51 protein-coding genes and 2 pseudogenes (2 of these 53 only partly in view) are annotated in these 57,309 nt (G+C 70.8%); 31 read left to right on the top strand and 22 right to left on the bottom strand.

The genetic code is table 11. The features are described 5' to 3' along the window. A protein-coding gene (helR, locus tag GA0074696_RS13850) for an RNA polymerase recycling motor ATPase HelR (protein ID WP_197700870.1) crosses the window boundary here: on the bottom strand, nucleotides 1-2,012 show its 5' portion. It extends 133 nt beyond the left edge of the window; 2,012 of the gene's 2,145 nt are visible here — the first part of the coding sequence; it begins with the start codon at nucleotides 2,010-2,012; the stop codon falls past the left edge of the window. Nucleotides 2,013-2,570: 558 nt separating this feature from the next. Between helR and GA0074696_RS13845 the strand changes: the two genes are divergently transcribed. From GA0074696_RS13845 to galE, 3 genes are all read left to right on the top strand, one after another. Next, nucleotides 2,571-4,418, top strand: coding sequence for a glycoside hydrolase family 15 protein (locus GA0074696_RS13845; protein WP_088961485.1), 1,848 nt, complete (start codon nucleotides 2,571-2,573; stop codon nucleotides 4,416-4,418). A 659-nt stretch (nucleotides 4,419-5,077) separates the two neighbouring features. Further along, entirely contained in the window at nucleotides 5,078-6,901 is a 1,824-nt protein-coding gene (locus tag GA0074696_RS13840; protein ID WP_088961484.1) for a glycosyltransferase family 2 protein, read from the top strand. A 36-nt stretch (nucleotides 6,902-6,937) separates the two neighbouring features. Then, nucleotides 6,938-8,050, top strand: coding sequence for a UDP-glucose 4-epimerase GalE (galE, locus tag GA0074696_RS13835; RefSeq protein WP_088961483.1), 1,113 nt, complete (start codon nucleotides 6,938-6,940; stop codon nucleotides 8,048-8,050). 41 nt (nucleotides 8,051-8,091) lie between these two features. Here the strand turns inward: galE and GA0074696_RS13830 are convergent, their stop codons facing one another. The 4 genes from GA0074696_RS13830 to GA0074696_RS13815 form a co-directional block, all read right to left on the bottom strand. Further along, nucleotides 8,092-8,679, bottom strand: a complete 588-nt coding sequence (locus tag GA0074696_RS13830) for a DinB family protein (protein WP_088961482.1) — start codon at nucleotides 8,677-8,679, stop codon at nucleotides 8,092-8,094. Between the two features lie 95 nt (nucleotides 8,680-8,774). After that, nucleotides 8,775-10,400, bottom strand: coding sequence for a right-handed parallel beta-helix repeat-containing protein (locus tag GA0074696_RS13825; RefSeq protein ID WP_157745897.1), 1,626 nt, complete (start codon nucleotides 10,398-10,400; stop codon nucleotides 8,775-8,777). A 316-nt stretch (nucleotides 10,401-10,716) separates the two neighbouring features. Further along, nucleotides 10,717-12,993: a catalase/peroxidase HPI gene (gene katG, locus GA0074696_RS13820; protein WP_088961480.1), complete on the bottom strand. Its 2,277-nt coding sequence runs from the start codon at nucleotides 12,991-12,993 to the stop codon at nucleotides 10,717-10,719. Nucleotides 12,994-13,016: 23 nt separating this feature from the next. Further along, nucleotides 13,017-13,445, bottom strand: a complete 429-nt coding sequence (locus tag GA0074696_RS13815) for a Fur family transcriptional regulator (protein WP_088961479.1) — start codon at nucleotides 13,443-13,445, stop codon at nucleotides 13,017-13,019. 413 nt (nucleotides 13,446-13,858) lie between these two features. Here GA0074696_RS13815 and GA0074696_RS13810 point away from each other — a divergent pair, with 413 nt between their 5' ends. Continuing rightward, complete coding sequence (locus tag GA0074696_RS13810) at nucleotides 13,859-14,290, top strand: hypothetical protein (protein WP_088961478.1); 432 nt, start codon at nucleotides 13,859-13,861, stop codon at nucleotides 14,288-14,290. 106 nt (nucleotides 14,291-14,396) lie between these two features. Here the strand turns inward: GA0074696_RS13810 and GA0074696_RS13805 are convergent, their stop codons facing one another. Beyond that, nucleotides 14,397-15,923, bottom strand: a complete 1,527-nt coding sequence (locus tag GA0074696_RS13805; RefSeq protein ID WP_088961477.1) for a glycerol-3-phosphate dehydrogenase/oxidase — start codon at nucleotides 15,921-15,923, stop codon at nucleotides 14,397-14,399. A gap of 46 nt (nucleotides 15,924-15,969) precedes the next feature. Between GA0074696_RS13805 and GA0074696_RS13800 the strand changes: the two genes are divergently transcribed. Both GA0074696_RS13800 and GA0074696_RS13795 read left to right on the top strand, forming a co-directional pair. Further along, nucleotides 15,970-17,535, top strand: a complete 1,566-nt coding sequence (locus tag GA0074696_RS13800; RefSeq protein ID WP_088961476.1) for an FAD-binding oxidoreductase — start codon at nucleotides 15,970-15,972, stop codon at nucleotides 17,533-17,535. Between the two features lies 1 nt (nucleotide 17,536). After that, on the top strand, nucleotides 17,537-18,400 hold the full coding sequence (locus tag GA0074696_RS13795; protein ID WP_088961475.1) for a diacylglycerol/lipid kinase family protein: 864 nt from the start codon (nucleotides 17,537-17,539) through the stop codon (nucleotides 18,398-18,400). On the opposite strand, the gene GA0074696_RS13790 is transcribed toward GA0074696_RS13795, so the two are convergent. Further along, nucleotides 18,397-18,978, bottom strand: coding sequence for a TetR/AcrR family transcriptional regulator (locus GA0074696_RS13790; protein WP_088961474.1), 582 nt, complete (start codon nucleotides 18,976-18,978; stop codon nucleotides 18,397-18,399). The two genes, GA0074696_RS13795 and GA0074696_RS13790, sit on opposite strands and share 4 nt — an antisense overlap. Before the next feature lie 175 nt (nucleotides 18,979-19,153). On the opposite strand from GA0074696_RS13790, the gene GA0074696_RS13785 reads away from it, so the two are divergent. Together GA0074696_RS13785 and GA0074696_RS13780 are read left to right on the top strand one after the other, a co-directional pair. Beyond that, nucleotides 19,154-19,558, top strand: a complete 405-nt coding sequence (locus tag GA0074696_RS13785; protein ID WP_088961473.1) for a VOC family protein — start codon at nucleotides 19,154-19,156, stop codon at nucleotides 19,556-19,558. Between the two features lie 158 nt (nucleotides 19,559-19,716). Continuing rightward, entirely contained in the window at nucleotides 19,717-20,112 is a 396-nt protein-coding gene (locus tag GA0074696_RS13780) for a VOC family protein (RefSeq protein WP_088961472.1), read from the top strand. A 131-nt stretch (nucleotides 20,113-20,243) separates the two neighbouring features. On the opposite strand, the gene GA0074696_RS13775 is transcribed toward GA0074696_RS13780, so the two are convergent. Both GA0074696_RS13775 and GA0074696_RS31365 read right to left on the bottom strand, forming a co-directional pair. Beyond that, a complete protein-coding gene (locus GA0074696_RS13775) occupies nucleotides 20,244-20,825 on the bottom strand; it encodes a phosphotransferase (RefSeq protein ID WP_197700841.1) in 582 nt (193 codons plus the stop codon). A gap of 2 nt (nucleotides 20,826-20,827) precedes the next feature. Next, nucleotides 20,828-20,995, bottom strand: a complete 168-nt coding sequence (locus tag GA0074696_RS31365; protein ID WP_197700840.1) for a hypothetical protein — start codon at nucleotides 20,993-20,995, stop codon at nucleotides 20,828-20,830. 150 nt (nucleotides 20,996-21,145) lie between these two features. Between GA0074696_RS31365 and GA0074696_RS13770 the strand changes: the two genes are divergently transcribed. Beyond that, nucleotides 21,146-21,661 (top strand): GNAT family N-acetyltransferase, encoded by a 516-nt coding sequence (locus tag GA0074696_RS13770; protein WP_157745896.1) that lies wholly within the window; start codon nucleotides 21,146-21,148, stop codon nucleotides 21,659-21,661. 94 nt (nucleotides 21,662-21,755) lie between these two features. On the opposite strand, the gene GA0074696_RS13765 is transcribed toward GA0074696_RS13770, so the two are convergent. The 4 genes from GA0074696_RS13765 to GA0074696_RS13750 form a co-directional block, all read right to left on the bottom strand. Then, complete coding sequence (locus GA0074696_RS13765) at nucleotides 21,756-21,944, bottom strand: tyrosine-type recombinase/integrase (RefSeq protein ID WP_269458724.1); 189 nt, start codon at nucleotides 21,942-21,944, stop codon at nucleotides 21,756-21,758. 364 nt (nucleotides 21,945-22,308) lie between these two features. Beyond that, complete coding sequence (locus GA0074696_RS13760) at nucleotides 22,309-22,824, bottom strand: hypothetical protein (protein WP_197700838.1); 516 nt, start codon at nucleotides 22,822-22,824, stop codon at nucleotides 22,309-22,311. Nucleotides 22,825-22,846: 22 nt separating this feature from the next. Continuing rightward, on the bottom strand, nucleotides 22,847-23,626 hold the full coding sequence (locus GA0074696_RS13755; protein ID WP_269458723.1) for an endonuclease/exonuclease/phosphatase family protein: 780 nt from the start codon (nucleotides 23,624-23,626) through the stop codon (nucleotides 22,847-22,849). 46 nt (nucleotides 23,627-23,672) lie between these two features. Further along, nucleotides 23,673-25,259, bottom strand: a complete 1,587-nt coding sequence (locus GA0074696_RS13750) for a nucleotidyl transferase AbiEii/AbiGii toxin family protein (protein ID WP_231925367.1) — start codon at nucleotides 25,257-25,259, stop codon at nucleotides 23,673-23,675. Nucleotides 25,260-25,368: 109 nt separating this feature from the next. Between GA0074696_RS13750 and GA0074696_RS13745 the strand changes: the two genes are divergently transcribed. Continuing rightward, nucleotides 25,369-26,454 (top strand): hypothetical protein, encoded by a 1,086-nt coding sequence (locus GA0074696_RS13745; RefSeq protein ID WP_157745895.1) that lies wholly within the window; start codon nucleotides 25,369-25,371, stop codon nucleotides 26,452-26,454. 224 nt (nucleotides 26,455-26,678) lie between these two features. Here GA0074696_RS13745 and GA0074696_RS13740 read toward each other — a convergent pair whose 3' ends face one another. Together GA0074696_RS13740 and GA0074696_RS13735 are read right to left on the bottom strand one after the other, a co-directional pair. Beyond that, nucleotides 26,679-28,289 carry an FAD-binding oxidoreductase gene (locus GA0074696_RS13740; protein ID WP_088961467.1) on the bottom strand — a complete coding sequence of 537 codons (1,611 nt, stop codon included), beginning with the start codon at nucleotides 28,287-28,289 and terminating at the stop codon, nucleotides 26,679-26,681. 191 nt (nucleotides 28,290-28,480) lie between these two features. After that, entirely contained in the window at nucleotides 28,481-29,380 is a 900-nt protein-coding gene (locus GA0074696_RS13735; RefSeq protein ID WP_231925366.1) for an alpha/beta hydrolase, read from the bottom strand. Between the two features lie 85 nt (nucleotides 29,381-29,465). On the opposite strand from GA0074696_RS13735, the gene GA0074696_RS13730 reads away from it, so the two are divergent. The 3 genes from GA0074696_RS13730 to GA0074696_RS13720 all read left to right on the top strand — a co-directional run bounded on the left by GA0074696_RS13730 (nucleotide 29,466) and on the right by GA0074696_RS13720 (nucleotide 32,261). After that, the gene (locus tag GA0074696_RS13730) at nucleotides 29,466-30,221 is read left to right on the top strand and encodes a PIG-L deacetylase family protein (RefSeq protein ID WP_088964546.1); all 756 of its coding nucleotides are present in this window, start codon (nucleotides 29,466-29,468) and stop codon (nucleotides 30,219-30,221) included. A gap of 478 nt (nucleotides 30,222-30,699) precedes the next feature. Beyond that, nucleotides 30,700-31,107, top strand: a complete 408-nt coding sequence (locus tag GA0074696_RS13725) for a YciI family protein (RefSeq protein ID WP_088961466.1) — start codon at nucleotides 30,700-30,702, stop codon at nucleotides 31,105-31,107. Nucleotides 31,108-31,115: 8 nt separating this feature from the next. Next, nucleotides 31,116-32,261 (top strand): RNA polymerase sigma factor, encoded by a 1,146-nt coding sequence (locus tag GA0074696_RS13720; RefSeq protein WP_088961465.1) that lies wholly within the window; start codon nucleotides 31,116-31,118, stop codon nucleotides 32,259-32,261. Nucleotides 32,262-32,356: 95 nt separating this feature from the next. On the opposite strand, the gene GA0074696_RS13715 is transcribed toward GA0074696_RS13720, so the two are convergent. After that, nucleotides 32,357-33,112, bottom strand: coding sequence for a YwiC-like family protein (locus GA0074696_RS13715; RefSeq protein WP_088961464.1), 756 nt, complete (start codon nucleotides 33,110-33,112; stop codon nucleotides 32,357-32,359). Between the two features lie 4 nt (nucleotides 33,113-33,116). After that, on the bottom strand, nucleotides 33,117-33,521 hold the full coding sequence (locus GA0074696_RS13710; RefSeq protein ID WP_231925519.1) for a cupredoxin domain-containing protein: 405 nt from the start codon (nucleotides 33,519-33,521) through the stop codon (nucleotides 33,117-33,119). A 51-nt stretch (nucleotides 33,522-33,572) separates the two neighbouring features. On the opposite strand from GA0074696_RS13710, the pseudogene GA0074696_RS13705 reads away from it, so the two are divergent. After that, nucleotides 33,573-34,271: pseudogene (locus GA0074696_RS13705) on the top strand (MFS transporter); the annotation flags it as partial. A gap of 45 nt (nucleotides 34,272-34,316) precedes the next feature. On the opposite strand, the gene GA0074696_RS13700 reads toward GA0074696_RS13705, so the two are convergent. Beyond that, nucleotides 34,317-35,096, bottom strand: a complete 780-nt coding sequence (locus GA0074696_RS13700) for an SDR family NAD(P)-dependent oxidoreductase (RefSeq protein WP_088961463.1) — start codon at nucleotides 35,094-35,096, stop codon at nucleotides 34,317-34,319. Then, nucleotides 35,093-36,442, bottom strand: coding sequence for a transaminase (locus GA0074696_RS13695; RefSeq protein ID WP_088961462.1), 1,350 nt, complete (start codon nucleotides 36,440-36,442; stop codon nucleotides 35,093-35,095). Before GA0074696_RS13695 ends, GA0074696_RS13700 begins: the two co-directional genes overlap by 4 nt. 203 nt (nucleotides 36,443-36,645) lie before the next feature. Between GA0074696_RS13695 and GA0074696_RS13690 the strand changes: the two genes are divergently transcribed. From GA0074696_RS13690 to GA0074696_RS13670, 5 genes are all read left to right on the top strand, one after another. Beyond that, a complete protein-coding gene (locus tag GA0074696_RS13690; RefSeq protein ID WP_157745894.1) occupies nucleotides 36,646-37,386 on the top strand; it encodes a TetR/AcrR family transcriptional regulator in 741 nt (246 codons plus the stop codon). A 201-nt stretch (nucleotides 37,387-37,587) separates the two neighbouring features. Next, on the top strand, nucleotides 37,588-38,619 hold the full coding sequence (locus GA0074696_RS13685; RefSeq protein WP_088961460.1) for an ABC transporter ATP-binding protein: 1,032 nt from the start codon (nucleotides 37,588-37,590) through the stop codon (nucleotides 38,617-38,619). Between the two features lie 30 nt (nucleotides 38,620-38,649). Next, a complete protein-coding gene (locus GA0074696_RS13680) occupies nucleotides 38,650-39,849 on the top strand; it encodes an ABC transporter substrate-binding protein (protein ID WP_088961459.1) in 1,200 nt (399 codons plus the stop codon). 5 nt (nucleotides 39,850-39,854) lie between these two features. Next, nucleotides 39,855-40,772, top strand: coding sequence for an ABC transporter permease (locus tag GA0074696_RS13675; protein ID WP_231925365.1), 918 nt, complete (start codon nucleotides 39,855-39,857; stop codon nucleotides 40,770-40,772). Then, entirely contained in the window at nucleotides 40,769-41,581 is an 813-nt protein-coding gene (locus GA0074696_RS13670; RefSeq protein ID WP_088961458.1) for an ABC transporter permease, read from the top strand. Before GA0074696_RS13675 ends, GA0074696_RS13670 begins: the two co-directional genes overlap by 4 nt. Nucleotides 41,582-41,622: 41 nt before the next feature. Here GA0074696_RS13670 and GA0074696_RS13665 read toward each other — a convergent pair whose 3' ends face one another. From GA0074696_RS13665 to GA0074696_RS13655, 3 genes are all read right to left on the bottom strand, one after another. Then, a complete protein-coding gene (locus GA0074696_RS13665; protein ID WP_088961457.1) occupies nucleotides 41,623-43,338 on the bottom strand; it encodes a hypothetical protein in 1,716 nt (571 codons plus the stop codon). A 294-nt stretch (nucleotides 43,339-43,632) separates the two neighbouring features. Beyond that, the gene (locus GA0074696_RS13660; RefSeq protein WP_088961456.1) at nucleotides 43,633-45,288 is read right to left on the bottom strand and encodes a sensor histidine kinase; all 1,656 of its coding nucleotides are present in this window, start codon (nucleotides 45,286-45,288) and stop codon (nucleotides 43,633-43,635) included. Further along, nucleotides 45,285-46,025: a response regulator transcription factor gene (locus tag GA0074696_RS13655; protein ID WP_088961455.1), complete on the bottom strand. Its 741-nt coding sequence runs from the start codon at nucleotides 46,023-46,025 to the stop codon at nucleotides 45,285-45,287. The genes GA0074696_RS13660 and GA0074696_RS13655 overlap by 4 nt, the downstream gene beginning before the upstream one ends. Before the next feature lie 179 nt (nucleotides 46,026-46,204). On the opposite strand from GA0074696_RS13655, the gene GA0074696_RS30775 reads away from it, so the two are divergent. From GA0074696_RS30775 to GA0074696_RS13605, 12 genes and pseudogenes are all read left to right on the top strand, one after another. Further along, complete coding sequence (locus GA0074696_RS30775; RefSeq protein ID WP_157745893.1) at nucleotides 46,205-46,372, top strand: hypothetical protein; 168 nt, start codon at nucleotides 46,205-46,207, stop codon at nucleotides 46,370-46,372. 35 nt (nucleotides 46,373-46,407) lie between these two features. Further along, complete coding sequence (alr, locus tag GA0074696_RS13650) at nucleotides 46,408-47,574, top strand: alanine racemase (protein WP_231925364.1); 1,167 nt, start codon at nucleotides 46,408-46,410, stop codon at nucleotides 47,572-47,574. Then, complete coding sequence (locus tag GA0074696_RS13645) at nucleotides 47,571-48,599, top strand: D-alanine--D-alanine ligase family protein (RefSeq protein ID WP_088961454.1); 1,029 nt, start codon at nucleotides 47,571-47,573, stop codon at nucleotides 48,597-48,599. Before alr ends, GA0074696_RS13645 begins: the two co-directional genes overlap by 4 nt. Then, nucleotides 48,599-49,774: a UDP-N-acetylglucosamine--N-acetylmuramyl-(pentapeptide) pyrophosphoryl-undecaprenol N-acetylglucosamine transferase gene (locus tag GA0074696_RS13640; protein WP_088961453.1), complete on the top strand. Its 1,176-nt coding sequence runs from the start codon at nucleotides 48,599-48,601 to the stop codon at nucleotides 49,772-49,774. The genes GA0074696_RS13645 and GA0074696_RS13640 overlap by 1 nt, the downstream gene beginning before the upstream one ends. Continuing rightward, a complete protein-coding gene (locus GA0074696_RS13635; protein ID WP_088961452.1) occupies nucleotides 49,771-50,415 on the top strand; it encodes a M15 family metallopeptidase in 645 nt (214 codons plus the stop codon). Before GA0074696_RS13640 ends, GA0074696_RS13635 begins: the two co-directional genes overlap by 4 nt. Nucleotides 50,416-50,874: 459 nt before the next feature. Continuing rightward, entirely contained in the window at nucleotides 50,875-51,480 is a 606-nt protein-coding gene (locus tag GA0074696_RS13630) for an FIMAH domain-containing protein (RefSeq protein WP_088961451.1), read from the top strand. A 71-nt stretch (nucleotides 51,481-51,551) separates the two neighbouring features. Further along, nucleotides 51,552-53,132, top strand: a complete 1,581-nt coding sequence (locus GA0074696_RS13625; RefSeq protein ID WP_088961450.1) for a serine/threonine-protein kinase — start codon at nucleotides 51,552-51,554, stop codon at nucleotides 53,130-53,132. A gap of 118 nt (nucleotides 53,133-53,250) precedes the next feature. Beyond that, nucleotides 53,251-53,394: pseudogene (locus GA0074696_RS30770) on the top strand (LLM class F420-dependent oxidoreductase); the annotation flags it as partial. 273 nt (nucleotides 53,395-53,667) lie between these two features. Beyond that, nucleotides 53,668-55,134, top strand: a complete 1,467-nt coding sequence (locus tag GA0074696_RS13620; RefSeq protein WP_088961449.1) for a carboxyl transferase domain-containing protein — start codon at nucleotides 53,668-53,670, stop codon at nucleotides 55,132-55,134. A 193-nt stretch (nucleotides 55,135-55,327) separates the two neighbouring features. After that, entirely contained in the window at nucleotides 55,328-55,699 is a 372-nt protein-coding gene (locus GA0074696_RS13615) for an ArsR/SmtB family transcription factor (RefSeq protein ID WP_088961448.1), read from the top strand. Between the two features lie 250 nt (nucleotides 55,700-55,949). Further along, nucleotides 55,950-56,192, top strand: a complete 243-nt coding sequence (locus tag GA0074696_RS13610) for a hypothetical protein (protein WP_088961447.1) — start codon at nucleotides 55,950-55,952, stop codon at nucleotides 56,190-56,192. Between the two features lie 257 nt (nucleotides 56,193-56,449). Next, a protein-coding gene (locus GA0074696_RS13605; RefSeq protein ID WP_088961446.1) for an SDR family oxidoreductase crosses the window boundary here: on the top strand, nucleotides 56,450-57,309 show its 5' portion. It continues 598 nt past the right edge of the window; the window shows 860 of its 1,458 coding nt (coding positions 1-860); its start codon is at nucleotides 56,450-56,452; its stop codon lies beyond the right edge, outside the window.

Genomic DNA, 57,309 nt, shown 5'->3' with positions numbered 1-57,309 from the left:
GACAGTTCCGGGGTCAGCGACCGGACGCGGGACGTCGGCTGGAATGTGGGGTCGCCGATGACGCAGGCGATCCCGTCGGCGTGCGCCGCGAGCCAGGTGTCGAGGATCGAGTGCAGATCAGAAGCAGATCCGTGTACGACGGGGACGCCGCTGCTGCGGATGGAGGTCGGCACGTTGGCGTCCGGGAGCACGGACCGGATGACCGGCTCGGCTTCCGCCATGACCTCTTCCGGCGTCCGGTAGTTGATGCTCAGGGAGGCCAGGTTGATCCGGTCGAGCCCGATCCGCTCGAGCCGTTCCTGCCACGACTCCGTGAACCCGTGCCGAGCCTGGGCGCGGTCCCCGACGATGGTGAAGCTCCGGGACGGGCAGCGCAGCAGCAACATCTGCCACTCCGCGTCGGTCAGTTCCTGAGCCTCGTCCACGACGATGTGCGCGAACGGGCCGGCGAGCAGGTCCGGGTCGGTGCTGGGCAGTGCGGTCTCGTCGACCAGGGCATCCTGGAGATCCAGTTGGCGCAGGCTCGACAGCACACCTTCACCGTCGTCATAGGCATGGGCCTCGATCAGCTCGTCGACGACCGTAGCCATGCGGGCGCGTTCGGCGGCGACAATGGCCTCGTGCCGACGCTTACGCCCGGACGCCTCCGGATCGCCGAGCCGCTGCCGCGCCGCGTCCAGGAGCGGCAGGTCGGACACCGTCCAGGCCTGAGCGTCTGCGCGCTGCAGCTTCCGAATGTCATCCGGGCTGAGCCAGGGAGCGCACTTGCGCAGGTAGGCGGGCACCGACCACAGGTCTCCGACGAGGTCGGTCGCTTCGAGCAGCGGCCAGGCGCGGTTGAAGGTCATGAGCAGTTCCCTGTTCCGCGACAGCGACCTGCGGACCAGGTCATCCGGCTCATCGCCGTCGTACTTCGCCATCAGGATCGTCAGCAGTTCCGCCCAGATCTCGTCCCGCGCCTCGTTGTGCGGGGTACCGGGGTCTGGTGCGTCGAACGCCTCGGCCCAGTCGCCGGCGCTCAGCCAGATGTCGGACTCGTCGGTCGTGACTGTCATTCCCTTGGCCGGTGGCTCCTCGTAGAACCTGACGGCCGCCTCGATCGCCTTCACCAGGTCCGCGGACGACTTCAGCAGGGCCACCTCCGGGTCGGTCTCGATGGTTGCCGCGGCACCCTCGGGCACGAGGTCCCGCAGCGTGCAGGTCTGCACGTCCTCTTCGCCGAGGCTGGGGAGCACGTCGGCGACGTAGGCGAGGTAGGGCTGGTGCGGACCGACGAACAGCACGCCGCCCCGGCGGTGACCGAGGCGAGGGTCGGCGTAGCGGAGGTAGGCGGTGCGGTGCAGAGCGACGACGGTCTTCCCCGTACCCGGGCCGCCGTCGACGACGAGCGCGCCGCTCGATCCCGCGCGGATGATGGCGTCCTGGTCGGCCTGGATCGTGCCGAGCACGTCCCGCATCCGGGCCGACCGGCTGCTGCCCAGGCTGGCGATGAAGGCGGACTGGTCGTCGAGCGCGGCGTGCCCTTCCAACCCGTCCGCGGTGAACACCTCGTCCCAGTAGTCGCTGATCCGGCCACGGGTCCAGCGATACCTGCGGCGGCTCGCCAGACCCATCGGGTTGGCGTGGGTCGCCCCGAAGAACGGCTCGGCCGCCGGGGAACGCCAGTCGAGCAGCAGCCGGCGACCTTCGCTGTCCGTGAGGCCACGTCGTCCGACGTACACCGGCTCGGGGTCGTCCTCGCTGACCATGCGTCCGATGCACAGGTCCACACCGAAACGCCGCAGGGCACGCAGGCGAGCGGCCAGCCGGCGGACCTCCTGGTCCCGGTCCACCGCCTGCCGGCCTTTGCCACCGGGCGCCTTGCGCGCGGCATCGAGGCGGTCGGACAGGTCGGCGATCGACTGCTCCAGGCTTTCCGCGAGGGCCGCGAAGTGCTGCTCGTCGCGAGCGATCAGCGTCGGGTCGGCCTTGGGGGAAAGGTGCTCGGGAAGGTCGAAGGCGCTGGTGGTCAAGGGCTTCACGTCATCAGCTCCGATCTGAGGTCGCTTGCAGGGAGACGAGTGGCGGCTGCCCTGTGCGCGGATCGCCTCGGTGGCCACCCGGGCGACGTTTTTCGATGCGCGCTTGGGCGTACTGGCCCAAGCCCGCGTGTGCCGGTGGTGTGCCGGCGTCCAGGAACCCCACCACCAGGCGTTCCGCGCTACGCGGTGCAGTGCCGCCGCCGCTTCCCGCGCCGCTGCGTTCGTCGCCGGTGAGGGTGTTTCGCGACTCCCGTTTCCGTAGGTTTCTGGCCTCGGCCGGCAATTCTGCGGTACGACCGGGGTCTTGCCGCAAGGCCCCCGGTGCGGTATATGTTGAGAGTGGAAGGGAGTGCTTACTCCCCCTTTCCGTTGATCGTCCGCTGAACGGACAAACTCCCCGCGAAACGGCTGCACGCCGCGTACGGCGGTTCCTCCCCCTCTTCGGCAAGGCCGACCCGAATTCGTCGAGAGCGCCGCCATTCGCATGGGTTTCGGCGCCGCGCCGTACTGCGGGCGGTGTCACTGCGTTCCGCTCGGGTAGTCCGATCCATGGGGTGCGGACGGATCGCGGAGCACGGCTTCCTGGCCGATGGTCGCAGCGCGGTGCTGGTGGACCGCGCCGGGTCGGTGAACTGGTGGTGCCCTGCGCGGTTCGACTCTCCGTCGGTGTTCACCCGCCTGCTCGATGATGACGCCGGGCACTGGGTGATCCGTCCCGACGGTGAGTTCAGCTCTGACCGTGCCTATCTGACCGATACGCTCGTGCTTCGTACCGTTTTCACCACCGCGACCGGCAGCGTGGCGGTGACCGATGCACTGGCCCTGGAACCAGGGGCGCGGGGCCATGAGGTCGGTCTGCACTCGCCGAGGGTGCTGGCCCGGGTGGTGCGAGGGCTCTCCGGCGAGGTCCCGCTGCGATTGCACTACCGGCCACGGTTCGAGTACGGCCGGATGGTCCCCCACCTGGTGCGGCAGGACGACGCGTTGGTCGCCACTGCCGCGTCGGCCCGCCTGGATCTGCGCGCGGCCATCCCACTGAGGTGCGAGGTCGGGGAGGCGTTCGGGTCGTTCACCGTACGGGCCGGCGAGACGCGCCACTTCACGCTGGCGTACGCGCCGGCTTACGATGCCGGCCCGCCGGCGGTGCTCGATGCCGAACAGGTGATCGACAACGCCGTCGCAGGCTGGCGCTCCTGGATGGGCCTGCACGACTACCGTGGCCTCTACCGGGAGCAGGTGCGACTCAGCGCGCTGGTCGTGCAGGGGATGACCTACCGGCCCAGTGGTGCGGTGGTGGCAGCCCCGACGATGTCCCTGCCCGAGGAGTTGGGCGGCGAACGCAACTACGACTACCGCTATGCCTGGGTACGCGACTTCAGCTTCACTCTGGCGGCGCTCTGGCGCGTGGCCTGCACGGACGAGGTCAACCTGCGCGTCGGGTGGCTGGCCCGGTCGATGGGCATGAACGAGGGCATAGTGCCGATCATGTACGGGGTGGAGGGCGAACGGGACCTCACCGAACACCATCTCGAGCACTTGTCCGGCTTCGCCGGCAGCCGCCCGGTGCTGGTGGGCAACGACGCCTGGCGACAACGGCAGAACGACGTGCACGGTGAGGCACTCAACGCCGCCTGGCTGATGCGGGAACACCTCGATCCGATGCCGCCGGACGTCCGCCAACTGCTGCGCGCGATGACCGAGCGGGCCGCACGGGACTGGCACCTGCCGGACGCCGGGATGTGGGAGGCACGCGACGCCGAACGCCACTACGTGTCATCGAAGGTGGAGTGCTGGACGGCGTTGGACCGAGCCGTCCGCTTCGGGTCCCACCTGGGCTCCGAGGCGGACGTCGCCAGGTGGGCAGCGGCACGGGACGAGGTGCGACGAACCGTGCTGACCCGGGGCTGGAGCGACCGGGCGATGGCCTTCACCGCGGCCTTCGACACCGATGAGCTGGATGCGTCGGTACTGCTGATGCCGTTGGTCGGCTTCCTTCCCGCGGATGACCCGAGAATGCGTTCCACGATTCGGACCATCGAGGAAAGGTTGTCCCACGACGGCCTGCTGCGCCGCTGGGAGGGCGACCCCGCCGGCTTCGTGATCTGCTCCTTCTGGCTGGTGAGCTGTCTGGCGCTGGCGGGCGAGCGCGACCGGGCCGGGCAGCTTTTCGAGCGGCTCGCCGGCCGGGTCAACGACCTGGGCCTGTTCGCCGAGCAGATCGACCCGTACAGCGGGGAAGCCCTGGGCAACTTTCCCCAGGCGTTCTCGCACATCGGCCTCATCAACGGCGCCGGAGACCTCACCGACGTGGATGCCGGGCGCCACCACCTTCCGCCGGCACCAGAGTGGCTCATCCCCGCCGCTGAGCAGAGCGGTCGGGCGGCGAAGGTCGAGTGAGGTGAACGGACGGCGGGGCGGCCAGCCCAAGGGTTCTTGGGCTGGCCGCCGGCACCTGTCGAAGCGCATGATCCGAACCGGCGGATGCCGCCGGGTCAGTCGGTGGCGTTGGCCGCTTCGACGATGAGGTTGCTCACCACACCGGGGTGGCTGACCATCGCGACGTGCGAGGCGTCCACCTCGACAACCCCCGAGCGCCGGCCCGGTCGTACTCGAATCGCTCAAGCTCCGCCGGAATCGCCTTGTCGGCCGTGGCTCCGTCATGCCCCGCGCCGCGTAGCCGGCCCGCCGGTGCTGGCGAGCGGGTCCCTCGTCAGGTGAGGCAGGGGGCTTCCTGGCGACGCCCCTTATGCACCAATACTCCGGCTTTGCCGGGTCGCCCCCACGAGCATCGTTTTGGTCGGGCTTGCGCCGACCAAGGATGCCCCAGTCGGACAGAACTGGGACCACTGAGGGTTGTCGCATCGACAATCATCGATATTGATACGGGGACCGCAAGTGCACGCGCAGACTTCGGGGAATCGGCGAGCCGACGGGCATCGTCGGGCGGACGCATCCGGTAGCGAACAGGCTGGTCGGCACTACCGCCTCGGCGAGGACGTCCGGCGATCGGGACGACCGCCGCAGATCTGGACCGGGCAGCGGGCACGGACCGCGGCATGAGCGCTCCGGCTCGGCCAGCATTCGAGACGCTCGAAACCGAGATCCGGAATCTCTCGGGGGGCAACGTCCTCCGCGCCGGGCCCGGTGGACCGACCCTCGCACCCTTCCGGTACCTGCGCGCCACCCGGGCAGCCACCTTCGTGTCGGCCCTGCGCCGACGCGACCGGGTGGCCGTCGCCGGGCTGACCGCCGGCTGGGCCGTCTCCTTCGTGGCCTTCTGGTGGTGGTGGTGGCAACCCGCGCACCGCGTCGGCTGGGCGGGACTGGCCCTGAACAGTCTGCTGCTGCTGTATCTGACCGCGCTGCCCGCCTATTACCTCCTCGCCGTCTCGCGATTGCGGCAGGTCAATCCCGCGCTCGGGGTGCCACGGCTGCGGGTGGCCTTTGTGGTGACCCGCGCACCGTCAGAACCCTGGTCGCTCGCCCACCGCACCCTCACCGCCATGCTGGCCCAGCAGTTTCCCTACCCGTACGACGTCTGGCTATGCGACGAGGACCCGTCCGAGCAGGCCCTGCGATGGTGCGCCGCGAACGGCGTCGGGGTGTCCAGCCGACGTGGCGTCGCCGCCTACCACCGGGCCACCTGGCCGCGCCGTACCCGCTGCAAGGAAGGCAACCTCGCCTACTTCTACGACCACTGGGGCTACCGGGACTACGAGGTGGTCGCCCAACTCGACTGCGACCACGTGCCCCAACCGACCTATCTTGCCGCGATCACGCGACCGTTCGCCGATCCCGCCATCGGCTACGTCGCCGCACCGAGCGTCTGCGACGCCAACAGCGCGAACTCCTGGTCGGCGCGGGGACGGCTGCACCGCGAGGCGACCTACCACGGCCCGGTGCAGCTGGGCCACAACGGTGGCCTGGCTCCCCTGTGCATCGGCTCGCACTACGCCGTACGGACGGAGGCGCTGCGCGACATCGGCGGTCTCGGCCCCGAACTGGCCGAGGACTTCTCCACGACCTTCCTGCTCGCCTCCGCCGGCTGGCAGGGTGCCTTCGCCATCGACGCCGAGGCGCACGGCGACGGCCCGCTCACGGTCGCCGACATGCTGACCCAGGAGTTCCAGTGGTCGCGGAGCCTCACCACGCTGCGCTACGACCTCGCGCCGGATCACCTGCGGCGGATGGGCACCGCGGTGCGGTTGCGCTTCGCGTTCCAGCTGTCCTACTACCCGCTGCTGGCGATCGCGACCGTCGTCGGCCTCGCCCTGCCCCCGTTCGCCGCGGTCACCGGACTGCCCTGGGTCAACGTCAACTACGTGGAATTCCTGGCCCGCCTGGCTGCGGTATCGCTGTGGCTGCCCCTACTGACCTTGCTGCTCCGCCGGCGCGGGCTGTTGCGCCCCCGGTCCGTGCCAGTCCTGAGCTGGGAAGGCGTCCTATTCGCCCTGACCCGCTGGCCGTACGTCGTGTGGGGCGTCCTGGCCGCGACGCGGCTGAACGCGCGGCCCAAACAGGTCTCGTTCAAGGTCACCCCCAAGGCGCGCACCGGCCTGGAGCCACTCCCCACCCGACTCGTCCTGCCCTATGCGGTGATCACCGTGGTGCTGTCCGCGGCCGCCCTGCTCGGCGAGCGGTCGGCACACACTCCGGGGTACGTCTTCCTCTGCATTCTCGGCGCACTCTGCTACGCGGCGGCGGGCCTCGCCGTACCCGCCCTGCATGTGGTGGAGGCCGCCCGGGCCGCCGGGCTGCGCATGCGGTCAGCCGTCGCGACCGCCGCCGGACCCCTGCTCGTCGGCGTGCTGGCGCTCCTCCCGCTCGCGGCGGCCATCGCCGACTACTCCGGCCCCGCCGCGTTGCTCCATACCCGTTGACGCCCCGCTGCCCGGACCCACAGGAAGGGAACTCTCATGTCCGATCCGAAGACCGTCCTGGTGACCGGCGGCGCCGGCTTCATCGGGAGCCACACCTGCGTCGAGTTGCTCGAGCATGGCTACGAGGTGTGCGTTGTCGACAACTACTCCAACAGCTCACCAGCGGCACCGGCCCGGGTCGAGAAGGTGGCGGGCCGCCCCCTGCTGAGGGTCTACGAGGCCGACGTACGTGATCGTCAGGCGCTCTCGGCGATCTTTGCGGAGAACCCCATCGATGCGGTCATCCACTTCGCCGGGAGGAAGGCTGTCGGCGAATCGGTGTGGATCCCGGTCGACTACTACGACACGAACGTCGGTGGCACGACGAGCCTGCTGCGAAGCATGCGGGAAAACGGCGTGCACCGCCTGGTCTTCTCCTCATCGTGTTCCATCTACGGGGAGGCGGCCCGGATCCCGATCGACGAGCAGGCCCCGCCGCGGCCGACGAACCCGTACGCCAGATCGAAATGGATGTGCGAACAGATCATCGCCGACGCCTGCCGGCAGCATCCGGAGCTGGCGGCCTACTCGCTGCGATACTTCAACCCGGTCGGCGCACACCCCAGCGGGATGCTCGGCGAGGACCCCCGCGGCATCCCGCAGAACGTGATGCCCTATCTGATGCAGGTCGCCATCGGCAGGCTCGAACGGCTGAGCGTCTTCGGCCGCGACTACGCCACCGCGGACGGTACGGCGGTGCGCGACTACATCCATGTCATGGACGTCGCCCAGGCGCACCGCATCGCACTGGAGCGTCTCGACGAGGTGACCGGACTGGAGACCCTCAATCTCGGCACCGGCGTGGGGACGTCGGTCCTGGAGCTCGTCCGGGCGGTCAGCGCCACCTGCGGAAAGTCCCTACCGTACGAGATCGTCGAACGGCGGCAAGGTGATGTAGCCAGACTGGTCGCCGACCCTGGCGCGGCGGCCCGGAAGTGGGGCTGGCGCACGACCCGTAACCTCGCGGCGATGTGCCGGGACGCGTGGCGCTTCCAACTGCTGAATCCCGCCGGATTCGACGACGACCTGACGAGGCCGGCCGCCATCCCGACGGCGCGATCGCTCGATGCGGACGCGATGCCGAGATCACCTGCACCCGACCACCGTTGACCATCGCTCAACGGCGGCGATCACCGGCTTACGACCGCGCCTCAGGCAACGGTGGGACCGGCTGCCTTGGCGGCCCGCTCGATCTCCGCGCGTCTGGCTTCCCAGAAGGCCTCGTCGGGGTGCCGGTTGGCGTATCGGGCTGCTGTCCCTGTCCGGCCGTCGAGCTGTTCGCGCAGGATGTCGGCGTGTCCGGCGTGCCGGTTCGTCTCGGTGAGCAGGTGGACCAGGATGGCGAACAGCGTGACCTGTGGGCGCGGCCACCAGGGCACGTAGCCGGGCGAGTCGATGTCCAGGGCGATGATCGTCGCGTCTGAGTGCTCCCACACGCGACGGTAGCGGTCGATGACCTCCTCGCGCGTCTCGTGCTCGGTCGCCCACATGTCGCTGCCACGCGCCTCGGCGTCGTCCCAGCGGGCCAGGGGTTCGGGGAACGGCCGCCCGAAGACCTCGCCGAAGTACCTGGCCTCCCAGACCGACAGGTGCTTGACCAGGCCGAGAAGATTCGTGCCGGTCGCGGTCAGCGGGCGACGGATGTCGTACTCGCCGAGCCCGTCGAGCTTCCAGAGGATCGCCTCGCGAATCTCCCGCAGATCGCTGTGCAGCTGCGTCTTCGCGAAGTCATCGATCATGGGGCATGAGCCTGCCACGTGCTCCCGGCGACCTCAACCTGCGACCACCACGAGGAACCAGGCCTGACCGGCATTGTTTCGCGACCGGCCACCGCTCAGGCGGCGGGCTGGATGGCTCCGACGGTGCCGGCCCGGACGAGCGGCCGGTCGAGGAAGTCCACCGGTCCCGGATCGACATCGAAAAGCGCCCGGAGGTTGAGGGCGCGGCCCGCCAGCGGCGAATCGCGGCGCGGCGTGAGCGCTTCGGCCCGTTGGGCCGGCGAGCCGGAGCGGCTGGCCCTCCCGAAACGCGGGTCTGCGCTCGATCCGCTGGCCTTCCCCCCGAGCCGTTCCTGCCCGGTCGCCGCGCGCCAATCGTCCAGATTGGCGTAGGACGCGCCGGCCCACGAAACGGCCCAGGTCCCCGATTCGGTGAAGAAGTTGTTGCCCTGCAGCAGGACGTCGGCCCTCGAGAACTCATCGGCGATCACGAGGTTGGTCCCGCCCGAGACGATCAGGTTGTTGCGCAGGACGACGTTGGACAAGCCACCAAAGAACTTCTGCAAACGGATGGCCGCGGGGGCCCAGCCCTTCGCCTCCATCACCACGGTGTTGTGGTAGACCTCGGCGTTGTTGACCGACCCGGCCAGGTGGATACCCGCGTACTCCGGCAGCTTGCGGGCGTCGTTGAGGCTGATGTTGAAACGGACCACGTTGTCGGTGTGCGCGGCGTTGGCTTGGCCGCTGTAGAGCAGGTAGCCGGCGCCGTCGTTGTCGTACGACAGGTTGTACTGCAGGACCGACGAGGACACGTTCTGGTCCATGTCGAAGCCACCGCCGTCCTTCTGGCCGGCCGTGTGGTTGCGGAATGAGACGTTGCGCTCCATGACCACGGCGGTCGAATCCCAGGTCCAAATGCCGACCGGCCCTTCGGGCGCCGCAGCCGCCCACCCGTTGTCGTGCGCGCTGGACCGCTCGATGCGCCCACCTCGCACACTTCCGAGCGCGATTCCGCTGCCGGTGTTACTGAAGTGATTGCTCGGGTCTCCCGAGTTGTGGTGCGCCTCGACCTGCGACACGACGACGTCTTCGTGCGCATAGCGCGGCGCCGCGGCGTCGAAGCGAGGTCCGAAGCTGATCAGCCCGTTCTCCGTGTTGCCGTGCAGGTTGGCAGCACGGATCCGTACACCACGAAAGCCGGTGGATTTCGGGCCGGCGCCGATCTGGATGCCGTTCTTGAATCCGCTCACCTCGACCCCGGAGATGTCCACGTGGTCGAGTTGCCGGCCGTCGGTCAGGTCGGAGTAGAGCTCGATCCCGCCGGTGGTCCTGTTGTCCGCCCCGCCGCCGACGACCACCAGGTCGCGAATCTCGACGCCGGCCGTGTTGTGCACCCTGACCCCCGCGCCGCCGACGGCCTCGATCGTGGCACGGCCGGCGCCGTAGGTGCCGACGACGACCGGATTCGCCGCGTCACCCGCCTCGCCGGGCCCGAAGGTCAGGCTCCCACGAAAGCGCACACCGCCTTCGAGGAGAAGTTTGTCTCCCGGCTTGAAGGCGAAGGCGGCGGCCTTGTCCAGCGATCGCCATGCATTGGCGGGCGAGGAACCGTCGAGGGCATCGTCCCCGGTCGGGCTGAGATGGTACGTGTGGATCACGGGCGGAACGGCTCCCCGATTCGACCTGAGCTCGAGAACATGCGCAACCAGGGGGAGGGACACCGCCAGCGCCAGCACCAGCACCGCGACGATTCGCCGACGTGAACGCCGGGTGACTGGCCGGACTGCCAGATCCGCCTGCAGATCAACCTCGCCCTGTTGCCTATGTGTACCGGCTAGCAAGTACTCCTACCGCCCTTCCGCAACCCCCGTGCACACCTCCCCGAACATCCTATATCGGAACTTTAAGCCACTTTGCTACTTACCAGTTGCCATCCGCCCGGACTCCACGTGATGACGAGCCGGCGAGCTGTGATGCCCGGCCCAGAGGACCGAATCCAAGCGGACGAGCCCCGGTCGATCTTTGTGGATCGACCGGGGCTCGGCGGTTGGAGCCGGGTCAGGCGAGGTCGAACCGGTCGAGTTCCATGACCTTGGTCCAGGCTGCGACGAAGTCGCTCACGAACTTGTCGCGCGCGTCCTGGCTGGCGTAGACCTCCGCGAGGGCCCGGAGCTGGGAGTTGGAGCCGAAGATGAGGTCCACCGCGGTGGCGGTCCACTTCACCTCATCGGTGGCCAGGTCCCGGATCTCGTACACGTGCTCGTCCGACTTCGCCGCCTTCCACCGGGTGCCCGGGGAGAGCAGGTTGACGAAGAAGTCGTTGGTGAGCACGCCGGGCCGGTCGGTGAGGACGCCGTGCCGGGTGCCGCCGTGGCTGTTCCCGAGGGAGCGCAGGCCGCCGACGAGGACGGTCATCTCGGGCGCGGTCAGGTTGAGCATGTAGGCACGGTCGACGAGCAGCACCTCCGGCTGGGTCTTCTCGCCCGGCCGCAGGTAGTTGCGGAACCCGTCGGCACGCGGCTCGAGGACCCGGAAGGACTCGACGTCGGTCTGCTCCTGGCTGGCGTCGGTGCGGCCCGGGCGGAACGGCACGGTCACCTCGACGCCGGCGTCGCGCGCCGCCTTCTCGACCGCGGCCGAGCCGGCCAGCACGATCAGGTCCGCCAGCGAGATCTTCGCGCCGCCGGCGGAGTTGAACTCCCGCTGGATGCCCTCGAGGGTCGCCAGGACCGTCGCGAGCTGCTCGGGCTGGTTGACCTCCCAGCTGCGCTGCGGCTCGAGACGGAGCCGGGCGCCGTTGGCGCCACCGCGCTTGTCGGTGGACCGGTAGCTGGCGGCCGAGGCCCACGCGGTGGAGACCAGCTGGGCGGTCGTGAGGCCGGATTCCAGGACCTTCGCCTTGAGGGCCGCGACGTCGGCGTCACCCACGAGCTCGTGGTCGACGGCCGGCACCGGGTCCTGCCACAGCTGGGGCTCCGGGACCCACGGCCCGAGGAAGCGGCTGACCGGACCCATGTCCCGGTGCAGCAGCTTGTACCAGGCCTTGGCGAACGCCAGCGCGAACTCGTCGGGGTTCTCGAGGAAGCGGCGCGAGATCTTCTCGTACGTGGGGTCGAAGCGCAGCGCCAGGTCGGTCGTGAGCATCGTCGGCTTGTACTTCTTCGACGCGTCGTGGGCGTCCGGGATGATCTCCGGGGCGTCCTTGGCGACCCACTGCTTGGCACCGCCGGGGCTGGTGGTCAGCTCCCACTCGAAGCCGAAGAGGATCTCGAAGAAGCGGTTGCTCCACTGCGTCGGCACGTCGGTCCACGTCACCTCGAGACCGCTGGTGATCGTGTCCCCGCCCTTGCCGCTGCCGTAGGTGCTCAGCCAGCCGAGACCCTGCGCCTCCAGCGGGGCGCCCTCGGGCTCCGGGCCCACGTGGTCGTCGGCGACGCCGGCGCCGTGAGTCTTGCCGAACGTGTGGCCGCCGGCGATGAGAGCGACGGTTTCCTCGTCGTTCATCGCCATCCGACCGAAGGTCTCCCGGATGAAGTAGGCCGCCGCCCGCGGGTCCGCGTTGCCGTTGGGCCCCTCCGGGTTGACGTAGATGAGACCCATCTCGGTCGCGCCGACCTCGGGCGCCATCTCCGCCTCGCCGACGTAGCGCTCGTCGCCGAGCCAGGTGTCCTCCGGACCCCAGAAGATCTCCTCGGGCTCCCAGACGTCCTCCCGGCCGAAGCCGAAGCCGAAGGTCTTGAAGCCCATCGACTCCAGGGAGACGTTGCCGGCGAGTACGAGCAGGTCTGCCCACGAGAGCTTCTGGCCGTACTTCTGCTTGACCGGCCACAGCAGCCGGCGGGCCTTGTCGAGGTTGGCGTTGTCCGGCCAGCTGTTGAGCGGGGCGAACCGCTGACCACCGTCGCCGGCGCCGCCGCGACCGTCGTGGATGCGGTAGGTGCCTGCGGCGTGCCAGCTCATCCGGATCATCAGGCCGCCGTAGTGGCCGAAGTCGGCCGGCCACCAGTCCTGCGACGTGGTGAGGACCTGGATGATGTCCTGCTTCAGGGCCTCGACGTCGAGCTTGGCGACCTCCTTGGCGTAGCTGAAGTCCTCCCCCAGGGGGTTGCTCTTGGACGAACGGGCGTGCAGCACCGACAGGTCGAGCTGGTTGGGCCACCAGTCCCGGTTGGTACGCGGACGACCGCCGGTCTTCGGGGTCGGCGAGTCGATCGCCGGGTTCTCGCTCTCGCTGCCGTGCGCGGTCACGGAGTCGTGCGCGACCGGGCAGCCGGCCGCCTCCTTCTTGTCCACGCCCTGCGCGCTGGAGGGGGTGAAGTCCTGGGTGTCGCTCATCTACTTCCTTCCGAGCTGGCGGATCACTGGGAGGTGCGTTCGGTCGCACAGTCGGGACAGGTGCCCCAATACACAACCTCCGCCTCGTCGAGCACGAAACCGTGGTCGTCCGAGGCGGTGAGACAGGGAGCATGGCCGACGGCGCAGTCGACGTCGGCGATCGCGCCGCAGGAGCGGCACACGACATGGTGGTGGTTGTCCCCCACCCGCGACTCATACCGGGCGGTCGCACCGGCAGGCTGGATGCGCCGCACCAGACCGGCGTCGGTGAGCGCCCGGAGCACGTCGTAGACCGCCTGGTGGGAGACCGTGGGCTGATCCGCCCGGACCAGCGCGATCACCGTGTCGGTGTCGACGTGCGGATGGTCGCGCAGCGCGGCGAGCACCGCCAACCGGGGCCGGGTCACGCGCAACGAGACCGCCCGCAGCTGGGTCTCGAAGTCGGACGGCATGCGACGAACATAGCCCAGTTTTCTGGAACTAATCAAGTTTTTGCTTCATCCGGTGGCCGTTGTCTTCCGGGCGATTCCGGTCGTCGCCCGCCCCTCTGGTCGCCGTGCGACGACCCCCGTGGCGGCCTACCCGGCTCGGACCGATCCACCGGGCTTCCTGGGCCCCGCACCCGTCAGCTTCAACGACCGACAGCCCGTGAGCGCCCTCGTGGCACAGTGACGCGCGAATCCATCTCAGCGAATGGGGCAGCGGCAACTGGCGGGCCGGTCGGGCCACCAGGGGCGGTTCTGGGAGCTTGATCAACGGGGTATCCTGCCCTGCCGTCACACAGCAGGGCGAGGAAACCCGATGACGGCCGGCGGCACGTGTTCGGCTTCTCCCACCCCGCGCTTGTTGACGAACGGACTTTCGCATGATCGACCAACGTCCTGACGCCGATCCGCCCGCGTCCGGCCGGAGTGGGCCGCAGCGCTGGAAGGTTGTCGTCGCCATCGTGCTGCTCGTACTCACCCTGGGAGGGTGGGGTGCGTACCGGCTCAGCGATGGGCGGAACGAAGACCCGGGGGTGACCGCGTGCGGCGCTGCCGATGCCTTCGTACGAGCCGGACGCGGCGAGGAGGTGGCCGCTGACGATGTCACCCGGGTGGGCCGGCTGTTCGAGGACTCCCGGCACGAGGACCTCAAGGCGAAGGGCGTCCTGGTGGCCGGCCTGGTGCAACGCGTGCAGGATGGGCAGGCGGCGGGTTTCTCACCCGGAGCCGAGCTCTACCGGCGCCGGTTGAGTGAGGCCGTTCCCGAGCTCGTTGCCGCGTGCGCGAATCACGGCGTGACCGTCGAGGACTAGGCCCTGTGGTCGGCACGGCTACGCCGAGGCCGGTCTCTGGCTGGGCAGGCGCCTGAACTAGGTCCCGCGGTGTCGGATGGCCTCCCTGGGCCGTCGGACCGCGCGGTCACCCCCGCCCGGCCAGGGCGAGGACGTCCTCCGCCACGGGCAGCGCGGCCTCCCGGTGCGCCGGGACGAGCCCGATGCGGGTACGCCGGTCAAGCAGGTCGTCGACGGTGAGCGCGAGTTCGTGCCGGACGGCCCAGAGCAACTCGGCCCCGGTGACCGGGATGTCCGGCCCGATCGGCCGGCGGAGCCCGACCGGCGCCTCGGCGAGGACGGCGACCGCCTCGGTGCCGTAGCGCTGGACGAGCCGGCGGGGTGCCGGCACCCGGGCCAGCTGGGCGCGGCTCGCGGCGCCGGGGAGCGGGAGCCGCCGGGTACGGCAGGGGCCGGCGGTGAGCCGACGCGCACGTACCGCAGTGTCGACGGCGTCCTGCGCCATCCGGCGGTAGGTGGTGAGCTTGCCGCCGACCACGGTGATGATGCCGTCCGGGTCGTCGATGACCGCGTGCCGCCGGGAGATGTCGGCGGTCCGGGAGTCGCCGCCGGCCAGCAGCGGGCGGAGCCCGGCGTACGCGCCGAGGACGTCGGAGGGGCGCAGGGGCGCGTCGAGGACACTGTTGAGCACGTCGAGCAGGAACGCGACGTCGGCCTCGGTGGGTTCCGGCACGTCGGGAACGGGGCCGTCCACCGCCTCGTCGGTCAGGCCGGCGTAGACCAGGCCGTCGGTCTGGGGCAGGGCGAAGACGTACCGGGTGAACTCACCCGGCACCGGGATCGTCAGCCCCGTCCAGAGCCCGCCGAGGCGGGCGGCGGACAGGACGATGTGCGTACCCCGCGACGGGCGCAGCCGGACGTGCGGGGTGAGGTTGCTCGCCCACACACCGGTGGCGTTGACGACCGCGCGGGCGGAGACGTGCAGCCGGCTCCCGGTACGGGTGTCCTCGATGGTGGCGCCGTCCCGGTGCAGGTCGACGGCCCGGCACCGGGGCAGGATGCGGGCGGAGCGGGCCGCGGCCGCGCGGGCGAGGCCGACGACGAGGCGGGCGTCGTCGCAGAGCTGGCCGTCCCACGACAGCTGCGCCCCGCGCAGTCCGGCCCGGCGCAGCGCCGGTGCCATCGCGCCGGCCTCGGCCGGGCCGAGCCGGCGGGTGCCGGGAAGGGTACGGCGGGACGTCCCGGCGCAGGTACGCAGCAGGTCTCCGGCGCGCAGCCCCGCCGCCGCCGCGCGATCCTGCCACCCGGTGGTGAGACCGGTCGACGGGAGCAGCATCGGCAGCGGGCGCGTGAGGTGCGGGGCGGTACGGGTCAGCAGCAGGTGGCGTTCGGCCGCGCTCTCGTAGGCGACGCCGACCTCACCGTGGGCGAGGTAGCGCAGACCTCCGTGCACCAGCTTGGAACTCCATCGGGAGGTGCCGTGCGCCAGGTCGTGCGCGTCGACGGCGACCACGGACAGTCCACGGCTGGCGGCGTCGAGCGCCACGCCGGCACCGGTGACGCCCAGCCCGACCACGAGGACGTCGACGGCGGTGCCGGCGGCCAGCTCGTCCAGGTCACGGTCACGGCGGGCGCCGGTCAGCGATGCGTCCACCCGAACTCCTTGATTCTGAGTGACATTGAGTGTAACTCTGTCACACATGAATAAACGAGGGGAAGCGTCGCGCACCGGTTGGGCCCGCTGGGGAACGGCGGAGGCCGCGAGGGAGCTGCCCGACGGCGCGAGGAGACTGCTGGCGCACGTGCTCGACCTGGCGCCGCCACCGCCGGCCGTGCCGCTGGCCGAGGTCACCCTGCCGGACTGCGAACTCGACGACGCCGTCCTCGACGCGCTGCGGCGCGCGGTCGGCGACGAGCACGTGGTCACCACCGCGCCGGCTCGGGCGCGCCACGCGGCGGGCATGTCGACGCCCGACCTGCTGCGCGACCGGCTCGGCCGGCCGACCCTCGCCCCGCAGGCGGTGGTCCGACCGGCCGAGCACGCCGAGGTCGTGGCCGTACTCGACGCCTGCTCCGCGCACGGCGTCGCGGTCGTTCCCTTCGGCGGCGGCACCTCCGTCGTGGGTGGCCTGACGCCCGCCGCGGCCCGGCACGTGACCGTCGACCTCGGCCGGCTCGACCGCGTCGTCGCCGTCGACCCGGTGTCCCGGACCGCCACCCTGCAGGCGGGGCTGCCCGCCCCGCGGGCCGCGGAGCTGCTCGCCGCGCACGGGCTGACGCTCGGCCACGTCCCACAGTCCTACGAGTACGCGACCATCGGCGGATTCGCCGCCACCCGCTCCTCCGGCCAGGCGTCGGCCGGCTACGGCCGCTTCGACGACATGGTGACGGCACTGACGGTCGCCACGCCCCGCGGCACCCTCCGGATCGGTCGCGCGCCCGCCTCGGCCGCCGGCCCCGACCTGCGGCAGCTCTTCCTGGGCAGCGAGGGCACGCTCGGCATCATCACCGACGTCACCGTGCGGGTGCGTCCCCTGCCGGCGCAGTCCCACTACGAGGGCTGGCGGTTCGAGTCGTTCGCCGCCGGCCTGGACGCCGTACGCCGGTTGGCGCAGGACGGGCCCCGACCCACGGTGCTACGACTCTCCGACGAGATCGAGACCATGATCGGGGCCGCCGGCTCCGGCCGCTCCGACGGGGGGTGCCTGCTGATCGCCGGGTACGAGGGCGCCGACGTCCGGGCCACCGCCGAGGCGGCCGCCGACGTGCTGGCCGCACACGGCGGCGGGCCGCTGGGAGCGGAGGCGGGGCAGCAGTGGGCCCGGCACCGCTTCGACGCCCCGTACCTGCGCGACGCGCTGCTGGACGCCGGGGCGTTCGCCGAGACCCTGGAGACCGCGGCGTACTGGTCGACGTTGCCGCAGGTGCACGACCGCGTCCGGCAGGCCCTCCTCGACGCGCTACCGGACGGGGCGCTGGTGCTGGGCCACGTGTCCCACGTCTACGAAACCGGCGCCTCGCTGTACTTCACGGTGATCTGCTCCCCGGGTTCCGACCCGATCGGCCGCTGGCGTACCGCGAAGGCGGCCGCCGGCGACGCGATCGTCGCCGCGGGTGCCACCATCACCCACCACCACGGGGTGGGCGCCGACCACCGGACGTGGTACGCCACCGAGATCGGGGACGTCGCCGTGGACCTGCTCCGGGCGGTCAAGCGGCACCTGGATCCGGCCGGCACCCTCAACCCCGGCATCCTGGTGCCCTGAGGTGCGCGCCTTCGCGGTGATCCTCGGGCCGGCCGCGCGCCGGGGACTGTCCCGCCTGATGCCGGTGGCCCACCACCTGCGTGCCGCCGGCGCGCGGATCCGGGTGGAGTACACGCAAACTGTCGAGCAGGCCCGCCGGTGCGCCGCCGAGGCGGTCGACGCCGGTGAGGTCGTCGTCGCCGCCGGCGGCGACGGCACCATCCGACTGCTCGCCGGCGCCGTCGTCGACGCCGGCGGGCTGCTCGGCGTCATCCCCGCCGGGCGCGGCAACGACCTGGCCCGTCAACTGCTGCTACCGCACTCCCCCACCGAGGTCGCCGACCTGCTGCTGCACGGTCCGGTCCGGCAGCTGGACGTGCTCCGCGTAGCGGGGCAGACGATCATCGGAAGCGTCTACGCCGGCATCGACGCCGCCGCCAACGAACTGGCCAACCGGTCCCGCCTGCCCGCGTCGCTGGTGTATCCCACCACCGGGTTGCGCGCGCTGCTGCGCTGGCCCCGCACCCGGTACACGATCACCCTCGACGGCCGGACGGAGCAGGTGCACGCCTACACCGTCGTCGCCGCGAACTGCGGGTACTACGGGGGTGGACTCCACGTCGCCCCGGCGGCGCGGCCCGACGACGGGGCCCTGGAGGTGGTGGTGATCCGACACGCCAGTCGACTGCTGTTCCCGGTCGCCCTGTGGCGGATGCGTACCGGCTCGCACGTGCGGCTGCGGCAGGTCACCTCCTACCGCGGCAGCTCGGTCACCGTGCGCGCGGACCGTCCGGTCGCCGTGTACGGGGACGGGGATCCCGTCGCCCGGGCAGCGGAGGTGCACGTCGAGGTACGGACCGGGGCGCTCCGGATCATTGCCGGCTAGGGGCTTTGACGCAGGTCCTGGTCCGGACGCAGGTAGCCGTCGACCAGGCGGGCCAGCTCACGGTCGAACTCGGCGACCGGCACGCCGTCGGTGACCGTCCGGACGGAGAGCACGAAGGACTGCGTGGTCAGGAAGACCGCGCGGGCCATCAGTGCGGCGTCGCCTGGCCGGACCGAGCCGTCGGCCTGGCCGCCGGCCAACGCCGTCGCGAGGAACTGCAGCATCTCGTCCTGACCGCCGCCGCGCCGGTCCAGGAGGTACGGCAGCAGCACCTCCGGGTCGACATCCCGGATCTTGCACAGCAGCGGGTGCTCCCGCAGCAGCCGCGCCCCCGCTGCCACCCGCGCCACAAGGCGGGACCGCGCCGGCCCGTCCGGTTCGTCCTCCCCGGTGGCCACCAGCACCTGATGCCACTCCCGGCTCATCAGGTCCCCGATCAGTGACTGCACGTCGGGCCATCGCCGGTAGACGGTCATTCGCGAAACCCCGGCACGACGCGCGACGTCTGTCAATGTCGTACGGCGCACCCCGTAGGCCAGCACGCAGTCCCGGGCGGCGTCCAGCACCAGGTCCTCCACGCGGCATGTCTACCACGCCCGCACGGTGGACCGGTGCTCCCCGGGCGGGTCGCCTCACGTTCAGGCGCGGGCCTCCGGGGGCGGTAGTCGTTTGGTGTGCTCGCAACTGCCTCCAGCCGCCAGGCCCGCCGGCGGAGGTGTCGTCCCCCGCCCGGATGGCACTAATCTGCCGAGCATGCGCATGTTGCACCTCGGGCTGCGGGTCACCGACCTGGAGCGCTCGCTCGCCTTCTACACCGCGGTCGGGTACGCCAAGATCGGCGGTGTCCCCGAGACAGAGTTCGGCAGCCTGACCATGCTTCAGCTTCCCGACGATCCGTTCGTCAGCCTCGAGCTCGTGCACGATCCCGCGAGACCGGTTGAGGACACCGGCGCCGTCAACCACCTCGTCGTCCAAGTGGACGACCTCAGCGCCACGATCGCCGATCTGGCAATCAGGGGCGTCACGGCCGAGCCACCCACGGAACTGGGGCCCGGGATGCGGACGTCATGGCTCACCGATCCCGACGGCTACAGGATCGAGCTCGTGCAGTGGCCACCCGAGCATCCGCCCGGCATGACAGCGGCCGATTTCGCCTGACCGGTCTGGCCGAACCCGAATCGTGGCCGGCTTCATCCCGCTCGGCCCCCTGCCGTTGCACCTCGCGCCGCCCCCGCCACAAGACCGACCGGTCTCGATGGCGTTGTTGGGGTCGCAATCCGCTCGATCGTCTCGGCAGGTCCTGCAACGATGCCCGAGTGACTTCCTTCATCTCCCATACCAGCGTCGACTGTGCCGACGCGTATACCTTGTGCCGCTGGTGGCAGGCCGTCCTCGACTACGTCGAGAACCCCGATGATCCGAACGAGCCAGGACACGAGGAATGCATGATCTTCTCTCGGGACCGGACGCATCGGCTGCTCTTCATCGAGGTGCCAGAGTCAAAGCAGGTCAAGAACAGAATCCACTTCGATCTGCGTCCAGTCGAAGGCTCACGCGATGCCGAACTAGCCCGACTGATCGAGCTGGGTGCGGCCACGGTCGACGACCGACGCAACGCAGACGGAACCGGATGGGCGGTGCTCGCGGATCCCGAGGGTAACGAGTTCTGCATTCTCCGGAGTAACGCCGAGGTTGCTGCTGGGCCGACATGACACCGCCCCACGCCGCCGTACCGTCCTGTCGCTCCCGGCGCGCCCATCGGCACGACCGGACGTTGACCTGCTCAACGCTGTGACGCTGCGTGCGGCGCGGTCGGCGGCAGAAGCGGATGGGTCAGGACGAATCAGTGCAGGTGTCGGTCAATGGCTGGGAGGCGTTCGACGAGATCGGCAACGGCCGATTGGGAGCGGCCGGGTTCACCGAGGGCCAGCAGGCTGACCATGCCCTGGTCACCCGCCGCTGCCGCGAGAGGGATGCCGTCGAGCATGATCTGGATTCGCCGTGGAACGGCCCGCAGGATCTGCCGGGGGTGGAATCCGCCGTAGGTGGACGCGATCACGGTCAACCGTCGGGCCGCGGCCTGAGGACCGATGTCGCGCCATAGCGGCACGCAGTTCCAGGCTATGAACGCCAGCTCGAACAGCGGTGTCGAGGGCCCGGCCATGTCCCAGTCGAAGACGCCTACCAGCTCGTTGCCATCGAAGCAGACGTTGTAGGGCGCGACGTCGTTGTGGCCGATCAGCGTAGGAGAGGGCATCGGGAAGTACCGCCAAGGCCCGGGATGGGTGAAGCCTGCGACAGCAGCATGGAAGTCCCGGGTCCAGCCTACGACCGAGGTGACCTGCTCGTCGGTGAGCAGCTCGGTGTCGATGTCCACGACCCGGCCGGGAAGATAGGTCAGGCTCTCCCGACCCAGGTCGTCCAAGCCTAGGACCGTCGGGAGTGCGGCACCCGCGGCGCCAGGTAGTCCAGGAGGTCGTGCACGGCCGGGGTCCAGGGTCCGGTCGGCCGTCGTACGGTGTCGCCGACCAGCACCGCGCCGCCGACGTTGCCTCCCACCAGTCGCTGCTCGCCTTCCTGCGTCGCGTCACTCATACTTTTCCTCCCTTGTGGGTCAACCCGAGCCGGTGGTCCGGAAGCGGCACAGCGGCATGTGCGCGTTTCCCATGGGGGTTCCGCGACCGGCCTTTCCGAGCTGGCGTAATCGGCTTGTGCGGAGTGTCGAGGGCTGCTTCGCTGTTGCCCGTGACCGAACTTCAAACGCCGCGACTGTGCTTGCACGCCATCGACACAGCAGAGGGCGAACGCATCGTCGGGCGGCGCGCCGGAGCCGGGGATGCCTGGGCTGAGGATTTTCCTTTCGACGGCGACGTCATCGGCGTCAGGGCCTTTCTCACCGCTACGGCCGCCCACGGGGACCGGCGCCCTTTCGGGCACTACCGGATCACCCGGACCGCCGACGGGAAGGCCATCGGTGGGATCGGTTTCAAGGGTCAGCCGGACGACGGATGTGTCGAGGTCGGTTACGGCCTCGCCCCATCAGCTCGGGGTCACGGCTATGCAGCGGAGGCACTCGTCGCCCTGCTGAACGTCGCGGCCGATCACGGATTGTCCCGGGTTGTCGCCGACACCACCTTGGACAACGTCGCTTCCCAGCGGACCCTCGAACGTGCCGGGTTCCGCCACACAGGCACCAACGGTGACCTCCACCTGTACGAGGTACTCCTCGACGCCCCTTCGCGACCGGCTCAGACGCAGTAGCCCGGCCGCCCGTTTGGGGCAACCCGTAGCTCCCGCGTGATCGGTGGTCCTTCGGAACCGTCCATCGCTCATCGGCAAAGCCACGAGCGGCTGGCTATGTCCCGGAGGCCAGGTACGCGGCCAGGATGTAGTTGGGGTGCCGGTCGAGGTTCTTGCGGGCCCGGTCGTAGCGCGTGGTGGTTCGCAGTTCGGCGTGGCGGGCGGCGATCTGCACGTCGCGCAGGCTGACGCCGGCGTCGAGCATGGTTGTCACGAACGGGTGGCGCAGCATGTGGGGATGCACGCGATCAGCGGCAGCAGCGGTTCACTCGCTCGGTGTTCCACCGTTACCGCTGCCCAGCGCCTTGGCGACGCCGACTACGGTCAGCACCAGCCCGATGAGGCCTAGACCTCCGTAGCCCAACCAGACCAGCCCTGAAGTCCTGCTGTCGGAGTCGAAGGCCAGGCGCAGCAAGAACCCGAGACCGAAGAGGCTCAGCGTGGGTAGACCTGCCGCGAGCCACCGGTTTGGCGGTGGTTTCTCCGTCCAGATCTTCCGCCAGGGGATTCGCACAGGTCTCATCTTCTCTCCTGAAGCCGCCCTTGTCTTCTTGCTCCTGGCGTCCTGACGAAGACACGACGCTCCTCAAAGCGGCATCTGCGGGCGTTCACCGACCGGGTGTGAAGAGGTCCTCGCCGCTGATCACGAGGCATCCGAACATTTCGCCGCGGACAGCTCGTGGGTGTTCCGTGAGCGGGCTTACGAACACCGCAACACCGACCTCTCCGGCCCGGCACGCCTGCGCGATTTCGCGCGCTTTTCCGGGGCTAAGCAGTGTCCGTCGCGAGAACGGTTCGGTCATCTTGGCCGCACCACCGTCCGAGACACCCCGCCGCTGGACGTGCCGGCTCACTACCCGCCCACCATGTGCCTCCACCGAGGCCGCCAGCAGGTCGAGCTTCGCGCCGAACTCTTTATCCTTTGCCGGGAACAGGCCTACGAGCGCCACCTCGGCGCCCGCCAACACGGAGGTCGGATATCGCCGCACCGCACTCGACGACCTGGCCGTCCGGCTGCGCGCCGTTGCGGCCGATGGCAATCGTGTGCGGCAACTCGTGGAGCTCGCCAAGACCCGCGGCTTCGAGTTCGACGACTGAGCCGCCGGGATCGTCCGCTGCATCATGAGCACTCCTCTCCAGCTAGAGCTAGATGTCGAGGATCAGGGCACGGTGGTCGGAAACCTCCGGTTCGGTCAAGATCTCGAATCGCTCGACGGCGGCAACATCGGAGACGAGCAGGTAGCTCGCGTGTCGCGCCGGCTTAGGGTAGTGAGACGTCCGCGTGTCAGCCGCGCCGACCAGGTCGGTCAGGCCGATTTCGGCCAGAACGCCGAACGTCTCACTGTCGGGTAACAGGTTGAAGTCACCGCAGACCACCACCAGGACCTGCGGACTGCGTACCCGTTGCACGAATTCCGCAAGTCGCTCTGCCTGGCCGAGCCGCGCCGGGGTGTCAGCCTTGCCGACCGGATCGCGCAACCCGTGTACCTGCACCACCCACACCGACCGGCCGTCGGCGCGGTCAACGGTGCGCACGGCGAGTGCGATGCGTGGCCGGTCTGCGATCGTCCACTCGACATGGTCGACGAACTGGCCATGCACGAAGGCGGAGTCGACACCAATGACCGGCAGTTGCTCGGCGACGAAGGTCGCGAGACCGAATTCTTGCCGATGCCGGCCGCCCGTGTCGTCATGCACGGGTCCTGAGTCGCTGGCGAGAAAGATCGCCTGATGGTGCGGCAGCGCGATGCGGACATCGTCGAACAAATCAGCCCGCTGAGGCAGGGTGCGTTCACCGTCCTCGAAGCGGGTCCATCCGGTCAGACCAGGGCTCCGAGTCACTTCCTGCAGGCAGACGATGTCCGCCCCGCTGTCGGGCAGCCATTTGATGAGCTCGTCGGACAACGCGCCACCCCAGGCGTTCACGCTCGCGATCCGCAAAATGACACACCTGCCATCTCTGATTCGACGCCTACCCTGCGGTGAATCCTCGGTCGAGGGCGAGGGCCAGTCGGCGCTTCCACGTTTCGACGTCGCCGGGGATGCCCGGGTATTCGTCGGTGAAGTTGTCCCAGTCGACGTTCCACGCGAGCACTGATTCCGCAGTGAAGTCGTCGGCTTCGGCGCCCAGTTCTGGCCGGAGCAGGTCTCGTACGAGTCGTAGGCTCACTGTGGTCCGCTCGGCAAGCAGGACCGCGTCGTAGAGATCCTTGCCTTGGGGGTACATGTCTGTGGCGAGCCACAGGAGTTTCCAGGCCAGCGACAACTCCGCACTTGCTGCCTGCACGGGGCGGTCGACGCCGTCCAGCCGGATCGTGATGGGTGCAAGGGGAAGGTGTTCGTTGAAGACGAAATCGGCCTGCACTGATCCGATCAGCCCGCCGTCGGTGGTGAACGGGAGGACCAGCCGCCGTCCATCGGCGCGTTCGTACGTCCAGATATCGGTTGTCTCCACGCGGTCGGGATCGAGGCCGGCACCTGGCCGGTGGCGCAGGGCGGACAGGATGCCGGCGAGCATGGACTTCGCCTCGTCGCTGTGGATGCCCATCGAGAATGGCGTCACGACGAAGTCGACATCACCGGGCTCCCGCGCGGCGGCTCCGAACCACGCGGACATCGTGACGCTGCCGCGCAGGACCAGATGGTCCGCCCAGGGCGTGTCAGCGATGACGGTGACCAGGTGTCGCATCGCAGCACAACGGGCGGCGCGCCACCGTTGACCCGCACCGGGATCGGAGAACACCGGTTCGCCGGCGCGGTAGGCATTGCCGTACTGCTTCAGGGCGGGGTCGAACGCGGCCCGTTGCCGTACGCCGGGCTGGGCGGGCAGTGGCTGGTAGGTGTTGGGGTAGCCAGGGGTGCCGGCGGGCGCCGAGCGCATCTTCTCCTCCCTGGTCAGATGCCAAGCGCTCGGCCCGGACTGGGCCAGCCAGCCCGCGTCGAGCTCGATGCGGTCGTCGAACACAACGTACTCCTGCTCGATGGCGAGGATCTCCCAGCCGGAGTCCCGCAGGGCCGCAACGAGGTCGTCGAGTCGGGCCTTGGCAGAATCGCGCCCGACCCGATGGGACCGCTGAGTGACGAACCGCTCCTCTCGCCCCCCATCGCGCGCCCGCCGTGCATTGCGGGACAACCGGGCGCCGTGCCGCTCGACCACCTCGGTGGCCGCCACCAGCGTGGGAACCCCGGCGGGAAGCAGAAGTTTGACATGGTGCTCGAAGTACCGGCCGGCAGGTTGTACGTTCGCCTCCTCATCGGTGACCGGCACACCAGCACACCACGGCGCAGCCTCTATCTTGACCCGAACGACGCCCAGGCCGGCAGCCCGTAGCTGCCTGGTCCACTGCTCGGCAGCATCACGCTGCTGGTCCAAGGAGCCCGACCCCTTCAGGGTCAGCATCGGCTGAGACGCTGTCTGGCCCCGGTCCAGCAGCACATGGGTGTACTTCAGCCCGCGCTCCTCGGCAAAGTCCGCCAGCTGGCCGGCGTCCCGCTCGCAGGCGGTGATGTGGACCTCGAAGTCGCCCGTGACATCGTTCGTGAGATCCGCTTCGAACACGCCGACCACGGTACGGTGCCGCCCGCCGCGGCTGCGACCAGGATTGAGCTCAACACACCCCGACGTCCCATGCGAGGTCGCCGGCGGAGGCGACGTCCGGAGCGCGGCGATGTACGAGCTGTACGGCAACATCTTCCATCAGGGCAGCCGCTACGAGGCCAACGCATACGCGGTCCCGTTCCTGCTGGAGCTGGTGGCCGACCCCACCACGCCGGCCCGACACGAAGTCATTCACCTGCTTGCCAGCCTTGCTGTCGGTGACGGGCGCTACCACCTGGCGACCGGCTTTCCGGTCACCGACATGCGGAACGCTGTGGCCGAAGTCCCCGTGGAGACCTGGCAGCGTTGGTCGCAAACGATGAAGGACTGGTACGACGTCGTCAGCACAGGGCAGAGACAGCCCATCCCGCTCGCCAAGGTCGAGCGGCGCCTGATGGAGACCCGGCACGAGCTCGCCACGTACGACGCTGTGCGGGCAGGCATCCCGGTGCTGCTGAAATGCCTGGCTGACGCAGACGCCGAGGTGGTCGGCGAAGCGGTCCAGGCCTTGGCATGGTTCCCGGAGGAGATGACCTCCATCCGCCCCGGCCTCCTCGACATCGCCTCCGACGACCAGCAACCAGTGCGGACAGCGGGAGCCGCGTTAGTCGCCCTGGGACTGGTCGGCGGCGCGTGCACCCCGCCTGTGGCGGACCTGCTCGACAGGCAGCTTGCAGGCACAGATTCCCACCTCAGCTGGTCGGCTGCTCTGGCGTGGGCGCTCCTGGCAGGGAAAGGGGTGCCGGACTCTGCGGTAGCCGAGCTGCGCGCATGGGCGGTCATCCGTAGACGGAACACCGGGCGGACCAGCTGGGAAGTAGACCCCGCCGACCTGGCACTCGAAGTGCTCGACCGCGTCGCCGAGCCCGTGGCCGAGCAGGTGCGTGCGGACCTCGTCGCCGCGGTTCTGGCAGAGCAACCCAAATCGAACTGGCACAACCACTTCAACGTCGTGCTGGATTACGGATTTCCGCACATGGCATCGGACCACGGCCGCACCTTGGAGGAATTGACGGCGGCCCAGCGGGCAGTGGTCCTCTGGCTCACGAAGAATCCGCACGTGTTCGGCCGGCCGGGCCCTGAAGGCCCGCTCCGCCAGCACGGCCTGCCGACGACATATGAGGCGCTGCGCGCCTACGCTGACGCGGACGGGTAACAACACCAGGGCGTCTTCACCGGCGACACCACGCCGCGATCAACGCCGGCCGGATGCGCTCGGCGGCTGACGACAGCGGCGTGGTCCGGTGAGACCCACGCCCGGATGACGGGCGAGCGGCGGGGGTACGGGCGGACACGCGTTCGTACCCCCGTTCGTGCAACCGTCTGCCACCCGGCAGCGAAGGCTTGCCGGGAAGTCAGGCGTCGCGAGGCCGGGCCAGGTCAGCCGGCGGGATCGACGAGGACGCCGGGGTTGAGGATCCAGGATGGGTCGAGCGCGCTCTTGGTGGCGCGCATGGCGAGCGCGACCGGGTCCGGACGCTGTCGGTCGTACCACGGTCGGTGGTCGCGGCCGACGGCGTGGTGGTGGGTGATGGTGCCGCCGGCGGCGAGCAGCGCGTCGGAGACGGCATGCTTGATCTGGTCCCACTGGTCGACGGTGGCGCCCCAGCGGCCGGTGGCGTACACGCCGAAGTACGGGGCGGGGCCGTCCGGGTAGACATGGGTGAAGCGGCAGGTGACCACACCGGTCGCGGCGACGGCGCGGAGCGCGTCGCCGGTCGCGTCCAGCACGGCGGCGCGTAAGGCGGGGAATCGGTCCCAGGTGCAGGCGGTCTCGAAGGTCTCCACGATCATCGACCGGGCGGCGAGTGCGTCGCGCTGGTACGGCATCCGCAGGAACGCTGACCGCCAGGCGTCGGCGGCGGTGCGCTGCCGTGGGCCGGACGAGTCGTCGCCGCGGGGTGGCTCCGGCAGCGTTCCCCCGTGGTCGCGGCACAGCTCGACGGCGCGGTCCAGCCACGGTGTGACCGGATGGTCGGCGGACTCGAATCCCAGGACGAGCACGCCGCCGGTGGTGGCGGTACCTGCGTTGAGGAGCGCCTCGGCGGGGTCGAGCAGCCGGCAGTTGCTCGGGTGCAGCGCGGACTGGGCGATGGCCCGGGTGGCTTCGACCGCCCGGTCGTAGTCGGTGAAGTACACCGAGGCGCCGGCCCGCCAGCGCGGCCGGTCCTGCAGCCGCATCCATGCCTCGGTGATGACGCCGAGCACGCCCTCCGAGCCGAGGAACAGCCGGTCCGGGGACGGCCCGGCGCCGGAACCGGGCAGCCGGCGCGACTGGCTGGTGCCCGCCGGGGTGACCACCCGCAACGACTCCACCAGGTCGTCGATATGGGTCAGGACGGTGGCGTAGTGACCACCGGCGCGGGTGGCCAACCAGCCGCCCAGGGTGGAGAACTCGAACGACTGCGGGAAGTGCCGCAGCGTGAGGTCGTGCCGCCGAAGCTGGTCCTCCAGCGCCGGGCCGAACACGCCGGCCTGGATGCGGGCCGCCCGGCTGGTCGGGTCCACCTCCAGCACTCGGTCGAGGCGCCCGAGGTCGAGACTGACCGCCGCGGGATACGCGTCGTCCAGCCGCGGCTCCACGCCGCCGACCACTGACGAGCCGCCGCCGTAGGGGATCACCGCGATGTCCCGGCCCGCGCACCAGTCCAGCACGTCGACGACGTCCTGCTCGGTCGCCGGCCGGACCACCAGGTCAGGCGGGTCGTGAACCTCCCCGTGCAGGTTGCGGACGACGTCCCGGAACGCCTTGCCGTGGGTGTGCGCCGCCCGGTCGGCCGGGTCCGTCGAGCACAGCCCGGCGAGTGACGTCGGCGGATCGACCCGCGGCGGGCGCAGGTCGAGTTCGGCCACCGGCGGCGCGACGTGCTCGGTCAGGTCGACGTCGGGCAGCAGGGTACGCACCCGGTCGGCCAACGCCGTGGCCTCCGCGCCGGTCACCGCGTCCTCGACGTGCCCCCAGCCCCACCACGAACGGTGTTTCCCGGCCACGCGGCCTCCCCGCCGTCCACCATCGCCAGATCGACTCGCCGGTAACGTACTCGACGGCCGGCATCCCGTCGATGCCGTCGTGGTTGGCGTGACCTGCCTGCGCCGCGAAGCCGGGGTTCGTGCCCAGAGGTGGGGTGAAACGTGAACGCTTCGTCAGCGCAGAAGCGTACGTGGAGACGGCACGCTCCCTTTCACCAACGGTTGAGCGCGGCGGCCAACTGGGCAAGGGCGACATGGGCGGCGTCGAAGAGGGCCAGTTTCCGCGGGAAGTTGTGGATGAGTCCCTGGTATCGGGCCGCGGTGACGGGAACGCCGGCCGCCAGCAGCCTGGCCGCGTACCGCTCCCCCTCGGCGGACAGCAGGTCGAGTTCGGCGGTGATGACGACGGCGGGGGGCAGGCCGGTGAGGTCGGCCCGCAGTGGATCCAGATCCGGCTGGGTACGGTCCACGCCGGGTGGGGCGTACGCGTCCCAGAAGAACCGCATCTCCTCGCGGTCCAGGCCGTACTCGTCCAGCGCCGGATAGTCGGCTGCAGGGTCGATGACCGGGCAGATGAGCATCTGCCCCACAAGACGGGTCCCCGCGTCCCGGGCGCGCCGAGCGGTCACCGCCGCAAGGTGCCCTCCCGCGGAGTCACCGGCCACCGCTATCCGGCCCGGGTCGAGGCCGTGCCGAGCCGCCCCAGGCCCGCGCAGCCAGGTGAGCGCTCGCGCCATGTCGTCCACCGCAGCCGGGTAGGGACACTCGGGGGCGAGACGGTAGTCCACGGAGAGCACGGCCCAGCCGGACTCAGCCGCCAGGTGCCGGCACAGCCCGTCGTGGGTGTCCACGCTGCCCATCACCCAGCCCCCGCCGTGCGCATAAAGGACCACCGGCATCGCATCGTGATCGCCGTCGCGGTAAAGCCGGGCGGCCACGCCGCCGGCGTCGACGTTCACCACGGAGCGGATCGGCGGGGCGTCGCCCACCTCGGCCGGGGTCGCCTGGACCATGCTCAGCCGTGCCGCCGGCAGGGCCGCCCGGGTGAGCGGGACACGCTGCTGGACTTGCATCGCCGCCCGCGCCTGCGGGTGGAGCCGAGTGAAGTCCACCCGCTCATTATCGCCTGCTCGACGGAGGTGAACGTTGCCGAACCGGCGGTGACGGATCGGCGGAGAGGCGGCTACGGTGTGGACCGTGGATGAGCCTCTACCAGCACTGTCAGAGGACTGGGAGCGCTGCCTCGCGGTGGCCGCACACCCCGACGACATCGAGTACGGCGCGGCCTCAGCGATCGCCCGCTGGACCGCACAGGGCAAGCAGGTCACCTATTTGCTGGCCACCCGGGGCGAGGCAGGAATCGACGCCATGCACCCGGACCAGGCCGCGTCGTTGCGCGAGGAGGAGCAGCGCGCCGGGGCCCGGGAGGTCGGCGTGGACGTCGTGGAGTTCCTCGACCACCGCGACGGGGTCGTCGAGTACGGTCCAGACCTGCGCCGCGACATCGTGCGTGCGATCCGCCGGCACCGGCCCGACGTCATCGTCTCGGGCGCCTTCACCGTTCGTATGGTCGGCGGCATCACCAACCAAGCCGACCACCGGGCGGTGGGGCTGGCTACTCTGGACGCCGCCCGCGACGCGGGCAATCGGTGGATTTTCCCAGAACTGGTGGACGAGGGGCTGCCACCCTGGGGCGGCGTGCGCTACGTCTGCTTCGCTGGCGCTGAGCGCCCCACCCACGGCGTGGACGTCACCGGCGAGCCGTTGCAGCGGGGTATCGCCTCGCTGGCCGCGCACGCTGCGTACACCAAAGGCCTGGGCGTGGTCGGCCCCGAACCCGGGCCGTTCCTGACCTGGGCGGCCCGCCAGGGCGGACCGACGCTGGGCGTGGAGGCGGCGGTCCTGTTCGACGTGCACGCCCTTACCTTCGAAGGTCCCCCACCCTGGCTCTGAGCCTCACCGACGCCCATGATCCGCACTCCGGGCCGCGCCACAAAGGAAGGCCCTTCTCCGTAACCAAGTGCTCGACCTTGGCGCCGGAACCGGCAAGCCAACCGCCGGGCGCAAGCTCGAGCGCCCCCGCCAGCGACGGACCTGTCACCCATCAACTGGAACTGATCCGCCAGGCATCAACGAAGCACCATCGCCGACGGCAGTCAGACGGTCGGCCGGCCTCGGCGGCGCCTCCGCTCGATGTCTTCCTGGACCTCAGGATCCCAGCGGGAAGCATCCCAGTCCTCGGGCTGGGGCCGGCACTCGAGTCGTACCTGCAGAGCAACCGGCCGCCCGCGCCGTGGAGCCACGAAAGGGCTCACCCAGGCTGAGCTACGAAAGCAAGAATTTTCGGACGGCCATGTCGAGAACTGTTGACCGGCTCCGTCCCCGCAGTGAACGTGACCAAGATGGGTCGCACCAGCAAGAGGAGAACACGATGGCGAAGTACTTGCTGCTCAAGCACTACCGCGGCGCTCCGGCTCCGGTCAACGACGTGCCCATGGACCAGTGGACGCCGGAGGAGATCTCGGCGCACGTGCAGTACATGAACGACTTCGCGGCCCGGCTCGAGAAGACCGGCGAGTTCGTCGACGGTCAGGCGCTTGCCCCCGAGGGGACGTTCGTCCGGTACGACGGTGAGGGGCGCCCGCCGGTCACCGACGGCCCGTTCGCCGAGACCAAGGACCTCATCGCCGGCTGGATGGTGATCGACGTCGACAGCTACGAGCGCGCCCTCGAGCTGGCCGGGGAGCTGTCGGCCGCCCCCGGGGCGGGCGGCAAGCCGATCCACGAGTGGCTCGAGGTGCGCCCCTTCCTGACCGAGCCGCCGACCATCACGGAGTGACCGCTCAGATGAACGAGGCCCTGCTCCGGAGCCTCACGCCGAGCGTGCTCGGCATCCTCGTCCGCCGCGGAGCCGACTTCGCGGCGGCCGAGGACGCCGTGCAGGACGCGCTGATCGAGGCGCTCCGCGTCTGGCCGGCAGACCCGCCGCGGGACCCGAAGGGCTGGCTGGTCACCGCGGCCTGGCGCAAGTTCCTCGACACGACCCGGGCCGACGCCGCCCGCCGCCGGCGTGAGGACCTCGTCGACGAGGAGCCGGCGCCCGGGCCCGTGCCCGCGGTGGACGACACGCTCCAGCTCTACTTCCTGTGCGCCCACCCGTCGCTGACGCCGTCGTCCGCGGTCGCGCTCACGCTGCGCGCCGTCGGCGGGCTGACCACCCGGCAGATCGCCCAGGCGTACCTGGTGCCCGAGGCGACCATGGCGCAGCGCATCAGCCGGGCCAAGCGCACCGTCTCCGGCGTGCGGTTCGACCAGCCCGGCGACGTCGCCACCGTGCTGCGCGTCCTCTATTTGGTTTTCAACGAGGGCTACTCCGGCGACGTCGACCTCGCTGCCGAGGCCATCCGGCTCACCCGGCAGCTCGCGGCGGCGATCGACCACCCCGAGGTGGCGGGGCTGCTCGCCCTCATGCTGCTCCACCACGCCCGGCGCGCCACCCGGACCGCGCCCGACGGCAGCCTGGTGCCGCTCGCCGAGCAGGACCGCGGCCGATGGGACACCAGGTCGATCGCCGAGGGCGTCGAGATCCTGCAGGCGGCCCTCGCCCGCGACCGGCTGGGCGAGTTCCAGGCCCAGGCCGCCATCGCGGCACTCCACGCTGACGCGCCCACCGCCGAGGAGACTGACTGGGTGCAGATCGTCGAGTGGTACGACGAACTCCTCCGCCTGACCGACAGCCCGGTCGTCCGGCTCAACCGCGCAGTGGCTGTCGGCGAGGCCGACGGACCGCGCGCCGGGCTGGCGGCGCTCGCGGTGCTGGACGAATCACTGCCCCGCCACGCGGCGGTGGCGGCGTACCTCCACGAGCGCGACGGCGACCTGGCGACGGCGGCACGGCTGTACGCCGAGGCGGCCCTGAAGGCCCCCAACCTCGCCGAGCGCGATCACCTGATGCGCCAGGCCGCCCGGCTCAACGCCCGGCGGTGTGGCTGACGGTCGCGTCACAAAGCGCGGGACCGTACGGCGACCGTCTCGATCACCCGGGCGCCATGGCGGGTGATGGTTGCAGCGTTGGCGATGACCAGGCGTTAGAACGCGACCAACAGAAGCGTCAGTACCAGCAGGGAGCAGCCGATCTCGATCATTCCGACCTGGGCCGGACGCAACCGCCGATCCGGCAGGATCACCGCGCGGGCCAGCAGCAACACGAATGCCGGCACCAACAGCAGATCCAGCCAGGACGCCGCGACCAGTGCGGCTGCATGGAAGCCGATGGAGAGGCGCAGGTAGCCGGGGTGCCCGCGTTCCCGGATCATGGTCTTGACGTACAGAACGGTGCCGACGAGGTACAGCAGCAGGGCCAGGAAGGCGGGGGCCACGTCGACGAGGGGCGCCCCGGAGATGGTGGCCACGACGAAGACCAGTAGGCAGCTCTGCGCCACGGAGGCGAGGTCGTTGAGCAGGGCCCGCTCCCGGCGTCGCCAGGCGTATCCGGCGTTGACCGCCAGCAGCAGGGTGTAGACCGGGGCGTACCAGAGCACGGCCGGCCGGGCGATCAGCACGGCCGCCGCGAGTGGTGCCGTCACGAGGCCGTAGGCCAGCAGCTGGTCGGCGAACCGGCCCGGCCGGCGGGTCTTGACGGCCTGGAAGACGTGGTACGACAGCAGGTAGCCGGCCAGCCAGGCACCGAGCAGCGGCAGGTGCGGCCAGCGCGGGCCGACCAGCACGACCCCGACGGTGTACGGGAGCAGCAGCATCGCCCAGGCGCCGTGCTGCGGCGGCAGGAAACGGCGGATCCGGCGACGGGACCTGACCGGTCGCGGGGTCGTGACGGCGGTGGACATGGCGTCACCTCACCTCGAAGAGGCCACGGGCGCCGCGTTCGGCGTCGACCATGGCGTGGCTGACGAAGGGGTAGTGGCCGGGCTCGGGGAAGACCAGCTCGACGAAGCCACCGGCGGCCGGACCGAGCCCGAGCACCTGGGCCCCACCCGGATCGGCCGGCCGGTTCTCCCAGCGTCCCTCCCGGTAGACGGTGTCGAACTGGGTGCCGACGACGTGGAAGGAGCTGTCCCTGCTGGAGCCGGCGTCGAGCAGCCAGACGCGGACCCGTTCGCCGGCGCGGGCGGGTAGCGGCCGGTGGGCATACTGGGCGACGTAGCCGTTGAAGACGACGGCGTCGGGGCGCTCCGCCTGCATCTTGGCGAGGTCGCCGGGCTCGCCGTCCGGGCCGAGGTACAGCTCGGACTGCACGAGGACGTACTCGCGGTCGACCCGGGGCAGGTCGGGCGGGTCGACGGCGCACAGTCACCCTTTGTGCTCGTCGCGGCGATCCTGGCGGCTTACGCGCTCCTGTCGTTCCTGCTACTACGCGACGCGCCGGGTCGCGCACGTCCGGCCGGTTCGGCCTGGCAGCGCCTCGCCACGGTCGGCCGGCTGACCGTCACCTGGCAACTGTGCTTCCTGTACGCGGTGGGCTTCGGCGGATTCGTGGCTTTCAGCGTGTACCTGCCCGCCTACCTGCGCACCGCCTACGGGCTCAGCGCCGCCGACGGCGCGTTGCGCACCGCCGGGTTCGTGGTCCTCGCCGTGGCCGCCCGCCCGGTGGGCGGCTGGCTTTCCGACCGGCTGCACCCGGTGCCGGTGCTGGTGTGGTGCTTCGGCGGAGTCGCCGCCTTCGCGGTGGTCCAGGCCTTCCAGCCCACCCTGATGCCGCTGGCAACGGTCGCGCTGCTCGGGATGGCACTGCTGCTGGGCGCGGCCAGCGGCGCGGTGTTCGCCCTCGTCGGTAAGGTCGCCCCCGCCGACCAGGTGGGTGCGGTCACCGGCCTGGTGGGCGCCGCCGGCGGGCTCGGTGGATTCGTCCCACCGCTGGTGATGGGCTGGGTCTACGGGTCGCAGGGCTCCTACGCCATCGGGCTCATGCTGCTCTCCGACGTCGCGCTGGCCGCCGCCGTGTTCACCGCGGTGAAGATGGGCGGCCTCGCCAGGCGCGACGCTTGACACGGAGACCCGGCCAGCGGGTATGGCGAATATTCTGATCACCGCTCAGGTGTGATCCTCCGCGATCGAGTTGCCTCCGTCGACGATGATCAGCTGGCCTGTGACGTAGCTGGCGTCCGGGGCGGCCAGGAACGCGACCACGGCCGCGATCTCGTCCGGGGTACCGGATCTGCCGACCGGCGTTCGCCGACCGGCCGCCAGCTCGTGGTCGGTGGCGGAGCCGGTGGCGATCCATCCCGGTGCCACCGCGTTGACGGTGACACCCCGTGACGCCGTCTCGACCGCGAGGGCCCGGGTGAGGCCGAGCATCGCCGCCTTGGCCGCGTGGTATGCCGCGTCGTGCGGGTACGCCGACACGGGGCCGGAGGTGGAGGCGATGTTCACGACGCGCCCGTGCCTGGCGTCGCGCATCGCCGGGAGGGCGGCGCGAGTCACGTAGAAGGCGGTCGAGACGTTGCGCCGGAGTCCGCGCTCCCACTGCTCGTCGCTCATCTCCGTGGCGGGAACCAGGCTCTCCGAGCTGGTCAGCGACGTCATGCCGGCGTTGTTGACCAGTACCGTCACCGGGCCGTGCTCGGCGACCGCCGCCGCGACCAGGTCCGCGGCCTGGTCGGAATCGGTGAGGTCGGCGACATGGCCGGTGGCGGGGATTCCCAGGGCCGCCAGCTCGGCAGCCCGAAGGTGCACCCGCTCGGTGGTCGACGTCAGCGCCACGCGCGCACCCAGCAGGCCCAGGCGGCGCGCGCAGGCGAAGCCGATGCCGCTGCTGCTGCCGCTGCCGGTGATCAGGGCGACCTGTCCGGCCAGCGGACGCGAGGTGGTCACGCCAGCAGCTCCGCGACGGCGGCCGTGAACACCTCGGTGTGGTGGTCCACGTCAGCGGCAGTCGTCGCGGGCGACATCAGTGCCATGTTGTGGAACGGAGTGAGCAGCACGCCGCGGTTGGCGAGGTACAGGTGCAGATAGTCCTCCAGTTCGCCGTCCGATGCGCACGCCGATGAGGTCCCGTCGCGGGGGGCGGGTCGCGCGAACCGGTACTCCGCCCGGGCGCCGAGCTGGCTGATCGACCACGGCAGGTCATGGGCCTCGATGACCGTGGTGACCGCGTCGGTGAACCGGGTCGCGAGCGCCGTCATCCCCGCGAACGCGGAATCGGTGAGCACATGCTCGAGCGTGGCCCGCGTGGCGGCCACCGACAGCGCGTTTCCGGCCAGCGTCCCACCCACCCCGCCCATGTCGACCAGGTCGAGGTCGTCGCGGTCGAGGATCGTGGCGGCCAGCTCGGCGGAAAGGCCGTACGCGCCGACGGGTACCCCGCCGCCGATGGCCTTGCCGATGGTGACGATGTCCGGTGCGAGGCCCCAGGCACCCGTGCAGCCACCCGGGCCGGCCGAGAAGGTGTGCGTCTCGTCGTTGATCAACAGAGTGCCGTGCCGGCGGGTCAGGCTACGCACCGCATCGAGGTAGCCCGGCTCGGGCAGCACGATGCCGATGTTGGTCAGCGCCGGCTCCATGAGCACGGCGGCGACATCGCCGTGGGCGAGTTGCCGCGCGAGCCCGTCGACGTCGTTGAACTCCGCCACCCGACTGGTCAGCGTCACGTCGCACGGAGCGCCGACGTTGCCCGGCCGGCTGACTCCCTCGCCGTCCTCGCCGACGACGATGAGTGACTCGTCGACGCTGCCGTGATAGCAGAAGCTGTTGACCAGGATCTTCGGTCGACCCGTGACCGCGCGCGCCAGCCGGATCGCCCATCGGTTGGCGTCCGTGGCGGTCAGCGAGAAGCTCCACTTCGGCAGGCCGAACCGGCGGGTCAGCTCGGCGCCCACCCATTCGGCGTCCTCGGTCGGCATCATCGCCGTCGCGCCGCCGAGGGAGGCCAGCCGTCGCGTGACCGCCTCCGTCACCGCGGTCGGGCTGTGTCCCGCCATGGCTCCCGTGTCGCCCAGGCACAGGTCGACGTAATCGTGGCCGTCGAGGTCGACCACGTGGCTGCCGCGGGCGGACTCCAGGTACAGCGGGAAACCGGCGGCCTGCTTGTTCATCCAGGTCATCGGCACTCGACCGAACAGGTGCTCGGCCTTCGCGTACGCCGCGGCCGAACGTGGATTCCGTCGGACGTGGCTGTCGCGCTCGCGCTCCAGGAGAGTGGTGAGCCTGCGGCGGTCCATGGATCCTCCAGGAGACGAAGCGGGCCGCGTGATGGGCGACGGAGCCGGAATCTACTCGCCGCGATTTCCTCCCGTCAACGGCGATGACAGTGCCACTGACGAAGCCGTTACCACCATGACCACCTGCCGGACCCGGCGCGGGCCACGGTCGCGGCGGTGTGATCTGCTGGCATCAGCGCGACCACGAGGAGGGACAGATTCCGATGGCGAAGGAATCCGATGCCGGTCCCGGCGCCTCCACGGATGCGCTGTCGGGGCCTATACGCACGTCCGGGACGAGGAAGCGGGCAAGCCTTTCCCGGGAGGTCATCCTGGAGACGGCCATGCGCCTGGCCGACAGTGAGGGGGCGACCTTCCTGACGCTCAGCCGCCTCGGACGGGCCCTCGGCGCCGATCCCACCGCCCTCTACCGGCATTTCCGCAACAAGGACGAGCTCCTGCTCGCCATGGGTGACCACCTCATGGCCGAGGCGGTCGCCGGAATCGAGCCGGGCAGAAGCTGGGTGGACACGCTGCGCAGCGCCGCCTGGTCCATGCGGCGGGCCTACCTCGCGCGTCCTGCGCTCGGGGCCCAGTCGGCCGCCCGCTTCACCGGAGGTGACGCGGAGACGCAGCTCGTTCACACGATCACCGGCGAGCTGACGAAGGCGGGCATCGAGCCCGAAGAAGCCGCCCGTCACTGCCGTGCCTTCGCGGAGGTCGTCCTCGGGCACATCGGCATCACCGCGACACTGCTCAGCCTCTCCCCCGAGCAACAGGCGTTGGACGTCGCGATCGGGCGGCGTGTCTACGCCACCCCCGCGCAGCGCCCCGGGACGCTGCGGTCGGCCGGCACCCACGTGGCCACCGCCCTCGAGGACGAGAACGAGGTGTTCCGAACGCTCCTGGAGACCTACCTCGAAGGGCTCCGTTCCCGCGTCTCAGCAGCGCAGCACGACCGCTGAGAAGGTCGACCGGCGCCCTGACCAGCGAGGCGGCAGGGCGTCGCCTGCCGACGACGCCGAACCGGCCCGGACGGAAAACCAACGATCCGGCCACAGCCCTTGACTGCGGTATCCGTTGCGGTCCTATTCTCTCGCCAAAGAATCCGTAGTCGCTGGCGGCTTGGGTCCGCTGGATCCGTTGAAGAGTGGGAGCCTGTCGCCGTGTCGGAACCCGCGATCCGCCTGACCGGTCTGCGCAAGTCGTTCGACGCCGTGGAGGCCGTCGCCGGCATCGACCTGGAGATCGCCGACGGCGAGTTCTTCTCCATGCTGGGGCCGTCCGGCTCGGGCAAGACGACCGTGCTGCGGATGATCGCGGGATTCGAGCTGCCGACCGGCGGCACGATCACCCTGGCCGGCCGCGACGTCACCCGGCTCGCCCCGTTCGACCGGGACGTCAACACCGTCTTCCAGGACTACGCCCTCTTCCCGCACATGACCGTTCAGCAGAACGTCGAGTACGGCCTGCGGGTGCGCAAGGTCCCCCGCGCCGAACGCCGTGAGCGCGCGGCGGCCGTGCTGCGGACGGTCCGCCTCGAGGGGTACGGGGAGCGTCGGCCCAGCGCGCTGTCCGGCGGGCAGCGCCAGCGCGTCGCGCTGGCCCGCGCCCTGGTCAACCGCCCGGCCGTGCTGCTGCTCGACGAACCGTTCGGCGCACTGGACCTGAAGCTGCGCGAGGAGATGCAGGTCGAGTTGAAGGCGATCCAGCGCGAGGTCGGCATCACCTTCGTCTTCGTGACCCACGACCAGCAGGAGGCGCTGACGATGAGCGACCGGGTGGCGGTGTTCCACCAGGGCCGCATCGAGCAGGTCGATACGCCGGCCGAGGTGTACGAGCGCCCCCGGACCCCGTTCGTCGCCGGCTTCGTGGGCACGTCGAACCTGTTCGAGGGCGAGACGGCCCGGGCGGTGCTCGGCCGCGACGGCGTGTTCTCCGTACGCCCGGAGAAGATCCGACTCGGCGGTGCGCCCGCGTCCGCCGAGGAGATCAGCGCGGCGGGCCAGGTCGTCGAGGTGATCTACGCCGGAGCGGCCACCCGCTTCGTGGTCGACCTCGACGTCGGGGCCCGGGTGGTGGCGATGCAGCAGAACCAACAGACCTCCCCCACCGACGTGGCGGCCCTGCGCGGCAAGCCGATCCGGCTGAGCTGGCGGGCGGAACACGTCGTCGCGGTTCCCGTCACCCCCCGTTGAAGCACCCACCCGAGTCGAAGGAGAGCGCAGATGCGCACCACCCGAGTCTTCACCGCGGTCGCCGCGGCCGGCCTGCTCGCGCTGGCCGGATGCGGCGACGGCGGCGGCGCCACCAGCGGCTCCGGCCCCGGCGGCATCCAGCCGCCCAAGATCGACAAGCTCGCGTCGCTCGGCACCGGGGAGGGCCAGGTCAACGTCGTCGCCTGGGCCGGCTACGTCGAGAACGGCTCCACCGACCCGAAGGTCGACTGGGTCACCGGCTTCGAGAAGGAGACCGGCTGCAAGGTCAACGTGAAGGTCGCCGGCACCTCCGACGAGATGGTGACGCTGATGAAGACCGGCGACTACGACGTGGTCTCGGCCTCCGGCGACGCGTCCCTGCGGCTGATCTACGGCGGTGAGGTGGCCCCGGTCAACACCGACCTGGTGCCCAACTACAAGGACGTCTTCGACGGCCTCAAGCTCAAGCAGTGGAACTCCGTCGACGGGGTGGCGTACGGCATCCCGCACGGCCGCGGGGCCAACGTGCTCATGTACCGCACCGACAAGGTCACCCCGGCGCCGACCTCCTGGAGCGCGGTGTTCGACGCGAACTCCCCGTACAAGGGCACGGTGACGGCGTACGACTCGCCGATCTACATCGCCGACGCGGCGCTCTACCTGATGAAGCACCAGCCGGAACTGGGCATCAAGAACCCGTACGCGCTGGACGACAAGCAGTTCGCCGCCGCCGTGGACCTGCTGAAGAAGCAGAACCTGCTGATCGGTGAGTACTGGTCGGACTACACCAAGGAGGTCCAGGCCTTCAAGTCCGGCAACTCCGTCGTGGGCACCGCCTGGCAGGTCATCGTCAACCTCGCCAAGGCCGACGGCGCTCCCGTCGAGGCCGTCCTGCCGGAGGAGGGCGCGACCGGCTGGTCCGACACCTGGATGGTCGCCGCCAAGGCCAAGCACCCGAACTGCGGCTACCTCTGGATGAACCACATCATCGACCCCACGGCGAACGCCGCGGTGGCGGAGTGGTTCGGTGAGGCCCCGGCGAACAAGCTCGCCTGCGACAAGACGGCGGACAAGAACCACTGCGCCACGTTCCACGCCGCCGACGAGGCGTACTTCGACCAGGTCTGGTTCTGGAGCACTCCGGTGGCGCAGTGCCTCGACGGCCGCACGGACGTCACGTGCAAGGACTACGCGGCCTGGACCCAGGCCTGGACCACGATCAAGGGCTGAGACACGTGACAGCCCTCTCCACCGTGGACCGGCCCACGGGCGATGACACCATCTCCCGTGGGCCGGTCCGCCGGCTCTCGTCCTGGCTGCACCGCCACCGCGGCATCCGCCTCGCGGGGCTGCTCTCGGCGCCGCTGTTCTGGCTGCTCGTGGCGTACCTCGGCTCGCTGGCCGTGCTCTTCGTCTCGGCGTTCTGGACGGTCAACAGCTTCACCGGCGACCTGGTCCGCCAGCCCACGCTCGCGAACTTCCGCACCATCCTCACCGAAGAGGTCTATCGCACCGTCGCCCTGCGCAGCCTCGGCGTCGCCGCCGCGGTCACCGTCATCGACGTGCTCATCGCGCTGCCGATGGCGTTCTTCATGGCAAAGGTCGCCTCACCACGTAGCCGCCGGCTCCTGGTCATCGCGATCCTCACCCCGCTGTGGGCGAGCTACCTGGTCAAGGCGTACGCCTGGCGGGTGATGCTCGCCAACGGCGGCCCGGTGGACTGGCTCTTCGGCGGCCCCGGCAACGGGCCCGGCTACGGCCTGCCCGCGATCGTCCTGGTGCTGAGCTACCTGTGGCTGCCGTACATGATCCTGCCCATCTACGCGGGGCTGGAACGGCTGCCCGACTCGCTGCTGGAGGCGTCGGCGGACCTCGGTGGCCGGGCCGGGCGCACCTTCCGCTCGGTGGTGCTGCCGATGATCGTGCCGTCGGTCATCGCCGGCACGATCTTCACGTTCTCCCTGTCGCTGGGTGACTACATCACCGTGCAGATCGTGGGCGGCAAGACCCAGCTCATCGGCAACCTCGTGTACGCCAACATCGGCGCGGCGAACAACCTGCCGTTCTCGGCGGCGCTCGCCACGATCCCCGTACTCATCATGGTCGTCTATCTGTTCGCGGTGCGCCGGTCCGGCGCGTTGGAGGAGCTGTGACGCTGTCGCGCGGAGGGCGCTGGCTGCTGCGCGCCGCCATGGCGCTGGGCCTGGCCTTCGTCTACGTGCCGCTGGCCATCGTGCTGGTCAACTCGTTCAACTCCGACCGCACCTTCGCCTGGCCGCCGCCGCGCTGGACCACCGACTGGTGGGTACGGGCATGGGAGAACGCGGGCGCGCGCGAGGCGCTGTGGACCTCGGTGAAAGCCGGGTTGGGCGCCACCGCCGTCGCGCTGCTGCTCGGCAGCCTGGTCGCCTTCGCGGTACAGCGCTACCGGTTCTTCGGGCGCGACGCCGTGTCGCTGCTCGTGGTGCTGCCGATCGCGCTGCCCGGCATCGTCACCGGGATCGCGCTGGACACCGCCTTCCGCTCGCTGATCGAGCCGCTGGGAGTGGGCAAGGGGTTGTTCTCGGTGGTCGTCGGGCACGCGACGTTCTGCGTGGTGGTGGTCTTCAACAACGTGCTGGCCCGGCTGCGCCGGCTCGGCGGCAACCTGGAGGATGCGAGCGCGGACCTCGGCGCGGACACCTTCCAGACCTTCCGCTACGTCACGTTCCCGCTGCTGCGATCGGCGCTGTTCGCCGGCGGGCTGCTGGCCTTCGCGCTCTCCTTCGACGAGATCATCGTGACGACCTTCACGGCCGGCCCGGGCGTGCAGACCCTGCCCATCTGGATCTTCAACAATCTGTTCCGGCCGAACCAGGCGCCGGTCATCAACGTCGTCGCGGCCGTGCTGATCGTGCTCTCCATCGTGCCGATCTATCTTGCCCAACGTGTCTCCGACACCGCTGCCGGCGGTCGCCTCTGACCCGCCTACGCGGCCGGCGAGCATCCGTTGGGGATCCTTGGTCAGGGCCGTCCGGCCTCGGCCGACCGGGTGCTCGACCGACGCCGGGCGGTCTCCGAGGCCGGTCGCGGGTCAGCGTCGTCCCACCGGCGCTGCCGCGGTCGCGACGCTGATCGTTGCTCGGTGGCCTCTTCCCCGGCGCCGGGCGCCGCGACGGGTGGTGTGGTACGGCTCGCCGCAGTGTCTACCAGGTCCGGCAGGTTCCGCCCGGCCACCAGCGGTAGCTCTCGCGTGGCTGCCGCGATCGGCCCGGGCTGGCTCGCCGGGTCGGCGACCCGGGCGACACGTGCCCGTCCGGTGGCGGTTCGCGGCATCGGTGCCACGCTGCGGGTCGTCGCCCGCGGCGCGGTGTCGGCCGGCTCCGCGACGGAGCCTGGCGCGTCCGTGGTCGACGGTGCCTCCGGCTGGCTGGTGGCCGACCGGCCTGCTGCGTTGCGCGGCGTTCGGCGCGGTGCGGCTGCCGGCAGGAGCGGGGCGATTTCCGCGTGCAGCGCCGCCCAGTCGGAGGCGCGGGGCGGGTCAGGCTGATCCGTGGTCGAGGTGAGCTGGTCCGTGCTCTCGGACCGCTCCAGCTGCCGCTCGGTACGGTCCGGCGTCGCCGCCCGGGACCGCTCCGATCCCGGTCGCCCGGCACCGTCTCCCGCCTGCTCGGCGGCATTCGCCTGCGGAACGGCCTCCCCGGCCGACTCTGGCCGCGCTGAGCCGCCGGAGGCCCCGTCCGCCGCGGGGGCTACGGGGGCCGCGTCCGGCCCGGGGGCCGCATCCGTGAGCGGCTCGGGGGCGTCGGCGAGCAGCCGTTCCGGGGCGTCGGCGAGCAGCCGCGCGGCCGAGGCCAGTGCGACGGGGTCGGGTTGACCGGTCCGACGCCACCACCGGCGGCGGCCCGCCGGCAGGTTCCCGGCCAGCACGCGCGCGGGTGCCAGATCGGCGGCGATCAGCGCGGTGAGCCCGTCGTAGTCCGCCTGCTCGGCCAGGCGTCGGGCGATCTCGTCGAGGTCGTACACCGCCACGGCGATGTCCGCGGTGGTCGGGTCGAGTGCTCGGCTGATCTTGCGATGCAACACCTTGCTGAGCGCCGCCTGCCGCCGCTCGGCGCGAATCTGCGCGCGGGCCGCGTCGAGCGAGCCGTACAGCCCGAGGCCGGGGTCGGCCTTGGCCAGCGAGCGGGCCCGGCGGGTCAGCCACGGCTGTCGCAACCAGTGCCCGACCGGTTCGTACGCCGGCGTCGTGGGTGGCAGCTGCTGCCTGGCGCGCAACCGGTCCCGCCGCTGGTTCTCGGTGTTCATCAGCCACACCAGATAACCGAGCAGGGACATGCCCGCGTAGAAACCGCCTTCGAGGTGGTTGCTGTGCGCCAGCCAGTTGAAGGCGACCGCGGCGGCGGCGATACCGGCCGACAGCACGCGGGACAGGAGCGCCGGTTCGCCTAGTCGACGGCGTACGTCGGCGTTCGCCAGCACCACGACGCCGCCCAGCTCCAACGCCCCGACGGCGGGAAGAGCGACGTACCACGGCATGCCGAGCCGTTCCATCGCCCCGGACACCTGGCCGCCGAGCGCGATCAGCAGCACGACAACGTAGAACCCGGTGCGCAGCACGGCGACGTGCCGCACCGCCCTGGCCAGCTCCGCGTCCCACGCCTCAGGCGGGTCGGCGCCTGGCGCCCCGCCAATTGAGTTTCCGCCGGTCACCCGGGTCCGGTCCGGTTCCTGGAACACGCCGAGCAGGTTCCTCTCTCACTCCGGCCCCGGCCTGACCGGCGCCGCGGCCGCCCGACCCGGCGGTGCCGCCCGCCGAGTCGTACCAGAGCTGCGCTCCGGCTGCCGGCCGTCGTCCGCCGCATGCTACAAGGTTGCGGGTCGAATTGGAGATTTCAGATGCCACGCTGGGCGCATCGGGTCGCCCCTCCCGCGCCACACCGCGGGTCATCGGTGCTCACCGGCCGTGGCCGGCGCGGTCCCGAAAACACCCGATCGTGGCCGCCGCGCAGGTAGTTCTCGGCCGGTACAGCGCTAGTCGGCGCGGGGAAGCGTGATGGTGAATGTCGTCCCGACGCCGGCCTCACTCGCGACCGTGATGGTGCCCTGGTGATCGGTGACGATCTGCCGGGCGATGGCGAGGCCGAGGCCACTGCCCCCGGTACGGCGGCCCCGCGCGGCGTCGGCCCGCCAGAACCGGTCGAACACATGCGGCAGCGCGTCCGCCGCGATTCCCGAGCCGGTGTCGACGACCTGGACGATCGCCTGCGTGTCGGTGCGGCTCGCGACCAGCCGGACGCTGCCGCCGGCAGCGGTCGCCCGTAGTGCGTTGGTGACGAGATTGCCCACCACCTGGCGGAGCCGGTCGGGATCGGCGTGTACCGCAACCGGCTCGGCCGCCACGCTCAACGACACCCCGGTCAACTCCGCCCGGGCGTGGTGGGCGGTGCGGCAGGTCTCCAGGAGTTCGGCCAGATCCACCGTGACCCGGTGGTACGCCAGGCGGCCGGCCTCCGCCAGGGCCAGGTCCTGCAGGTCGTCGACGATGCGCTGCTGCAGCACCGCCTCTTCGAGCAGCGAGGCATAGAGCTCCTGATCCGGCGCGATCACCCCGTCGGAGAGCGCCTCGAGATAGCCGCGCAGGTTTGCCAGCGGGGTGCGCAGTTCATGTGCGACGTCGGCGACCATCCGGCGTTGCCGCTCCTCCCCGCGCTGCAGGGAGTCGGCCATCCGGTTGAACGACCGGGCCAACTCCGCCAACTCGTCGTTGCCCCGCACCGGAACCCGCCCGGTGAGGTCGCCCCGGCCGAGCCGCTGAGCGGCCGCGGTGAGCGTGTCGATGGGGCGCAGCACCCGCCGGCTCAGCAGCACGGTGCCGACGACCGCGACCGCCGCAACGCCCGCTGCCGCTGAGAGCAGTGGACCGGCGGTCAACACGGACGCCGGATCGCCGCGAGCACCGAGATAGACCCGGGCGGGTACCGGCGCGACGTCACCGATGTCGTTGGTGAAGGCCTGGGCCAGGCAGGAATCCAGTGCTCCCACCGTCGAGGTGCCGCACACCTGCACCGAGGCAGCGTCTGCCAGGTGCCGGCCCGGCTCTGCCGCGACGTCGGCGCAGCCGTCGACGATCTCAGCGACACCAGGGCGGTCGCGCACGTCGGCCGTGCTCAGGTCGGCGTCGAACTGCGGAACCCCCGTGCTGGTGGGTGAAGCGACAACGGGGACGGATTCCCGTGTCAGGCAGGCCGCGAACAGCACGCCGGTGCGGTAGCCGGCGATCGCACTGGCCACACCCTTCTGCCGGCTCGCCGGCTCCGCCGACAGTGCGGCCAGATTCAGAACCGGCCGCGGATCGACGACCCCGACCATCGTGCCGAGCGGCCGGGCGGTGCGGTCCTCCTGGGTGTCCGTGTCCACGATCACCTGGCCCGTGTCGGCGACCAGGTGGATCCGCTGACCGGTCTGGGCCCGCAGGTCCCGCACCAGGTCGGGCACACCCTCCCAGGTGCCGTGCCGGCTGCCGTACGTCGTGAGTCGGCCGACGACCTCATCGAGTTGCGCCCGGTCGGTGGTGGCCGAGTCGTTGATCTGTTGCGAGGCCTGCCGCAGGGTCAGCCAGGCGGTCGCCGCGGTGGCGCTCACCGCGACGAGGATGACCAGCCAGAGCACCCGTAGCCGAAAACTCACCGGCTCGCTCCGGTGATGCCCTCGGGCGTCGGCGTCGCCGTCGGTTCCGGCTCCGGTTCGGCGAGCCGGTAGCCGCGGCCGTAGACGGTCTGCACGTACCGCGGCTCGGCAACGTCGTCCTCGATCTTGCGGCGGAGGTTCATCACGTGCGCGTCGACGGTGCGTTCGAGCACGAAACGATCGAATCCGAAGGCCCGGTCGATGATCTGCGCCCGGGTGAACGCCCGACCGGGCTCGCCGGCGAGCACCTCGAGGATGCCGAACTCCTTGGCCGTCAGGGCGACCGGCCGGCCGCCGACGCGTACCTCGAACCGGCCGGCGTCCACCTCGAGGTCGCCGACGCGCAGCACCGCCCGGTTGTCGGCGCTCACCACCCTGGCCCGGCGCAGCAGCGCCCGTACCCGGGCGGCCAGCTCCCGCGGGCTGTACGGCTTGGTGAGGTAGTCGTCGGCGCCGAGGTCCAGGCCCAGCAGCATGTCTTCCTCGGTGGTACGGGCGGTCAGCAGCAGGATCGGGATGTCCGATTCGGCGCGCAGGATCCGACACACGTCGAGGCCGTCGACGACCGGCATCATCACGTCGAGGACCACCAGGTCCGGCCGGCGGGCCCGGCACTGCTCCAGCGCGGCCCGCCCGTCGCCGACCAGCAGCACGCTGTGCCCCTCGCGTTCGAGGTAGACCCGTACCAGGTTGGCCTGCTTGGGGTCGTCCTCGGCGACCAGGATCCGCGCGCTCATGATTCCCCATTCTGCCTGGTGGTGGCGGGGGTCAAGTAAACCCGAATCTCGTGAAGAACTGATGTGGGCGGGCTTCCGAGGCGGCGAGCGGGATCTCCGCACAGCCTGACTACGGCTTCTTCAAGGGTTCTTCACCACCGGCTGCCTACCGTTCCCGGAGTGTCAGTCAGGAGCCGGACATGATCTTCGAACCAGCACACCCGGTCCGTCGCGACGAGCAACAGCGGCGGGCGGTCCGGCGGCGGATCCGGGAGACGCTCGCGGTGCGCCGGGCCGCCGCGGTCGGCGGGCACGGGGCCGCCGAACCGCCGGATGAGCCGCCCGTCGAGCCCGGGGCTGCCGGGTGACGCCGGGTACGCGCGGTCGGCGCGCGCCGACCGGTGTGATCAACGAGAGTGCCCCGCTGGCCGAGGCCGTGATCGATCTTGCGGCGATCGCGGACAACATCCGGACGATCAGGGCCATCGCACGTACCGGGCTGATGGCCGTGGTGAAGGCCGACGGCTTCGGGCACGGCGCGGTGCCGGTGGCGCGGGCCGCGTTGGGCGCCGGCGCCGACCGGCTGGGCGTGACCTCGGCGACGGAGGCGGTGGCACTGCGATCGGCGGGCATCGACGCGCCCGTCCTGAGCTGGCTGCACCGGCCGGACGAGGACTTCACCCGCCTGATCGCCGCGGACGTCGACATCGCGGTGTCGACCCTGACCCATCTGCGCGCGATCGCCGACGCGGCCACGGATCTCGGTGTGCCCGCCGCGGTCCAGCTCAAGGCGGACGTCGGTCTGTCCCGCAACGGTGCCAGCGGCGACGAATGGCCCGAGCTGGTCGCCTGGGCTCGCAAGCACGAGGCGGAGGGCAGCGTCCGGGTACGCGGGGTGTGGTCCCACCTGACGAACGCCGACGTGCCGGGCTGCCCGAGCATCGCGCGGCAGCTGTCAACGTTCCAGGAGGCGCTGCGGATCGCCCGGGATGCCGGGCTCGACCCTGAAGTGGTGCATCTGGCCAATTCGGCGGCGGCACTGGCCGCTCCGGAGACCCGGTTCAATCTCTGCCGGATCGGCCTGGCCATGTACGGCGTCGACCCGTTCGGCGCGACCGGACCCCGCCGCTACGGCCTGCGACCCGCCATGACCCTGCGGTCAAGGGTGATCAACCTGAAGCGCGTGCCCGCCGGTACCGGCGTCTCCTACGGCCCCGATCATGTGACCGATCGGCCGACCACGCTCGCCCTGCTGCCGCTGGGGTACGCCGACGGCCTGTCGCGCAGCGCCGAGGGCCGCGCGTCGGTCTGGCTCGCCGGTCGGCGCTGCCCGATCGTCGGCCGCATCGCCATGGATCAGTGCGTCGTCGATGTCGGCGACCTGCCGGTGGCGCTCGGCGATCCGGTGGTCGTCTTCGGTCCCGGTGCCGAGCGCGGCTCGCCCGACCGGGCCGAGCCGACGGCCGCCGAGTGGGCGCGGTGGGCCGGCACCAACCCGCACGAAGTCCTGACCGGAATCGGCGCGCGAGTGGCGCGCGTACACCTCCACGGGAAAGCGGCAACATCATGACTGTTCGTTTGGCGGTGCTCTTCGGCGGGCGCAGCGGGGAGCACGACGTCTCCCGGCGCTCGGCGGAGAGCATCCTGGCCCACCTCGACCCCGCCGCCTACCAGGTGACCGAGGTGCTGATCGAGCGGGACGGCCAATGGCGGGTGAACGGCGACCGGGCCACGTTCGCGCAGGCGCTGCGGACCCTCGGCGACCAGGACGTGGTGTTCCCGGCGCTGCACGGCCCGTACGGTGAGGACGGCACAGTCCAGTCGATGCTGGAGTGGCTCGGCGTCGCGTTTGTCGGAAACGGTGTCTTCGCCAGCGCCGCGGGGATGGACAAGCCGGTCACGAAGAAACTCCTCGCCGCCGACGGCCTGCGCGTGGCCGACGGGGTGACGCTGCGCCCCGACGAGGACCTGTCGTCGCGGGATCAGGAGCGGCTGGGGCTGCCCGTCTTCGTCAAACCGGCCCGGGCCGGCTCCAGCCTGGGAGTCTCCAAGGTCGAACAATGGGCGCAACTGCCCGCCGCCCTGCGGCTCGCGCGCGAGAGCGACGCGAAGGTTCTCGTCGAACGCGCCGTGCGCGGGCGCGAGATCGACGTCGGCGTCCTTCAGCACCCCGACGGTCGCGTCGAGGCCGGGCCGCCGCTGGAGATCCGGGTGGCGAACGCCGCCTTCTTCGACTACGACGCCAAGTACGACGGCGGTGCCGCCTTCCACATTCCGGCCCAGCTCGACCCCGGCACCACGCGACTACTGCAGGACCGGGCCGTGCAGGCGTTCCATGCCCTCGGCTGCAGTGGGCTGCTCCGCGTCGACTTCTTCCTCCCGGATCCGGACGCCGATCACGGCACAGGGTGGACCGGAGACCACCGGGAGCCGGTGATCAACGAGGTCAACACCTTCCCCGGATTCACCGCCGCCTCGCAGTACCCGCAGATCTGGCAGCGCGCCGGCGTCGGCTACTCCGCACTGCTCGACATCCTCATCCAGGGCGCACTGCACCGACACGACACCGCCTCCCGCTGCCCGAGTCCCTGCTGATGGCCGTCTACACCGCGGAACATCTCCGTAATCTCCGCATGGTCGTCACGGGCGGGGGAACGGGCGGGCACACCTACCCGGCGCTGACCACGATCCGTACGCTCCGCGACCGGCTGGCGGCAGCCGGCACCGCACCGGACGTCCGCTGGGTGGGCGTCGCCCACGGACTGGAGGCCAGCATCGCCCGGCAGGAGGGCATTCCCTTCACGGCGATCACCACCGGCAAACTGCGCCGCTCGCCGAACCTGCGGGAGTGGGGCCGCAACGTCGCCGACGCCTTCCGCGTGCCGCTCGGCATCTTCCAGGCCATCATGATCGTGGTGCGCACCCGGCCCGAGGTGGTCTTCTCCACCGGCGGATACGTCTCCGTCCCGATCGGGATCGCCGCCTGGATGACCCGCCGCCCGCTGGTCATGCACGAGCAGATCCTCACGCTCGGGCTGGCGAACCGGATCCTCGCCCGCCTCGCCGATCGAGTCCTGCTCAGTCACGGGTCCTCCATCGACCATCTGCCCGCCCGAGCGAGAACCCGCGCGGTGGTCACCGGCAACCCGGTCCGACCCGAGATCCTCACGGGCAACCCCGACCGGGCGCTCGCCGCGTACCACCTGGATCCGCGCCTGCCGCTGGTGTACGTCACCGGCGGCGCCCAGGGCGCCGTCCAGGTCAACAACCTGATCGCCGACATCCTCCCCGGACTCCTGCAGAAATGTCAGGTGCTGCACCAGTGCGGCGACTACTCCCTCGACCGGATGCGGCAGGTCGCGGCGGCCCTCCCGGAACACCTGCGCAGCAGGTACCGGGTCGTCGACTACGTCCACGGCGAGCTGCCCGACGTCCTGAGCGCCGCGGACATCGTCGTCGCGCGCAGCGGCGCCGGCACCGTCGCCGAACTCACCGCCCTGGGGAAGGCATGCGTCTTCATCCCGCTCATCCCCACCGGTGGCGACGAACAGCGGCGGACCGCACGGCACCTGGCCGAGGCCGGTGCCGCCCGCATGCTCGCCGGCCCCGACGCTTCCGCCAACCGCCTCTACGAGGAGATCATGGTGCTGCTCGACCACCCGCAACGACGCCAGGAGCTGGCCAACGCCGCCCGTCAACACGGCCGGCCGCATGCGGCCACGGCCGTGGCCAGCGCGATCATCGACGCCGCTGGGCGGTACCGGTCATGATCCTGCTGTCTGATCGGCGAATCTCGGCCATCCCGCTCGGCGACAACGGGGAGGCCCTGGTCGACGTACGTCAGGTCCCGGACCTTCGGGTGGACGACCGGCTGGCCGACGAGGCCGGCGCGTACGCGCACCTGCGCGAGGCGACGGTGCAGCGTCTGCTCGCCGCCCAGCGGACCCTGCCCGGAGGGCTGCGGCTGCTCGTCATCGAGGGGTACCGGCCGCTCAGCCTGCAGACGACCTACTTCGAGAGCTACCAGGATGAACTGCGCCGCAGGTACCCGGAGTGGGACTCGACGCGCCGGCACGTGGAGGCCAGCAAGTACATCTCGCCGCCCGAGGTGGCTCCGCACAGTACCGGCGGGACGGTCGACCTGACGCTCTGTACGGCCGATGGGCTCGAGCTGGACCTGGGCACGATCGTCAACGCCAGCCCGGTGGACAGCGCCAACGCCTGCTTCACCGGATCACCCGACATCCCCCCGCAGGCCCGCACCAACCGCGGCATCCTGGGCCAGGCGCTGTCGTCTGCCGGCATGGTCAACTACCCGACCGAATGGTGGCACTGGTCGTTCGGCGACCGCTACTGGGCGCTCAGCACCGGGGCCGCCCGGACCAGGTACGGGCCGGTGGATCTGCCGTGAAGCGGCTGTACGAGACCGATCCGCCGGTCAGTGAGAAGCAGTTCGTCGCGGCCCAGGCGATCGACACCGCACCGACTCGAGGACGGCACCCGACGACACTATTCCCTGGCCGGCCTGGTCTACTGCGGCGTCTGCGGCCGCATCACGGACTCGCAGTGGGCACCTGCACCGCAGGAAGGAGGTCGAGCAGGTCCTCGGACCCGTCGCCGGGTGGAGAATGAGGCGCTGAAATCGGAATCCGCAGTTAGCCCGTGCCGGGCCGGCTCGGGTTTACCCGAGCTGTAACCAGGGGTAGCGTCCGGGCCCCCACTCGGGAAACCCTGCCCGCCACGGTCCGTCCCGGTGCTCGCCGGGGAGCAGCACTCGACGCATCCGACCACCGTGGGTCGGGCTCCGGCGCTCCGCAGCGGTGACGGCTCCAGGCTCCCGGCCCGTTCACCGGGTGGCATGATGTCCGGCGTGTCCGCCCCCCGTGACCATCACAGCGCCGACGTGGCGCCGCCGACCAGCGTGTTGCCGGTGGTCCGGCCGACCGGCAGCCGCCACCGCGCCCTGGACGATGGACGCCGGCCGATGTGGCTGGCGGTCGCGGGAGCCACCGTCGCACTGCTGGTTGCCACGCTCGTGGTGGCCCTCACCGGCGATGAGGATTCCCACCCCGCGACGGGCCCCACCGCGGCGATCGGCACGTCCGCCCCCGCCGCGCCCACCGAACCCCTGGCCGACGAGGTCTCGCCCACGCCCGCCGACTCCCCGTCCCCGTCGTCGCCCGCCCCGCGGCGGGCAGCCGATCCGGCCGAACTCGCGGCGGGGCTGCGGGCCACCGTGGACGGGCTCGTCCAGCAACGGCAGCTCCGCCGCGGTGACGGCAACGAGCTGCGGAAGCGGTTGCAGGAGGTGGCGGAGAAGATCGCCGGCGGCGAGCCGGACAAGGCGCGGGAGAAACTGCGCGAGTTCGCCGAGAAGCTGGTCAACCTGCGCCGGGAGGACAAACTGACCGCGCGTGGATACGACGTGCTCGTCGCCGGGGCCACGCAGCTCGCCCAGGCGCTGCCCGCCCGCTGACGCCGCGCCGCCGGGGTGGCGGCCCGCCGGCCGGTGTTTTCCAGGGCGCCGGCCGGGGCATGGTTCCGTTCATGGACGCCGGGTCGCTGCTGGACGGTCGCTACCGGCTGCTGGACCGGCTGGGGGCCGGCGGCATGTCGGTGATCTGGCGTGCCCACGACGAGGTGCTCGGCCGGGACGTGGCGGTGAAGCTGCTCTCCCCGGAGTTGGCGGCCGACCCTCAGCTGCTGCACCGGATCCGCGCGGAGGCGCGCTCCGCCGCCCGGCTGCGCCACCCGAACATCGTCGAGGTGTACGACTACGGCGAGGACGCCGACGGCGACGGCCCGCCGGTGCCCTACGTGGTCATGGAGGTCGTCGAGGGCCGCTCCCTGGCCCAGCTGCTCACCGCCGGCCCGCTGCCCTGGCGGGTGGCGGTCCTGGTCTGCGCGCAGGTCGCCGCGGCGCTGGCCGCCGCCCACCGCCGCGGAATCGTGCACCGGGACATCAAACCCGGCAACGTGATGGTCGCCGGCGTTGGAGTCAAACTGGTGGACTTCGGCATCTCGGCCACCTCCGGCGACCCCGACGGGCTGAGCGAAGGGCTGCTGGGCACCCCGGCGTACCTGGCTCCCGAGCGGCTGGAACAGGGGGCCGTACGCCCCGCCGCCGACGTGTACGCCCTCGGGCTGCTGCTCTACCGAACCCTGGCCGGCCGACTGCCGTGGCAGGCGTCCACCACCACCCAGATGCTCACCGCCCACCGCTACCAGGAACCAGCCGCGCTGCCCGACCTCACCGACCTACCCGCGGAGATCGGTGACCTGTGCCGGCGGTGCCTGGCCAAGGACCCGGCCGACCGCCCACCGGCCACCGAAGCCGCCTCGGTCCTGGGCGCTGTCGCCGGCCTACCCCCAACCACACTCCTGGTCTCCGACCCCGCCGACGGCGTGGCCGGCACCGCCGAGCCCACGCCCACCCGTACCTGGCTGCCGTCCCTCGGCCCGGTCGCCACCGGCCTCGCCGCTTCCCCGGTCCTCGCGCGGTGGCGCCTGCTCCCCGCGCCGCCGCGAGCCGCCGTCGCCGGGGCCGCGGCCGTGACGCTGCTGGCCTCCGCAGCTGCTGCTGCTGTCGCCCTGTCCCACGGGTCATCCAGCGACGGCACCGCGGCCCAGGCCCGCACGCCGGCCGCCATCGTCGGCATCGGCCAACGCCCGCCAGAATGCAGCGTCCGATACGCCCTCAACCGTGCCGTCAACGGCCGATCCTCGACCAGGGTCAGCATCACCAACACCGGTGCCATACCGATCAACAACGCCCGGCTGGCCTTCAACCTCCACGACCAGCAGCGCCTCGTGCAGGGCTCGCCCGGCACGTGGCGGCAGAGCGGCGGCACTGTTCAGGCACGGATTGGTGACCTGCCGCCCCGCAGGACCGTCACCGCCGCCATCTCGGTCACCTACCGCGACGCCACCTCCCTACCCGACCAGTTCCAGCTGAACGACACACCCTGCCGCAGCACCCTCACCGTCGCCGGCCAGACCAGCCGGACCGCCCCCCGCTCCAAAGACAAGGAGGACGAGGAAGAGAAAAAGGCGGACAGAAAGGGCGAAGAAGATAAGAAGGGCGAAGAGGAGAAGGGCGGCGAGGACGACAAGGAAGGCGACAACTAGCGTCCGCTGGCAGGCTGGCCCTCCGGGCGGGCGTACGGGTTCACCCGGCCAGCTGCCACGTCCGCACCGCCGGCAGCGCTCCCGCTGAGATCATCCGCGCTGTCCTCGCCCACCGCGGCCCGGTGCGCTGGTGGAGGACATCGCCCTGATCGGGCCGACCGCGAAGATCAAGGACGAGCTGCAGAAGTGGCGCGAGACCGTGATCACCACTCTGCTGGTTTCCGGCGGCCCACGGCAGCTGCGCCAGATCGCCGAGCTGGTCGACTCACGACACGCGTCGACCTTGGAAGGCACCTCCCCTGCGCGGGACCCCCTTGCCGAGAACCAATCTTCCGAGGTCTTCTTCTCTCTCCATTGCCGGGGCCCGCGACGACTATGGTGTGATCATGGCTGGCGACGAGGTTGACGAGGCCGCCTCGGAAGCACTTTGCCCGACGCTGCGGAGCCAGCGCACCGGTGAGGAGTCATCCTTCGACCGCGGTCAGGGCTATGCACGGCCCTCCGGCGGCCGCCCGTACGCGGAGGTCGACCGGCGGTGAGGAGATCGGCACGGAACCTGATCGAACTGGTCATTGACCCCGGCACCTGGGTGTCGTGGGATGAGGCGGTTGCCGATCCGGCCCCGCTCGACGCCGACTACGCGGCTGCCCTGGCCGCCGCGCGCCGGACTACAGGCGTCGACGAGGCGGTCATCACCGGCGCGGGCCGGCTCGGCGGGCGGCAGGTCGCCGTCATCGCCGGCGAGTTCGCATTTCTCGGCGGCTCGATCGGCGTCGCGGCGGCCGAGCGGCTCACCCGGGCCGTCGAGCGGGCAACCGCCGAGCGGATTCCGTTGCTTGCCGCGCCCGCGAGCGGCGGCACCCGGATGCAGGAAGGCTCTATCGCGTTCCTGCAGATGGTGAAGATCAGCCAGGCGATCACCGCGCACAAGGCCGCGGGGCTGCCATACCTCGTCTATCTGCGGCATCCGACAACCGGCGGCGTGTACGCGTCGTGGGGGTCCCTCGGGCACCTGACGGTCGCCGAGCCGGGCGCGCTGATCGGCTTCCTCGGGCCGAAGGTGCACGAGGCGCTGACCGGCTCGCCGTTCCCGGCCGGCGTGCAGGTCGCCGAGAACCTCCACAAACACGGTCTGATCGACGCGGTCGTTGCGCCGGAGCAGGTGGCGCCGCTGGCCGACCGAGCGCTGGCCACTCTTAGCGCGCCGCGCCGTCTCCCCCGTCCGCCAGGCCCGGTGGAGGACCCGCCCGGGGAACGCACCGCCTGGGACGCCGTCCGGCGATCCCGCCGGGCAGACCGTCCCGGAATCCGCCGACTGCTGAGACACGCCGGCCGGGATGTCGTGCCGTTGCACGGCACGCAGAGCGGCGAAACCGGAGCCGGTGTGATCGTGGCGCTGGCCCGCTTCGGGGAAGCCCCCGCCGTGGTCGTCGGACACGACCGGCGCGACAGCCCGCCTGACCCCGCCGGCCTGCGGGCCGTCCGGCGGGGGTTCAAGCTCGCCGCAGAGTTGGGGCTGCCCGTCGTCACCGTTGTCGACACGCCGGGCGCCGCCCTGTCGCCACAGGCCGAGGAGGGTGGCCTGGCCGGAGAGATCGCCCAGTGCCTTGCCGATCTCGTCACCCTGCCGGTGCCGACCCTGTGCGTGTTGTTGGGTCAGGGCAGTGGCGGCGCCGCCTTGGCCCTGCTGCCGGCCGACCGTGTCATCGCCGCAGCGCACGGCTGGCTCTCGCCGCTGCCGCCGGAGGGCGCGTCGGCGATCCTCCATCGCACCGTCGAGCGGGCGCCGGAGGTCGCCGCCGCGCAGGGCATCCGCGCGCAGGACCTGCGGGCAAGGGGCATCGTGGACCGGATCGTGGCCGAGCGACCCGACGCCGCCGACGAGCCCGCGGCGTTCCTCGACCGGCTGGGGGCGGTACTGGCGCACGAGCTGGCCACCCTGCTCGACGTCGACCCGGCGGACCGCCTCCAGACCCGCCGGGTCCGTTACCGTCAACTCTGACCGCAAACTCTCGCCGAATGGAACCCGTTCAATTCAGCTGCCCGTCCGCCGGTCACCCGTCGGGCCGGGGGGGCCGACACTCGCTCATCCGGCCGCTGACACCGCCCGGGACAGGTAAACACAGTTCCCTGCCCGCAAACCGATGGTGACTCAGTCCTGGTTCAACCGGCCTACCGACGGTGTTGGTGCAACGATGAACGGCGTGCGACCTGTGAAATCTGCTCTGCCTGCTATCTCGCCGCTTGTGGGCGAGCCGATCAAGCGCGCTGATGCCGAGCGGCTCGCGCGAGTGCTGAAGGCATTTGCCGATCCGGCCCGGCTGCGACTGCTCAGTCTGATCCAGTCCGCTCCGGAGGGCGAGGCGTCCGTGAGTGACCTCACCGCGCCGCTTGGTCTCTCCCAGCCGACCGTGAGTCACCACCTTCGGATCCTCACCGAGGCCGGCCTGCTCGAGCGCGAAAAGCGCGGCGTCTGGGCGTACTACCGCCTGGTGCCGTCCGCGATCACGGCGATAGCCGACCTGTTGACGCCACCCCGCAAGCGGGCGACGAAAAGGGCCCGCTGAGCGGCACTGTCCAGGACCGCGCCATCGTAGCGGGCTTGGCCGGAGAGGAATTCCTCACGGACTCGCTCGACACCTGGCTGGCCTTCGCCTTCATCGGCCACCGCATCGAACAGGGCGTCACCGCGATGGCCGGTGCCCACCGCTGAACCAACCGCCCGCGCTCGCCACGGCGGCTCAGGCCATCATCACCGAGTGCGACGCCAAGCTGGAGCGCTGCCGCGCCGCCCTGGATGCTGGAGCGGGCCCCGCAGTGGTAACCGACTGGATCTTTCAGACCCAGGCCGAACGCGCTCGCGCTGAAGCCGATCTTCTCGCGCAGTCGGGCAACAGCCCGCGCCGGATGAGCCGAGCCGAGATCAAAGACCTGGTGCAGGCGCTTGGCGACATCACTACCGTGCTCCGCGACGCCGACCCGGCCGACAAGTCCGAGGTCCACCGGCAACTCGGCCTCGGGCTCACCTACCGCCCTGAAACGCAAAACGGTGCGCGCTGAAGTGGATCTCAGCGCACACCGTCAGATGTTGGAATCGACTCCGGTGGCGGCGCGGCTGAGCTGCCCATGATCGCCTCGAGTTCGGCGTGGCTGGAGATGCAAAGTTTCGGTAGACCCGAACGAGGTCGGCGTCGACGGTCTTGGGCGGATGAGCCGACGCGGGATGCGCCAAAGGCCGTGCGGTGCGTACAGTTCCGGGTCGGACTTGGGGCGGGCCGGGTAGATCCGGCGCGGGAACGGGATGAGACAGCGGCGGCATGACGGCGGACAACATTACGGAAAACGGTCAAGACGGCATTGACCGTGGCCGGCTGGAGACCTGTCTCAGCGTCTTTGAGGCCTTGGAGGACCTGCCTCCCGATCACCCCGACGTGGTGCGGGTGCAACGGGCCACCGCGAAGCTCTACAAGGTGATCAAGCAGCGGCGACGCGAGGAACGGCGGGATGCCATCGCGGCGGCCGACCGCGCGGTGACGGCGGCCACCGCCACCGGCGCCCCTGGCCGGATCGACGACGAGACCCAGGGCATCCCGCTCGCCTCCCCCACCGTCGGTACCACGGCCGGCTTCCTGCACAATCCGCGTGGCTGCTACGTCTGCAAGCAGCGCTACCGCGAGGTGGACGCCTTCTATCATCAGCTCTGCCCGCCCTGCGCGGCGCTCAACCGGGAGCGCCGGAACGTCCGCACGGATCTGACCGGCCGACGCGCGCTGCTCACCGGCGGCCGGGCGAAGATCGGCATGTACATCGCGCTGCGGCTGCTGCGCGACGGCGCGCACACCACGGTGACCACGCGGTTTCCGCACGACGCGGTTCGCCGATTCGCCGCGATGCCCGACAGCGCGGAGTGGCTGCACCGCCTGCGGATCGTCGGGATCGATCTGCGCGACCCCGCCCAGGTGATCGCCCTCGCTGACTCGGTCAGTGGCCAGGGACCCCTCGACATCCTGATCAACAACGCGGCGCAGACCGTCCGCCGCACGGCCGGGGCGTACGCGCAGCTCGTCGCCGCGGAGGCGGCGGCCCTGCCGGACGGCCCGCTGCCGGAGATGATCACGTTCGCCAAACCGGCCGGCCGGAGCGACCCGGCGGGCAGCCTGACCGCCCTGCCGCAGCC

The organism is Micromonospora purpureochromogenes (genome assembly GCF_900091515.1).
GTDB lineage: Bacteria > Actinomycetota > Actinomycetes > Mycobacteriales > Micromonosporaceae > Micromonospora > Micromonospora purpureochromogenes.
Note: the sequence above shows the minus strand (reverse complement) of the source record. Positions and strands in the feature narration are given on the sequence as shown.

What these genes read in the sequence shown, in the direction of transcription:
- GA0074696_RS13845 (WP_088961485.1), top strand. Translation starts at nt 2,571, where the DNA reads ATGGGGTGCGGACGGATCGCGGAGCACGGCTTCCTGGCCGATGGTCGC.
- GA0074696_RS13840 (WP_088961484.1), top strand. Translation starts at nt 5,078, where the DNA reads ATGAGCGCTCCGGCTCGGCCAGCATTCGAGACGCTCGAAACCGAGATC.
- galE (WP_088961483.1), top strand. Translation starts at nt 6,938, where the DNA reads ATGTCCGATCCGAAGACCGTCCTGGTGACCGGCGGCGCCGGCTTCATC.
- GA0074696_RS13830 (WP_088961482.1), bottom strand. Translation starts at nt 8,679, where the DNA reads ATGATCGATGACTTCGCGAAGACGCAGCTGCACAGCGATCTGCGGGAG.
- katG (WP_088961480.1), bottom strand. Translation starts at nt 12,993, where the DNA reads ATGAGCGACACCCAGGACTTCACCCCCTCCAGCGCGCAGGGCGTGGAC.
- GA0074696_RS13815 (WP_088961479.1), bottom strand. Translation starts at nt 13,445, where the DNA reads ATGCCGTCCGACTTCGAGACCCAGCTGCGGGCGGTCTCGTTGCGCGTG.
- GA0074696_RS13810 (WP_088961478.1), top strand. Translation starts at nt 13,859, where the DNA reads ATGATCGACCAACGTCCTGACGCCGATCCGCCCGCGTCCGGCCGGAGT.
- GA0074696_RS13800 (WP_088961476.1), top strand. Translation starts at nt 15,970, where the DNA reads ATGAATAAACGAGGGGAAGCGTCGCGCACCGGTTGGGCCCGCTGGGGA.
- GA0074696_RS13785 (WP_088961473.1), top strand. Translation starts at nt 19,154, where the DNA reads ATGCGCATGTTGCACCTCGGGCTGCGGGTCACCGACCTGGAGCGCTCG.
- GA0074696_RS31365 (WP_197700840.1), bottom strand. Translation starts at nt 20,995, where the DNA reads ATGAGTGACGCGACGCAGGAAGGCGAGCAGCGACTGGTGGGAGGCAAC.
- GA0074696_RS13760 (WP_197700838.1), bottom strand. Translation starts at nt 22,824, where the DNA reads ATGATGCAGCGGACGATCCCGGCGGCTCAGTCGTCGAACTCGAAGCCG.
- GA0074696_RS13745 (WP_157745895.1), top strand. Translation starts at nt 25,369, where the DNA reads ATGTACGAGCTGTACGGCAACATCTTCCATCAGGGCAGCCGCTACGAG.
- GA0074696_RS13725 (WP_088961466.1), top strand. Translation starts at nt 30,700, where the DNA reads ATGGCGAAGTACTTGCTGCTCAAGCACTACCGCGGCGCTCCGGCTCCG.
- GA0074696_RS13720 (WP_088961465.1), top strand. Translation starts at nt 31,116, where the DNA reads ATGAACGAGGCCCTGCTCCGGAGCCTCACGCCGAGCGTGCTCGGCATC.
- GA0074696_RS13715 (WP_088961464.1), bottom strand. Translation starts at nt 33,112, where the DNA reads ATGTCCACCGCCGTCACGACCCCGCGACCGGTCAGGTCCCGTCGCCGG.
- GA0074696_RS13695 (WP_088961462.1), bottom strand. Translation starts at nt 36,442, where the DNA reads ATGGACCGCCGCAGGCTCACCACTCTCCTGGAGCGCGAGCGCGACAGC.
- GA0074696_RS13690 (WP_157745894.1), top strand. Translation starts at nt 36,646, where the DNA reads ATGGCGAAGGAATCCGATGCCGGTCCCGGCGCCTCCACGGATGCGCTG.
- GA0074696_RS13680 (WP_088961459.1), top strand. Translation starts at nt 38,650, where the DNA reads ATGCGCACCACCCGAGTCTTCACCGCGGTCGCCGCGGCCGGCCTGCTC.
- GA0074696_RS13655 (WP_088961455.1), bottom strand. Translation starts at nt 46,025, where the DNA reads ATGAGCGCGCGGATCCTGGTCGCCGAGGACGACCCCAAGCAGGCCAAC.
- GA0074696_RS30775 (WP_157745893.1), top strand. Translation starts at nt 46,205, where the DNA reads ATGATCTTCGAACCAGCACACCCGGTCCGTCGCGACGAGCAACAGCGG.
- GA0074696_RS13645 (WP_088961454.1), top strand. Translation starts at nt 47,571, where the DNA reads ATGACTGTTCGTTTGGCGGTGCTCTTCGGCGGGCGCAGCGGGGAGCAC.
- GA0074696_RS13640 (WP_088961453.1), top strand. Translation starts at nt 48,599, where the DNA reads ATGGCCGTCTACACCGCGGAACATCTCCGTAATCTCCGCATGGTCGTC.
- GA0074696_RS13635 (WP_088961452.1), top strand. Translation starts at nt 49,771, where the DNA reads ATGATCCTGCTGTCTGATCGGCGAATCTCGGCCATCCCGCTCGGCGAC.
- GA0074696_RS13625 (WP_088961450.1), top strand. Translation starts at nt 51,552, where the DNA reads ATGGACGCCGGGTCGCTGCTGGACGGTCGCTACCGGCTGCTGGACCGG.
- GA0074696_RS13615 (WP_088961448.1), top strand. Translation starts at nt 55,328, where the DNA reads ATGAACGGCGTGCGACCTGTGAAATCTGCTCTGCCTGCTATCTCGCCG.